Genomic DNA, 46,622 nt, shown 5'->3' with positions numbered 1-46,622 from the left:
TACCTCGGGTGTGCCGGGCGGGGGGGGGGACACCGGCCCCGGCAACGGGGGGGGGCGGGGTCCCGCCCCCGCGGGGGGGGCTGTATCCAGGCCCGGACCGGACCGTCGTCCGGCCGTACGCCGATATCAGCAGGTCAGGAGCGGTGAGCCAGTCCGCCCCGAGGGGATCAGCAGACGCTCGCGCCGTAGGCGCTGAGCGCCTCGGTGACGGGCTGGAAGTACGTCGTACCGCCCGAGGTGCAGTCGCCGCTGCCGCCGGAGCTCAGGCCGAGGGCCGTGGACCCGGAGTAGAGCGGGCCGCCGCTGCCGCCGGGCTCGGCGCAGACGGAGTTCGCCGCCCCGGCAGGCCCTCACGGGTGCGCCGGGACGGCGGTTGACCCCCTCGGTCGGGGGTGGGACGGAGCAGGCGCCGGAACGGTTCCGCTCCCCCGCCCGCAGCGCGAACGGCAGGGTGCCGGTCACCCGATCATCCGCCCGGCTCCGGGGCGTTTCCCCGGGCCGGGGACATATGCCCTGGTCTCCCGCCGGAACCTACCCGGCGGTCGAGGAGGGTGCCCGCGGACCGCGTGTCGACATGGTCCGCCGCCCGGGCCTATCGTGACTTCCATCACCCCGTCAGTTCCCGCCCCGCCCGCAGAAGCTGACAAGCCGCCACCCACTCTGCACCAGATCTGTCACGAACCCCCCGTGCGGCGGCTATCCACTTGGCACACCCTCCGCCTCATGAAGGACCATAGGGGGGCGGACATACAGACACCGCGGGTGAGAGGAGGCGTCCATGGGATCGGTGCGCAAGGCGAGTGCCTGGCTTGGCCTCGTCGACGACAACGATGACGAGCGTTATTACGACGACGACTATGCCGAGGGACCGGAGCACAGGGCCCAGGGGACCGGCTCCTGGGCGACCGACCCGGGTCTGCGGGTGGCCGAGCGCCCGGCCGAGGACCAGAGCACCCGCATCGCCACGGTCACCCCGGACGGCTTCGGGGACGCCCGCGGCATCGGTGAGCTGTTCCGCGGCGGCGTCCCGGTGATCGTCAACCTGACGGCGATGGAGTCGGGCGACGCCAAGCGCGTGGTGGACTTCGCCGCCGGTCTCGCCTTCGGACTGCGTGGCTCGATCGAGCGGGTCGCGACCCGCGTCTTCCTGCTCACCCCGGCCGACTACCGCGTCGTCAGCGGGGAGTCGCGGGACCGCAACGGCGGGTTCTTCAACCAGAGCTGACCGGGCGCGGGCCCGGTTTTCGTCCGGCGGAGGGGAAGGCGGCATGGACCGTCCCACCCTCCGCTTTTCACTGTCCGGCGACGGACGAGTTTTCACTCTCCGGCGACGGACGAGTTTTCACTCTCCGGCGACGGGCGGGGACGCGGCGGGGCGGGCGCCCTGCCCTCCCCCACCCGCGCACCCGCCCCGTACCGCCTCGCTCAGCGGAAGGCGTCCAGCCCCGTGAGCGCCTTGCCCAGCACCAACTGGTGCATCTCGACGGTGCCCTCGTAGGTGAGCACCGACTCCAGGTTGGTGGCGTGCCGCATGACCGGGTACTCCAGGGAGATGCCATTGGCGCCCAGGATCGTGCGGGAGGTGCGGCAGATCTCGATGGCCTCGCGGACGTTGTTGAGCTTGCCGAAGCTGACCTGCTCCGGGCGCAACCGCCCGGCGTCCATCCGCCGCCCGAGGTGGTGGGCGAGCAGGATGCCCTTGTGCAGTTCGACGGCCATGTCGGCGAGCTTGGCCTGGGTGAGCTGGAAACCGCCGATGGGCTTGCCGAACTGCTCGCGGGTGCGCGCGTACTCCAGCGCCGCCTCGAAGCTGGCGCGGGCCGCACCCATGGAGCCCCAGACGATGCCGTAGCGGGCGTGGCTCAGACAGCTCAGCGGGCCGCGCAGCCCGCGGACCTCGGGCAAGGCCGCGTCGGCCGGGAGCCGGACGTCGTCCAGGACCAGTTCGCTGGTGACCGAGGCGCGCAGCGACCACTTGTGGTGGATCTCGGGGGCGGCGAAACCGGGGGTGCCGGCGGGGACCACGAAGCCGCGGATGCCGTCGTCGGTGGCGGCCCAGACGACCGCGACCCCGGCGACCGAACCGTTGGTGATCCACATCTTGCGGCCGTTGAGGACCCAGTCGGACCCGTCGCGGCGGGCGTGGGTGCGCATCCCGGCGGGGTCGGAGCCGTGGTCCGGTTCGGTGAGGCCGAAGCAGCCGATGATCTCGCCGGACGCCATCCGCGGCAGCCACCGCTGCTTCTGTTCCTCGGAGCCGAAGCGGTGGATCGCGTACATGGCGAGCGAGCCCTGGACGGAGACGAGGGAGCGGATGCCGGAGTCGGCGGCCTCCAGCTCCAGGCAGGCCAGGCCGTACTGGACGGCGGAGGCCCCGGCGCAGCCGTAGCCGGTCAGGGACATGCCGAGGGCGCCGAGGGAGCCCAGTTCGCGGGCGAGGTCGCGGATGCCGGGGAGTTCGCCGCGCTCGTACCACCCGGCGATGTGCGGCAGGACCCGGTCGGCCGCCCAGCGGCGGACGGTGTCGCGCACCGCGCGGTCCTCGTCGGTGAGCAGGTCGTCGAGGCCCAGCGGGTCACCCGCGTCGAACGGCGGGAGCGGCGAGGAGGGCGTGGCGGACATGGCGGGGCCTCCGGCAGATCGGCGGAAAACTAGCAGTGGTAGTTATGGCGCGGTCCGACGGTACGGCGCACCCCGCCGCGCGGGCAAGAGCCGCCGCGCGGCGGGGTGTCGAAAAGAGGAGAAGAAAAGCGGGGCGTCAGCCGTGGGTCCGGGCGGCGGCGGGCTCGGCCTCCAGGCCCGGCGCGTTGTCGCCCTCGGCGCGCTCCACGGAGTCCGCGGCGCGGCTCGGCAGCCGCAGCGCGATGGCCGCACCGGCCAGCAGCAGCACCGCGCTGGCGACGAGCGTGATGTGCAGCCCGCGGACGAAGGCGTCACGGGCCACCACCCGCAGCGCCGCCCCGGCCGGACCGTCGAGAGCTGCCGCCACGTTGTACGCCTCGCCGAGCGAGTGCGACGCGGACGCCGCCTCCCGCGCGGACACCCCCGCGACATGGCCGATGCCGGGGGCGTAGGCGGCGTTCATGACGCTGCCGAGCAGGGCGACGCCGATGCCCGCGCCGAGCTGGTACGACGTCTCCCCGATGGCCGCCGCGCCGCCCGCCTGCTCCGGAGGCGCCTCGCTGAGCATCGACTCGTACGCGCCGAACAGCGTCGTCTGGAAGCCGAAGCCGAGGAGGACGAAGCCGGCGGAGAGCAGCCAGAAGCGGTCGTGGGCGTTCATCGCGGTCAGGCAGAGCACCGCACCGGCGGTGAGCACGAAACCGCAGGAGACCATGGTGCGCGGGCCGAGGATCTGGAGGATCCGGGAGCCGGTGAGGCCCGCCGCCATCGCCGCGAAGACCAGCGGCAGCATCCGCAGCCCGGTCTGCAGCGGCGAGAGCCCGAGGACGAGCTGGAGGTACTGCACGGCTATCAGCTGGAGGCCGACCAGGGCCAGCATCGCCAGCACGATGCAGCCGACGGACGTACCGAACGCCGACCGGGCGAAGAGCCGCATATCGATCAGCGGGTGCTCCCGGCGGTGCTGCCGCCGGACGAAGAGGACGAGCAGCAGCAGGCCCAGCACGATCGGGCCGAGGGTGGTCACCCCGAGGACGGCGGTGCCGCCGCCGATCCGCTTGACGCCCAGCACGACGCCGAGGACGCCGAGCGCCGCGACGACCGCGCCGACCACGTCCCAGGGGCCGTTGCGCTCACCCCGCGACTCGGGCAGCAGCCAGCGGCCGATCAGCAGCATGACCAGCATCATCGGGACGTTGATGAGGAAGACCGAGCCCCACCAGAAGTTCTCGACGAGGAAGCCGCCGAGGACCGGTCCGACCGCCGCGCCCACCGCGGCGACCGCGCTCCACACCCCGATGGCGACCGCCCGCTCCCGGCGGTCGGGGAAGACCTGCCGCAGGATCGACAGCGTGGCGGGCATGATCATGGCGCCGCCGATGCCGAGCAGCGCCCGGGCCGTCATCAGGATCTGCGGATTGGGCGCCAGCGCCGCGAGCGCCGACGCCGCGCCGAACAGGCCGTAGCCCAGCAGCAGGATCCGGCGCCGCCCCACCCGGTCGCCGAGCGTGCCGAAGAGGATCAGCAGCGACGCCGCGATCAGCGGATAGACGTCGACGATCCACAGCAGCTCCACCGGCCCGGGGCGCAGGTCCTCGGTGACGGAGGGCACGGCCACGTAGAGGATCGTGGTGTCCAGCGCGACGAACAGCAGGCTGACGCAGAGCACGATCAGTACGGTCCAGTGGTTCGCGCCCCCACCGGGGAGCCGGGGAACGCCGGCCATCCGTCCCGTGCCGGACGGGCTCGTCCCGGTCATGCACGTACCTCCCTGTCAGGCACTCGCGGCCGCGGACCGGGGCACGAAAAAGCCCCGGGTCGAACCGGCGGCACGGGCGAGTATGAGACGTCAGACTACGCGAGTGGGGAACGGTGTCGTGAGGCTCACCTCCTGATGAGACGCGTATCGCAGCGCCCGCAGTTGCCTCCCCGGGGCCCGCACGGCACCCGCCGGGCACCTGGATAATCGTCCGGATGAACGATCTCGCCTCGGCCGCCGCCCCCGGCCCGACGCTGTGCCGCCCCGCCGTCCGGGCCGCGCTGCGCCGCGCGCTGCCGGGGCTGGCGGCCTTCGCGGCGATCCGGCTGCTGGGCTGGGCGGTCCTCGCCGTCTGGTCCGCCTCGCGGGGCGCGAGCTGGCACACGCTGCTCACCGCCCGCTGGGACTCGCTCTGGTACACCCGCGTCGCGGAGCTGGGCTACGGCTACACCGTGCCGCTCCCCGGCGGCGGCACCCACTCCAACCTCGCGTTCTTCCCGCTGCTGCCGTGGCTGGAGCGGCTGGGCTCGGCGCTCGTCCCGCTCTCCCCCGCCGACGTCGGGATGGCCGTCGCCTGGCTCTCCTCCCTCGCCGCCGCCTGGGCGCTGTACGCGACGGGCGAGCGGCTGTACGGGCCGCGGGCCGGGGTCGCGCTGGCCGCGCTGTGGGGTGCGCTGCCGATCGGCATCGTGCAGTCGATGGCGTACTCCGAGTCGCTGTTCACCGCCCTCGCGGCGTGGGGCGTGTACGCGGTGTGGACCGGGCGGTGGGTGTGGGCCGGGGTGCTGGCGTCGCTCGCCGGGCTGACCCGGCCGGTGGGCGTCGCCGTGGTCGCCGCCGTGTGGCTGACCGCCGCGGCGGCGCTCCTCGCCGACCGGGCGGGCGGCGCCACGCTGCGGTCGAGCCTGGCGCGGCGCCGCGGGCTGGCGACGGGCGTGCTGCTCGCGCCGCTCGGCTGGTGCGGCTACTTCCTGTGGGTCGGCGCGCAACAGGGCAGCCTCACCGGCTATCTCGACGTCCAGGGCGCCTGGGGCAACGGCTTCGACGGCGGACTCGCCTTCGGCCGCTTCCTGTGGGGCCTGCTGACCGGGCCCGGCTGGGCCGGTGGCCTCGGACTGACCGCCGGGGTCGCGCTGGTCCTCGTCCTCTACGCGGCGGGCGTGCGCCGGGGGCAGCCGCTGCCGCTGCTCGTCTACTGCGGGGTGGTGGTGTTCCTCGCGCTGACCGCGAAGGGCTTCTTCGGCTCCAAACCGCGGCTGATGCTCCCGGCGTACCCCCTGCTGCTGCCGCTGGCCGCGGGCCTCGCCCGGTGGCGCCCGCTGCGGGCCGGGCTGCTGATCGGCGCGGTGGCGGTGGGCTCGGCGCTCTACGGGGCGTTCTGGCTCAACGGCACCGGACCTCCGTGAGCGGACCTCCGTGAGCACACTCCGGGGCGTACCACGTGGGCTCCCCTGCCCGTCTGCACCGGCCCTCCGTGACCGGACGGTCCCCCTCCGTGACCGGCCCGGCGCCGGGAAACGGCGGGGCAACGCCCGTACCGCGCACGGATAAACGGTCGTGGTGAAAAGAAGATAAAGCTCTCGATGAAGTGCGGCGAGAGGCTCGGACGGGAATCCGATTCTCCGTTAATTCGGTTCCTATTCGCCGCCGCCCGGCGACTTCCCGGGCACATTCCACATCACATCGTCATTACAAAGCGCACGGTCTGACCAGGTGCCTACATCACACGCGGTAACGTCGATTGAGTGCGTACCGATGAGAAGCTGGACCAGAGGGAGGGGCACCCGCCCGATCGAGCCCGACCACGCATGACCCCGACCCGCCAATGGCTGTTCTGGGGCACGCTGGCGGTGTATCTCGTGATCGTGGCCGGGGTGCTGGCCTCCACGTGGCTGGTCACCTTCGACTGGCAGGTCATGTTCTTCCGGCCCTACAAGCAGTGGCCGTCGATCCATGCCTTCCTCGACTACTTCGTCGTCCTGGGCCAGCGCGGCCCCACGGCGGTGGCCGTTGCCGCGTGGCTGGGCTGGCGCTGCTGGCGTCAGCGCAACCTCCACCCGCTGCTGGTCCTCGGCGCCTCGCTGCTGCTGCTGAACATGACGGTGGGCGCCGCGAAGATCGGCATGGGCCGCCTGGGACCGCACTACGCGACGGTCGTCGGCTCCAACGAGATGTGGCTCGGCGGCGATATATTTCCGTCCGGACACACCGCGAACGCCGTGGTCACGTGGGGTGTGCTGGCGTATCTGGCGACCACGTCGCTGCGCCGCAGGACCCTCTCGGTGATCGCCGCGCTGGGCGCACTGGGCGTCGGGATGACGACGGTCTACCTCGGTACGCACTGGGTCAGCGACGTCCTGCTGGGCTGGGCCGCCGGTCTGCTGGTGCTGCTGGCGCTGCCGTGGATCGAGCCGGGGATCATCTGGGTGGAGGACCGCCTGATGGGCATCATCCTGCGGCTCTGGCTGCGACTGCGCCCCGATTCGCTGCGCGGCCCGCTCCCGGCCGCCGCCCCCGCCGGACTCTCCCCGCAGCCCGTGACCCCGGACGGCGAGGTGGTACGGCACGACGCCGTCCCCGGCCCGCCGGCGCGGAGCGGCGCCACCCGCGCGCCGGACGGACGCCCGCACCACCCGGCGCGGCCGCACGCCTCCCGCGCGGAGCGCGCGCCGGTCACCCCGGCGGGCAGCCGCCGGCCGCCGCACGCCGACCGTCCGCCGCGCACCACCCCGCTGAGCCCGGCCACCGGGCGCGGCCCCGGCGGCTGAGACCGCCGCACACACCGCGGGGCCGGTACGCACACCCGCACCCCGCGCCGAAAGGCCCCAGCCGCTCCCTGTGAGCGGCCGGGGCCTTCGTCGTACGCGAGTGCCTCACCCCCGCCAGCTACGGCGTACCCGGCCGTCCTCGACCTCGAAATTGAGCCGTCCGGCGCGGTACTCCATGGTGATCAGCGCGCCCGGCGGCAGCGCGCGGACGACGCTCCAGCCGCGGCCGCCGGCGCGCTCCTCCGCCTCCTGCCGGGCGAGGCCCACGTACGCCTCGGGGTCGTCGTCCGGTTCGTTCGGGAGCTGTGGTTCGGGTGCCATGGGTGCCACGGTAGGCGCCCGCGGCGGCACACGGAAGGGCGTTCGGTTCCGCGCTCCGGTCTCTTCACGGTCTTTCATTGGTCACACTTGTGTCACGGCCAACGTCTCGGCGTTTGCGGTAACTTCCGTCACTCCAACGCGCCGTACACCGACGCATCCGGGTGGAAAACAAAGCATCCGTCATTGCGCCGGGCGCGAATTCTGGACACCCCGGCCGGACTCTTTACCCGGAAGGGTGAGCGCGGCCGGAATTACGCCCCGACCGCGCCGCGGATTCCCATCGGATGGGGGAATTCACCGGCCGCGGCAGCCCGCGAAATGAGACACATTCCACACACACTTTTCGCACATCGGTCCTCCCGGCCGCCGGCGAGCCGCCCGCCGCTCCCCCGCACCGGGCCCGTGCCCCGCCGCTGGCAGGCGGGCGAATCGCACCGGAACGGACCGGAGCGCCCCCTCGCTCCGCCCGAACGCCGCGCGCATCATGTGGCGCGTCCCCCGGTCCGGCTCCTGTCCGGCCCCGGTCCGCCCCCGACGAACGAGGTGCCGCGCATGGGAACCGACACCGCAGCAGCCCTCCCGCCGGTCAGGGCGCGGCACCGCGGGCGGGTGCTGGCCGACTGGCTGTCGACGACGGACCACAAGAAGATCGGGCACCTCTACCTGATCACGTCGTTCGGGTTCTTCCTGGTCGGCGGGGTGCTGGCGCTGGTGATGCGCGCCGAGCTGGCCCGCCCGGGGCTCCAGCTGATCAGCGCCGAGCAGTTCAACCAGGCGTTCACCATGCACGGCACGATCATGCTGCTGCTCTTCGCCACCCCGGCGTTCGCAGGGTTCGCCAACGAGATCATGCCGCTCCAGATCGGGGCGCCGGACGTCGCCTTCCCCCGGCTGAACGCGCTGTCGTACTGGTTCTACCTCTTCGGCGGGCTGATGGTCCTCGGCTCCTTCCTCACGCCGGACGGCGGCCCGTCCTTCGGCTGGACCGCGTACGCGCCGCTGAACTCCTCGTTCCACTCCCCTGGCATCGGCCCGGACCTGTGGGTGATGGGCCTGGCGCTGGCCGGGTTCGGGACGATCCTGGGGGCGGTCAACTTCATCACCACGGTCATCACGCTGCGGGCGCCGGGCATGACGATGTTCCGGATGCCGGTCTTCACCTGGAACATCCTCTTCACGTCGGTCCTGGTGCTGATGGCGTTCCCGGTGCTCGCGGCGGCGCTGCTGGTGCTGGAGGCGGACCGGCGGTTCGGGGCGGTGGTGTTCGAGCCGCAGTGGGGCGGTGCGCTGCTGTGGCAGCACCTCTTCTGGTTCTTCGGGCACCCGGAGGTGTACATCATCGCGCTGCCGTTCTTCGGCATCATCACCGAGATCATCCCGGTCTTCTCCCGCAAGCCGGTGTTCGGCTACGTCATGCTGATCGGCGCCACCATGGCGATCACCGCGCTGTCGGTGATGGTCTGGGCGCACCACATGTTCGCCACCGGGGCGGTGCTGCTGCCGTTCTTCTCCCTGCTGTCGTTCCTGATCGCGGCGCCGACGGGGGTGAAGTTCTTCAACTGGATCGGCACGATGTGGCACGGCTCGCTGTCGTTCGAGACGCCGATGCTGTGGTCCGTGGGCTTCCTGGTGAGCTTCCTCTTCGGCGGGCTGACCGGCGTCATCCTCGCCTCGCCGCCGCTGGACTTCCACGTCACCGACACGTACTTCGTCGTCGCCCACTTCCACTACGTGGTCTTCGGGACGGTGGCGTTCGCGACGTTCGCCGGTTTCTACTTCTGGTGGCCGAAGTTCACCGGCAAGCTGCTCGACGAACGGCTCGGGAAGATCCACTTCTGGACGCTCTTCACCGGCTTCCACCTCACCTTCCTCGTCCAGCACTGGCTGGGCGTCGAGGGCATGCCGCGCCGCTACGCCGACTACCTCGCGGCCGACGGCTTCACCGCCCTCAACACGCTCTCCACCATCGGCGCGTTCCTGCTCGGCATCTCCACGCTGCCGTTCCTGTACAACGTCTGGCGGACGTCGCGGTACGGCACCCGCACCACGCTGGACGACCCCTGGGGCTTCGGGCGCTCGCTGGAGTGGGCGACGTCGTGCCCGCCGCCCCGGCACAACTTCACCACCCTGCCGCGCATCCGCTCCGAGTCGCCCGCCTTCGACCTGCACCACCCGGAGGTGGCCGCCGACGCCGCCCGGCGGGCCGCGGCGGCGGCGCGCGGGGAGACCGGGTCCTGACGCTGCGTCAGCCGACGGTGTCCGGGCCCGCGACCCGCAGCGCCAGATCGTTGTCGAGCGTGTAGTACGGGCCGACCCGGACCTCCGTCCCGGCCACCGGGACGGGCACCGCGGGGTAGGCGAAGACCTGCTTCTTGTCCGCGACGTCGTCCAGCAACCGGCCGATCCGCACCGGCGGCGCGCCCTCGGCGGGCACCAGCCACAGGTCCCACGGCTCGCCGCCGCCGTGCCAGTGCCCGACCGGCCCGGCGTAGGGCAGCGTGAAGGAGAAGCGGGCGCCGTCGGCGGTGAGCGGGACGGTGACGGTGACGCCCCCGGCGTCCTCGGCACGGCGGGCCCGGGCCTCCACATGGGCGCCCGGACCGGGCAGCGCGCCGTAGAGCCGCCCCTCGACCGTCATTCCCTCGCGGTCCACCAGGATGTCCCCGGCCTCGGCATGCGGTCCGCGCAGCCAGCTGCGCAACGCCAGATTGCCGAGCTTGGTGGTGTACGGGATGCGGACGCCGAGGCGGCCGATGCCCGCGAGCGGGCGGCGGTCCACCAGGGAGCGCAGGTCGTTGAGGCCGGGCAGCAGACGGCGTGGGGCGTGGCCGTCGCCGAGGTCGGCGTAGACCTGCCAGCGGCCCTCGGCGAGCGCGACGGTGCTGGGGAGGACGGCGCGCAGCCCGCCCGCGCCGTTCGGCCCCAGCGGCAGCCGCACCTCCTCGGCGTCCGCGCCGCGCAGCCGCAGCACCAGCGCCGCGCTCCAGGTCGTGCGGACGTCCGGCGGGGCGGCCAGGTCGAAGGTGAGGCCGCCCGCGGAGTCGGCGATGCAGACGGCGGTCAGCCCGGGTGGGTCGCCGTCGGCCCCGGAGGCCGCCGGCCTGCGGCCGGAGCCCGCCGCGGGCAGTCGCGTCGAGGTGTTCATACCGTCCGCACCCCTCTCAGCGCGGCGCTCGCCGCGTCCTTGGTGGTGTAGGCGCCGCTCAGCAGGGCACCGCGGGTACGGTGCAGCGCGCCGCGCAGGCGGTTGGCCCGCTTCTCCTCCAGCAGCTGCCCGAAGAGCGCTTCGTACCGCGCGGCGACCCGGGCGGGGTCGAACCGGGCGGCGGCGGTGAGCGCCGCGCGGCCCATCCGGCGGCGCCCGGCGTCGTCGTTGATCAGGGAGAGCAGGGCCCCGGCCAGCGCACCGGGGTCGCCCACGGGGACGAGTCTGCCGTCCACGCCGTCATCGATGATCTCCCCGGGGCCGTGCGGGCAGTCGGTGGCGACGACGGGCAGGCCGCAGCGCATCGCCTCGACGATCGTCATGCCGAAGGACTCCAGGCTGGAGGAGACGGCGGCGATCGAGCCCTTGGCCCACTCGGACTCCAGAGGATTGGCCGGGCCCATCAGGAAGACGTGGTTGTAGAGGCCGAGCTCGTCGATGAGCGCGCGCAGTGCGGCCTTCTCGGAGCCACCGCCGTAGATCCGCAGCCGCCAGTCCGGGCGGGCGGCCGCGACCTCGGCGAACGCGCGGATCAGCAGGTCGTACCGCTTGACGCGGGCGAGCCGCCCGGCCGCGACGACCCACTTGCCGGTGGCGTCGGCCGGGGCGAGGCCGGGCGCGGGCACGCTGTTGGGCACCGCCTCGACGCGGACGCCGGGCAGCCGCAGACGGCGGTAGGCGGCAGCGTCCGCCTCGGTGACGGTGGTGAGCGCGTCCAGGCGCGGGTAGACGCCGCGCAGCGCCAGCCGCAGCGCCCTGCTGTGGGAGTCGAGGGTGAGGTGTTCCTGGCCGACACGGACCACGCCGCGGCGGGTCTGCCGGGCGACGTGGACGTTGAGGCCGGGGCGGGTGCCGACGACGAGGTCCGCCTCGACGCGGCGCAGATGCCGGGCGATCCGCCGGTCGGTCAGCTCGCTGTACTGGCCGAAGCGGCCCTCGGCGGCGGGGAAGACCTTCGCCGCCCGGGCGAACTCCGGGGCGTTCCCGTCGTAGGCGGGGCTGTCCTCACGGAGGTCCACGAGGTGGCGCAGCCGGACGCCGGGGCCCAGGCCGAGGACGGGGGTGTCGCGGTGGCGCAGCACGGAGACGATCTCGACGTCATGGTGCGCGGAGAGCGCATGGGCGAGATTGAACGTCGTGCGGATCGTGCCGCCGATGCCGTACGCGTTGTGAATCAGGAATGAGATGTGCATCCGTCCCGTATCCCCTGGCCTTCCGGTCGCCCTGGCGCCGGATCGTGTCGTCGACGCGGTGTGCGGTCCCGCCCCACCGGAGGGCGGCGCCGCTGCGGCGACGCTCCCCACCCGGGCGACGGGGCCCGCGCATCCTTCAGGAGGTCGTCGTGTATCCGACTCCTGAACGGTTTGACCGAGCCGGACGGTTCCGGGTTGAGGGCTTATGCCAAATTGTTCCGAGAAAGTTAGGCCATCGGTAGCGATATGACGGAACCTGCGGCACCGATTCGGCATCGGCCGCCGCCGTCAGCCCGGATCCGCGGCGGCGGGCGGCGCGGGCGGGCAGCAGCGCGGCGACGGCATCGGCATCGGCATCGGCATCGGCATCGGCATCGGCAAGGACGAACGGTCCCGAATGACGCCGCAGGGCTGGCGCCCGGCGACCGTTTTCGGCACTCCATTCCCGTGTGCGGTGATCGGTTCGATTCCGTGCCGGTCCGCGCGTGACTCCGGCCACCGCTCACCCGTTGTCCATGTCGGCGAGCCGGGGACGACACCCGGCCCCGTACCAGCCGGGGTCCCCCGGCACCCACGCAGAGATCGAGGAGCCACCCGTGCCGCGCATGCTCGACGTCAGTGACGACGTTCGCGCCGAGATCGGCGACGAAGAAGCCGACCGCCTGCTGGCCGGTGGAGACGCCCCCGGCAGCTACGACTGCACCTCCTGCCGCACCCCGGGCAACAGCGCCCAGGAGCGCACCAGCACCGTCCTGTTCGTCGGCGAGGAGACCGCGGTGCTCGCCTTCGCCCACGCCACCTGCATCCCCTCGCAGGTCGTCTCGGTCTCGGAGGAACAGCTCAAGGGCGCCGTGCAGTCCATCACCGCCGCACAGGAGTCCGGGACGGCGCCCACCCGCCCGGTCCCGGCGAGCGAGCGCCAGGCGACGCTCGGGATCACCTGCGGGCTGGTGCTGGTCTCCGGCGAGCTGCGGGCGGCGCTGGTCGTCGAGCCGGACGGCCCGATCGCCCGCCCCGGTTCGGTCAGCCTGGACGACGACTTCCTGCCGCTCCTGCTGGAGCAGGGCTTCCACCCGGTCACCGACGTGGACGCGCTGCCCGCGCCGAACCCGGGCTGGTCGGCGCTGCTCGCCATGGGCAAGCTGCACGCCGTGCTGCAGCCGGGCAACACCGGCAGCCAGGCCGCATGGTGGCAGGCGCACCAGCCGCTGGCCGTGTCCGACGGCTGGCGGGCCGCCGCCACGAAGGCCCAGTCGGTGCTGATGTACGCCGCGCCGTCCGGCTCCATCGGCCACCAGCCGCGGGAGGACCTGATGCGCCAGGCGATGGAGAAGGCCGCGGCCCAGGGCGTGCTGGTCGCCGCCGAGATGCCGCTGGCCGGCACCTGAGCCTCCGGACCCCACCGATCGCGGGGGTGTTCCCGTCGAACCGTACGGGAACGCCCCCGCGATCCGTCATTTCCGGATCGAGGCCGCATCCCCGGCGATTCGGGTTCGTTGGTGCAGACGTGCACCCATATGACCCCTTCTCCCGCTCCCGCCCTCCGCAGCAGATCCCCGGTATGCGTCCGTCGCAGGACCCCGGGGCCGCCGGGACCGGCCGTTCGGCCACACCGATCTACGACGCGCTGTACGCCGAGTACCGGCGGGCGTTCCGGGCGTTGCCCGGCGACCGGACCGGCGAGGAGGAGGGACCGCGTCCGGGGCACGGCGGCAGCAGCTGGAGCCGCGCCGCGGCCTCGCCCGGCCAGTGGGAGCGCACCGCCCGCCAGCCGTACCGGCCGCGTGGCGCCCTGCCCGCGCTGCCGCCGGGAACGCGCGGCGCCCGGCCGCACGACCACTGAGCCGTACCACCGGGCGCGGGGCCCGTACCGGGGCCGGGCCACCGTACGGCCCGGCCCCCGCCGTCACTTCTTCTTCTGGTTGCGCTTCTCGCGCACCCGGACGGAGAGGTGGATCGGGGTGCCCTCGAAGCCGAACTCCTCGCGCAGACGGCGCTCGATGAAGCGGCGGTAGCCCGCCTCCAGGAAGCCCGAGGCGAAGAGCACGAACCGCGGCGGCTTCGTCCCCGCCTGCGTACCGAAGAGGATGCGGGGCTGCTTGCCGCCGCGGATCGGGTGCGGGTGGGCGGCGACGATCTCGCCGAGGAAGGCGTTCAGCCGGCCGGTGGGGACACGGGTCTCCCACCCGGCGAGCGCCGTCTCGATCGCCGGGACCAGCTTCTCCATGTGGCGGCCGGTGCGCGCCGAGACGTTCACCCGCATCGCCCACGGCACCTGCACGAGATCCCGCTCGATCTCCCGCTCCAGGTAGAAGCGGCGCTCCTCGTCGAGGTTGTCCCACTTGTTGTACGCGATGACCAGGGCGCGCCCGGCCTCCACGGCCATGGTGATGATGCGCTGGTCCTGCACGCTGATCGACTCGCTCGCGTCGATCAGGACGACGGCGACCTCGGCCTTCTCGACGGCGGCGGCGGTACGCAGCGAGGCGTAGTAGTCGGCGCCCTCCTGGAGGTGGACCCGGCGGCGGATACCGGCGGTGTCGACGAACTTCCAGGTGGTGCCGCCCAGCTCGATCAGTTCGTCGACCGGGTCGCGGGTGGTGCCGGCGATTTCGTTGACGACCACGCGCTCCTCCCCGGCGACCTTGTTGAGCAGCGACGACTTGCCGACGTTCGGGCGGCCGATCAGGGCGATGCGGCGGGGGCCGCCGAGCCCGGTGCCGAAGGTCTGCTCGGGCGCCTCGGGCAGCGCGTCGAGGGCGGCGTCCAGCATGTCGCCGGTGCCGCGGCCGTGCAGCGCGGACACCGGGTGCGGCTCGCCGAGGCCGAGCGACCAGAGCATCGCGGCGTCGGCCTCGCCGGAGGGGCCGTCGACCTTGTTGGCGACGAGCACGACGGGCTTGCCGGCGCGGCGCAGCAGCTTGACGACGGCCTCGTCGGTGTCGGTCGCGCCGACCTTGGCGTCGACGACGAAGACGACGGCGTCGGCGGCCTCGATGGCGAACTCGGCCTGCATCGCGACGGAGGCGTCGATGCCGAGGACGTCCTGCTCCCAGCCGCCGGTGTCGACGACCTTGAAGCGGCGGCCGTTCCAGTCGGCCTCGTAGGTGACGCGGTCGCGGGTGACGCCCGGCCGGTCCTCGACGACCGCCTCACGGCGGCCGATGATGCGGTTCACCAGCGTCGACTTGCCGACGTTGGGGCGGCCGATGACGGCGAGGACGGGCAGTGGGCCGTGCCCGGCCGCCGCGATGTCCCCGCCGACCTCCTGGGGGTCGAAGCCCTCCTGCGCGGCGAGCTCCATGAACTCCGCGTACTCGGCATCGCCAAGCGCACCGTGCTCGTCGCCGGTGTCGATCTGGTCGTTCATGAAGTCCGTTCCTCGTCCTGCTCACTGTGCGGCGTCGGCCGCGTGGCTTCGTCATCGGCGGGCCGCGTCGGTCCGCCGCTCAAGTGTCGGTCAGCGCCCGGTCAGGCGCCTGGCGTTTTCCAGGTGGGCGGTGAGCCGGCCCTGGATCCGCTCGGTCGCCTCGTCCAGCGCCTTGCGGGTGCGCCGCCCCGAGCCGTCCCCCGCCTCGAAGGCGTCGCCGAAGACGACGTCGACGCGGGAGCGCAGCGGCGGCACCGCCGGGGCGAGGCGGCTGTGGCGGTCGGCGGAGCCGAGCACCGCCACCGGGACGACCGGCGCGCCGGAACGCACCGCGAAGTACGCGAGACCGGCCCGCAGCGAAGCGAAGTCGCCCTCGCCCCGGGTGCCCTCCGGGAAGATGCCCAGCACACCGCCGTGCTCCAGCACCGCGAGGGCGCCGGTGATCGCCTTGCGGTCGGTGGTGGCACGGTCCACCTTCAGCTGGCCGATGCCACGCAGGAACGGGTCCAGCGGGCCGATGAACGCTTCCTTCTTGATCAGGAAGTGCACCGGCCGGGGCGCTGTGCCCATCAGCATCGGGCCGTCGAGGCCGTGCGCGTGGTTGACCGCCAGGATCACCGGCCCGGCCGACGGCACCCGCCAGGCGCCCAGCACCCGGGGCCGCCACAGGCCGTACATCAGGCCGATGCCGATCCGCCGGCCGACCGCGGCACCCGCCTCGCTCGGGGCCACGTCGCTGGTGGTCACCGCGCGTCCCGCCCCGCCTTCGCGGCGCCCGCGCCCTCGATGAGGGTGACGACGCACTCGATGACCTGCTCCAGCGTCAGCTCGGTGGTGTCCACCTCGACGGCGTCGTCGGCCTTGGCCAGCGGCGAGGTCTTACGGGAGGAGTCGGCGGCGTCGCGCTTGATCAGGGCCTCGCGGGTGGCCGCCAGGTCGCCGGCCTCCTTGCCCTTCAGCTCACCGCTGCGGCGGGCGGCGCGCGCCTCGGCGGAGGCGGTGAGGAAGACCTTGAGGTCGGCGTCGGGCAGCACCGTGATGCCGATGTCGCGGCCCTCCACGACGATGCCGTGCGGCGCCTCGGCGGCGATGGTGCGCTGCAGCTCGGTGATCCGGGAGCGCACTTCGGGCACGGCGCTGACGGCGCTGACCGCGGAGGTGACCTCCTGGGTGCGGATCGGACCGGCCGCGTCGAGGCCGTCGACGGCGATGGCCGGGGCGGCCGGGTCGGTGCCGGAGACGATGGCGGGCTTGCCACTGGCCTCGGCGACCGCCATGGCGTCGTTCACGTCGATGCCGTTGCTCAGCATCCACCAGGTGATCGCACGGTACTGGGCGCCGGTGTCGAGGTAGCCGAGGCCGAGCTTGGCGGCGACGGCCTTGGACGTGCTGGACTTGCCCGTGCCAGCGGGGCCGTCGATGGCGACAATCACTGCAGCCGGGGCGGTCCGGGCGGCGGTTTCCACGGTGGTGAACACCTTTCTGGTTGCACGGGGCGGGGGTCCACGGGCCGAATGGCCTCCGTCAAGGTTACTGGCTCCCCCGCGGCCCGTGGTCCACGGTGTCAGCGGCGGATCGACCAGCCCCGCTCCCGCAGCTCCGCGGTGAGCTGCGCCACCGCGCCCGGCTCCACCGTGAGCTGGATGAAACCGGCCTGCTGGCCGGTGGCGTGCTCGATGCGGACGTCCTCGATGTTGACCCCGGCCCGGCCCGCGTCGGCGAAGATCCGGGCCAGCTCACCGGGCTGGTCACCGATGTGGACAGCGACGACCTCGTACGCGGCGGGGGCGGCGCCGTGCTTGCCCGGGACCCGCTCGCGTCCGGCGTTGCCGCGGCGCAGCACGTCCTCGATGCCCTCCGCGCCACCCGTGCGCTGCTGCTCGTCCGCGGACTCCAGGCCCCGCAGCGCCCGGACCGTGCCGTCCAGATCGGCGGCGACCGCGGCGAGGATGTCGGCGACCGGGCCGGGGTTGGCGGAGAGGATGTCGAGCCACATCGCCGGGTCCGAGGCGGCGATGCGGGTGACGTCCCGGATGCCCTGGCCGCACAGGCGCACGGCGGTCTCGTCGGCGTCCTTGAGGCGGGCGGCGACGAGGCTGGAGACCAGCTGCGGGGTGTGCGAGACGAGGGCGACGGCACGGTCGTGTGCGTCGGCGTCCATGACCACCGGGACGGCGCGGCAGAGCGCGACCAGCTCCAGCGCGAGGTTGAGGACCTCGGTGTCGCCGCCCGGGGACGGGGTCAGCACCCAGGGCCGCCCCTCGAAGAGGTCGGCGGTGGCCGCGAGCGGACCGGAGCGCTCCCGGCCCGCCATCGGGTGGGTGCCGAGGTAGGCGGAGAGATCGCAGCCCAGCTCCTGGAGCTGACGGCGCGGGCCGCCCTTGACGCTGGCGACGTCTATGCAGGCGCGGGCGGCGCCGCGGCGGAGCACCCCGGCGAGGGTGTCCGCGACGTGCGCGGGCGGCACCGCGACGACGGCGAGGTCGACCGGGCCCGGCGGCGGCTCGGCGACGCCCGCGCCGAGCGCCGCGGCCGTACGGGCCTGCGTCGGGTCGTGGTCCTCCAGGTACACCTGCACGCCGCGGGCCCGGAGGGCGAGCGCGACGGAGGTGCCGATCAGGCCCGTGCCGATGACGAGTGCGGATCTCACTGGGCGATGTCCTTTCGCGGCGCCGCGGTGGCACCGGGGTACACAGGCGCGATGCCGGCCCCGGCGAAGCCGCTGCCGACGGCCCCACCGACCGCTCGTACGCTCACGTCCTGCTCCCTGCCTCGGTGCGCACACCCCGCACGCACACGATCAAGCGTATCCAGCACCACGGACAGTGGTGCGCGGCGACCGACCGGCGGACAGCGGCCGGCGGGTCAGGCGTCCCAGGCGGCGCCCAGGGCCAGCAGGTCCGCGCGGTGCTCGATGCGGTCGGTCCACTCCCGGGGCCAGGCACCGGCACCGAGGCGGGCCCCGGCGAACGCCCCGGCGAGGCAGGCGAGGGAGTCGGAGTCGCCGGAGCTGACGGCGGCCCGGCGCACCGCGGTGACCGGCTCGTCGGGGAAGAGCAGGAAGCAGTACAGGCCGGTGGCGAGCGCCTCCTCGGCGATCCACCCGGCGCCGGTGGCCGCGCAGGGGTCGGCCTCGCGGTCCGGGGCGCGCAGCGCGGCGTCCAGCCGGTCGAGGACGGCGAGGCAGTCGTCCCAGCCGCGGGCGAGATACGCCTGCGGGGTGGCGTCCCCGGAGCGGCGCCACAGGTCGCCGAGCCAGTCCTCCTGGTAGGCGGTGCGCGAGGCGTGGGCGTACTCCCGCAGCAGGGCGGTCAGCCTGTCCGGGTGCGCCCCGTCGGCGAGTGCCCGCACGGCGTACGCGGTGAGGTCGGAGGCGGCGAGCGCGGTGGGGTGGCCGTGGGTGAGGGCACCCTGGAACTGCGCGGCGCCGGAGCGCTCGCGCGCCGTGAGGCCCGGTACGAGGCCGACGGGCGCGACCCGCATGTTGGCGCCGCACCCCTTGGAGCGCATCGGCGCGGCCTCGGTCCAGTGCGTACCCGGCTCGGCGAGCCGGGCGCAGGCGGTGAGGCAGGTGGTGCCGGGGGCGCGGTTGTTCTCCGGGGAGCGCCACCAGGCGACGTACGCGGCGCGGGCCGGGGGCTCCAGGGTGTGGGCGGTGAGCGACCCGGCGGCCCGCGCGGCCTCCAGCGCCTGGCCCAGGGCCAGCGTCATCTGGGTGTCGTCGGTGATGAGCGCGGGCTCCGGCAGCGGGAGGCGGCGCCAGTCGCCGTGGGCGGCCAGGACCGCGGGTACGTCCTGGAACTCGGTCGGATAACCGAGCGCGTCCCCCAGTGCGAGCCCCATCAGTGCGCCGGTCGCCGCGGATCCCATGAAAACCACCCCTTAATCGTCACGATGACAATAAGGGGTGGTGATCACTACGGGCAAGCGGGGCCTCTTTACAGGTCGACCTCTTTACAGGTCGACCTCGCGCATCAGCATGCCGACCTCGGTGTTGGTCAGGCGGCGCAGCCAGCCGGACTTCTGGTCGCCCAGCGCGATCGGGCCGAACGCGGTGCGCACCAGCTTGTCGACGGGGAAGCCCGCCTCGGACAGCATCCGCCGCACGATGTGCTTGCGGCCCTCGTGCAGGGTGACCTCGACGAGGTAGTTCTTGCCGGTCTGCTGCACGACGCGGAAGTGGTCCGCGCGGGCATAGCCGTCCTCCAGCTGGATGCCGTCCTTGAGCATCCGGCCGATCTCGCGCGGCAGCGGGCCCTGGATCGCGGCGAGGTAGGTCTTCTGCACGCCGTACCTCGGGTGCGTCAGGCGGTGGGCCAGCTCGCCGTGGTTGGTGAGCAGGATGATGCCCTCGGTCTCGGTGTCCAGCCGCCCGACGTGGAAGAGCCGCGTCTCACGGTTGGTGACGTAGTCGCCGAGGCACTGACGGCCGTCCGGGTCCTCCATCGTGGAGACGACCCCGGCGGGCTTGTTGAGCGCGAAGAAGAGGTGCGACTGGGTGGCGACGGTGAGGCCGTCGACCTTGATCTCGTCCTTCTCCGGGTCGACGCGGACGCCCTGCTCCAGGACGATCTCGCCGTTGACCTCGACACGCGCCTGCTCGATCAGCTCCTCGCAGGCGCGCCGCGAGCCCATACCGGCGCGGGCCAGGACCTTCTGCAGCCGCTCGCCCTCCTGCTCGCCGAACGTCTTCGGGGTCTTGACCTGCGGCTTGTTGTGCCGGGCGCGGTTGCGCTCCTCGATCTTGGCATCCAGCTCGCGGGGGCGCGACGGCGCCGTTCCCCGGCCGCGCTGCGGGCCGCCCTTGGGCGCGCCCTGCTTCGCGCCGGTGCGGGGGCCGCCCTTGGCGCCGCCCCGGGCCGCGGCACCCCGGGCGCCGCCGCTCTTCGGGGCGGACCCGCGGCCGTCGCCGCCGGACTCGCCCACGTCGTAGCGGCGCTCCTCGGGACGGGGCCGACCCGCGCGCTGCTGCTTCTCGTCGCGGTTGTTCCCGGCGTCACGGTAGTTGCCCCTACCGCCGCCGCTGCCCGTGCTGTTCCTGCCGCTGCTTCGCATCAATGATCCGTCTGAGAGTCGCCGCTGTCGTCCACTTCGAACGACGGGATACCTTCCGGGGAGTCGCGCTCGACCGCCTCCGCCTCCGGGAGGAACGGTGCGAGATCCGGGAGCTCATCCAGGCCACGCAGGCCCAACCGCTCCAGAAAGTACGTCGTCGTCCTGTACAGGATCGCACCTGTTTCGGGTTCCGTCCCCGCCTCCTCCACGAGCCCGCGCTGGAGGAGGGTGCGCATCACACCGTCACAGTTGACCCCGCGTACGGCGGAGACCCGGGAACGGCTGACCGGCTGACGGTACGCGACCACGGCCAGAGTCTCCAACGCGGCCTGGGTCAGCCGGGCCGTCTGCCCGTCCAGGACGAAGCTCTCCACGGCGTCGGCGTACGCGGCACGGGCGTAGAACCGCCAGCCCCCGGCGACCAGCCGCAGGTCGAAGCCGCGGCACTGGCTGTCGTACTCGTCGGCCAGTTCGTGCAGCGCCCGGGCGACCGCGCGGCGGGGCCGCTGCACCACCCGGGCCAGGTGTTCCTCGGTCGCCGGGGCGTCGACGACCATGAGGACGGCCTCCAGCGCGGGCTTCAGCTCCAGCTCCGCCACGCCGAGCGCCCCGGCCGGCTCCCCGGGCCGCACGGGCCCGCCCTGCTCCGTGACGTCGTACGCCTCACCGGCCCCGCTCACGCGCGCTCTCCCTCGTCGTCGGTCCCGCCGGACGCGTCGCCCGGCTCGTCATCGGCCTTGTCCGCGGCGTCGGGCCGTCCCTCGTATCCGTCGGTGACCTGCGGTGCCGCGTCGTCGGGGCCCGTCCAGCGAACCGTGAGGGTGCCCAGGGCCTCCGGCTGGTCCAGGGCCACCGCCCGCTCCCGGTACAGCTCCAGCAGCGCCAGGAAGCGCGCCACGACGGTGAGGGTGTCGGGGGCGTCGGCCACCAGCTCGGCGAAGGTGCGCGCGCCCGCCTCACGCAGCAGCGCCGCCACCACCCCGGCCTGTTCCGCGACGCTGACCAGCGGCGCGTGGATGTGGTCGACGTAGACCTGCGGGCGGGCCTTCGGCTGTATCGCCTTGACGGCGAGCCGGGCGAACCCCTCGGGGCCGATGCCCAGCACCACCTCCGGCAGCAGCTCGGCGTGCTCAGGCTCCAGGCCGACGGTCCGGGGATGGCGGCGCGCCTCGTCCGCCAGCCGGTCGCCGAAGACGTCCGCGATCCGCTTGTACGCGCGGTACTGCAGCAGCCGGGCGAAGAGCAGGTCACGGGCCTCCAGCAGCGCCAGGTCTGCCTCGTCCTCGACGGCGGCGACGGGCAGCAGCCGGGCGGCCTTGAGGTCCAGCAGGGTGGCCGCGACGACCAGGAACTCGGTGGTCTGGTCGAGGTCCCAGTCCGCGCCCATGGCCCGGATGTGCGCCATGAACTCGTCGGTGACCTGGGAGAGCGCGACCTCGGTGACGTCCATCTTGTGCTTGGAGATCAGCTGAAGGAGGAGGTCGAAGGGCCCCTCGAAGTTGTCCAGCCGGACGGTGAACCGGCCGTCACCGGGGGCGCCGGACCCCGGGGCCCCGTCGGCGGTCTCGGCAGACTCGGCGGTCTCGGCGGTCTCGGCAGACTCGGCGGTCTCGCTGCCGGGCCGGTGCGCGCCGGGCCCCGGCGCTCCGGCCGCGGGCGTCTCCTCGGCCGCCGGGGCTCCGCCCGGCTCCGTGGCGGCCCCGTCCGGGTCCGCCGTGCCGTCCTCCGCCCCCCGGCCGACGGTAGGGCGCGGGGGCCGCGGGGAGGCGGTGTCGTGCTGGGTCGTCGGCATCGTGGTCCAGGGTGCTGCGGGCCCCGCGCACGGGCGGGCTGACGCGCGGGCGGCGGGCCCGCGTAGGCGGCAGGCTATCGGGGCCCGGGGCGGCCGGGCCCTGTCGTCGCGGGGCGGACGGGAGGGTGACGACAGGGCCTACCGGCCGCGCAGCCGCCGTACCAGGATGCTGGCGTCGCCGCGGGACTCCAGGTCGGCGAGGACGACGGCGACGGCCTCGCGGACGATCCGGCCGCGGTCGACGGCGAGTCCGTGCTCACCGCGCAGCACCAGCCGGGCGTGTTCCAGATCCATCAGCTCCTCGGCGGAGACATAGACGGTGATCTTCTCGTCGTGGCGCTCGCGGCCGCTGGGGCGGCGGTTGGCGCCCCGGCCCCCGCGGCGGCGGGCCGCCCCGCCCGGCTGCGCGGCGGCGGCCTCCGGCACCGCCCGGCTCTCCGGCCGGCGGTGCCCGTTGGCGGCCTCCTGGTCCGCGCCGCGCCCGCCGTGCTCGGCCGGGGCGGTGCGCGCCGCGGTGGCGTCCGCCGGACCATCGGGCGCCGGGTCCAGCTCACCGCCCGGCGACGGCACCCGGGGCGCCTCGTCGCCGGATTCGGCCGTGCGGCGGGGCGGTGAGGGCTGCAGGCCCGTACCCCCGGTGGTGCGGAACAACTCGTCGGCGCCCGGCAGACTCACTCGGCGTGACACCGGGCGAGCACCTCCCTGGCGAGCTGACGATAGGCGGCGGCCCCCACGGAGTTGGAGGCGTACGTGGTGATCGGCTCGCCCGCGACGGTCGTCTCGGGGAAGCGGACCGTACGGCCGATGACGGTGTGGTAGACGTGTTCGTCGAACGCCTCCACGACGCGCGCCAGCACCTCACGGCTGTGCACGGTGCGGGAGTCGTACATCGTCGCCAGGATGCCGTCCAGCTCCAGGTCGGGGTTGAGCCGCTCCTGGACCTTCTCGATCGTCTCGGTGAGCAGCGCGACACCGCGCAGCGCGAAGAACTCGCACTCCAGCGGCACGATGACCTTGTGCGCCGCCGTCAGTGCGTTGACGGTGAGCAGGCCGAGCGAGGGCTGGCAGTCGATGACGATGTAGTCGTAGTCGTTCATCAGGGGCTTGAGCGCGCGCTGCAGCGTCGACTCGCGGGCCACCTCGCTGACCAACTGCACCTCGGCGGCGGAGAGGTCGATGTTGCTGGGCAGCAGGTCCATGTTGGGGACCGCCGTCTTGAGCAGCACCTCGTCGGCCGACATGCCCCGCTCCATGAGCAGGTTGTAGACCGTCAGGTCGAGCTCCATCGGGTTGACGCCGAGGCCGACCGACAGGGCACCCTGCGGGTCGAAGTCGACGAGCAGCACCCGGCGCCCGTATTCGGCGAGTGCGGCGCCCAGGTTGATGGTCGAGGTGGTCTTGCCGACCCCGCCCTTCTGGTTGCACATCGCGATGATCTTGGCGGGGCCGTGCTCCGACAACGGTCCCGGGATCGGGAAGTACGGCAGCGGACGGCCGGTCGGGCCGACGCGCTCGCGGCGCTGACGGGCAGCGTCCGGCGCGAGCGTGGCCGCGTACTCGGGGTCCGGCTCGTACTCCGCGTCCGGATCGTAGAAATGCCCCTGGGGCAGGTCTTCGTAGTCGGCGAGACGGGTGGGATCTCCACTGCCCCGGTCGCCGGCCGTGGCGTTCACGTAATGGCCGTCCATGCTCTGGTGGGCTGTCGAGGTCATGCTCGGGTGGGCTGCGGGGGTGCGGACCGCTACGGAGCCGACAGCCTTGCGCCCCGAGGGGGCGTGGCCCCGCGCAACTGCTCCTGGCTGAGCACCTCCGGGAGTAATTGTCGACTCATTCACAAGTCGTCGTACCTCCTTGGATGGAACCAGGAAACTTATCGATAGGTCAGCGTGACACCATGCCGACGATTGGCGACTCTATGGCGTGTCGGGCGTCCGCAGCAACACAATCCACCCGACCCGGCGCGATGTGACGGATACGAAACCCGCCCATGTCAAGGGTGCAAGCCGCGCGCACATGAGGCTTCGGGGGTACGCGAATCACCTCAAGGGTTACGTACGACGCAAGTTGCGCGCCCCCACGCCGGAGCCGCACCGACGCCGTGGTACGGGCGTGTCACACACGCGACCGGCCGGGCCCCGTCGACGGGACCCGGCCGGTTGTTCCGCATGGACGCGCGCGGTTGACGCTCAGCCCAGGAGGGCGCTCAGCTCCACGGACTCCAGGCCGTGCGCCTCGGCGACCTCGCGGTAGACGACCTTGCCGTCATGGGTGTTGAGGCCCTTGGCCAGCGCGGCGTCGCGGCGCAGCGCCTCGGCCCAGCCGTTGTTGGCGAGCGAGACGATGTACGGCAGGGTCGCGTTGGTCAGCGCGTAGGTGGAGGTGTTGGGCACCGCGCCGGGCATGTTGGCGACGCAGTAGAACACCGAGTTGTGGACCTGGAAGGTCGGGTCGGCGTGCGTGGTGGGGTGCGAGTCCTCGAAGCAGCCGCCCTGGTCGATCGCGATGTCGACAAGGACACTCCCGGGCTTCATCTTGGCGACCAGCTCGTTGGTGACGAGCTTGGGGGCCTTGGCGCCGGGGATCAGGACCGCGCCGACGACGAGGTCGGCCTCGACGACGGCCTTCTCCAGCTCGTAGGCGTTGGAGACGATCGTCTGCACCTTGGTGCCGAAGATCCGGTCGGCCTCGCGGAGCTTGTTGATGTCCTTGTCGAGCAGGGTGACGTGGAAGCCGAGGCCCACGGCGATCTGCACGGCGTTCCAGCCGGAGACGCCGCCGCCGATGACGACCGCCTTGCCCGCCTGGACACCGGGGACGCCGCCGGGCAGCACGCCGCGGCCGCCGACCTGGCGCATCAGGTGGTAGGCGCCGACCTGCGGGGCGATACGGCCCGCGACCTCGGACATCGGGGCGAGCAGCGGCAGCGCGCGGTTCGCGGTCTCGACGGTCTCGTAGGCGATGGCGGTGGTGCCGGACTCCAGCAGCGCGTCGGTGCACTCACGGGAGGCCGCGAGGTGCAGGTAGGTGAAGAGGGTCTGGTCCTTGCGGAGGCGGTGGTACTCCTCCGCGATCGGCTCCTTGACCTTCAGGAGCAGGTCGGTGGTGGCCCAGACCTCGTCGGCGGTGTCGAGGATGTTCGCGCCGGCGGCCACGTACTCCTCATCGGGGATGGAGGAGCCGACACCGGCGTCCTTCTCGATGAAGACCTGGTGGCCGTTGCGGACCAGTTCGTTGACACCGGCGGGCGTGATCGCCACCCGGAACTCGTTGTTCTTGACCTCGCGGGGGATACCGATCTTCACGTCGATCACGGTCCTTGAAAGAGTGCTTACAGGAGAATTATCCCTCATGCGACACATGACGGAACTGACCGCGAGCGACGCGGCGAACCCAGTCTATTGAAGGATCCTCTCTTGTCTAGCCTTGCAAAGCATTAACTGTTTCCAAGACCACCACCGATTTCGTAGGTCACTTGGGGTGATCTTGGAGGAGTTGTTCCCCAGCGGCGCGGTGCAGCCGTGCCGCGGCCGGGTCGCTGAGCCCGTCGAGGAGGTCCGCAATCCGTAGCTGCAGCCCCGCCTCCAGCGGTACGTCGCCCGCGCCGCGCGCCGTATGCAGGGCCTCCAGGGACGTCCGCAGCGCCTCCTCGGGCCGTCCGGAGCACTCCTGGACGCGTGCCGCCTCGGCCGTCGCACGCGCCTGACCTGCGAGATCACCGAGTCTGCGGGAGGTGCGGGCCGCGGCCCGCCACTCCTTGAGCGCCTCCGGCCACCGCCCGGCCCGGCCGTGCGCCCCACCGATCCGGCCGTGCAGCCGCGCCGCGTCCACCGTCTCGCCCCGGCTCAGCCGCAGCTCCAGGGCGCGGCCGTACCAGTCGGCGGCACGCTGCCAGTCACCCAGCTCGCTGTACGTACCGCCGAGCGACTCCAGGGCACGGCCGGTCGCCACCGCGTCCCCCGTCGAACGGGCCGCCTCCAGGGCGCCGCGGTACCGGGTGAGCGCCGCCTCGGTGCGTCCGGCGCCGCCGTCCAGATCGGCGAGGTTGAGCAGCGCCGCGGCCTTCTCCCGGCCCAGGCCCCGGCGTTCGGCGACCTCCAGGACCAGTTCGTGCAGGGCGTAGAGGTCACCGCCGGCCGCGTCCGGGCCCTCGTGCGCCATCAACGCGCGGACCAGAGTGGCGATCAACCTCCGGTCCAGCGTGTCGAGTTCACCGTCCGACACCGCGAGGCGGGCCGCGTCCAGCAGGGCGGCGCGACGGCGGCGCAGCCAGGTGGCGGCCGCCGCGCGCGAGGGGAAGCGCAGCGCGTACGGCAGCCCCGCCGCCCGCTCCCGCGCCGGCGATCCGGACGGCTCCCCGCTCCCCCGGCAGGACTGGAGAAGCCGGACGGTGCGCTCCAGCATCCGCGCGCGGGCCAACTGGACCTCGGCCGGACGCTCGTGTGTGCGCATCAGCTCCCCGGTCCAGGCGGCGAGGCAGCCGGGGAGCCGGTAGCGGGGACCGGCGGCGACACCCGGGGAGGACGGGCCGTCGTCGCCGTCCGGCGCGTCCGCCTCCTGGTGCAGCAGCCCCAGCGCGGTCAGATCGGCGAGGGTCGCCACGGCGGTGTCCGGAGTGCAGCCGGCCAGCGCGGACGCGGTGTGCGCGTCGACCAGACCGGGCGGGGCGAGGGCGAGCAGTCGCAGCGTCCGGGCCGCGGACGGCGCCAGCGCGTCGTGGGCCAGGTGGAAAGCGCGGCGCAACGGGCGTTCGCCGACGGGGATTTCGTCCGGGAGCGGCACCGCGCGCAGCGCCGTGCGCAGATCCGAGACGGACGCCTTGGGGCGGGCGGCGAGCCAGCCGCCCGCCAGCATCAGCGCGGCGGGCTGCCCGCCGCACTCCTCGGCCACGGCGTCGGCCGAGCGCGGGTCGACGGTGACCCGGACCGGACCCGCGAACCGGGTCAGCAGCGCGACCGCGGCGGCGCCGTCCAGCCCGCCCAGGGTGCACGGCCGGACGTCGGGGATGCCGGTGAGCGGGCCCTCGGACACCACGACGACCAGGCAGTCCGGCGCGTCGGGCAGCAGCGGTTCGACGTGGTCGGCGCCGGGCGCATCGTCGAGGAGGAGGACCGCGCGGCGGGCCGCCAGCTCCGCGCGCAGCACCTCGGCCGGTTCGTCGTCGTCCGAGCCCGCCGGGACGGTGGCGCCAAGCGCGGTGAGCAGCCCGCGGGCGACGTCGCCGGTCGGGACGGGGACCCCGCCCGGCCCGGACAGCCGGGCCCGGAGCGCCCCGTCCGGGTACGTGCCGGACAGGGTGCGCAGCAGCTCCTCGGCGAGCGCGGTGCGGCCGCACCCGGGCCGCCCGGCGATGAGCAGCACCCGGCTGCGGGGACTCTTCCGGCCGGAGAGGGTGTCGAGCCCGGCCCGCTCGATGTCGGCCCGGAGCGCCTTCAGCTCCCGGGAACGGCCCAGCAGACCGCGGGACGGCAGGGGGCCGGAGGCGGCGCGCGGCGGGGCGACCGGCGTCGGCGGGGCGGCGGGACGCGGGGGGACGACGGGGCGGGGGACGGAGGCGGCGGCCACGGGCGCGGGGGCCGATACCCCGGAGGGCCCGGGCCCCTCGCCCGGCGGTCCGGCGGCCGGTGGCGTGGCCGGCATGGCGGGCACGGCCGAGGACGGCGGACCGGCCACCGCGCCATCGCCGTCACCCGGTGCCCGTCGGCCCCCCGCCGGTGCGGCGCGTCCCGCCGCCTCCGGCGGAAGGTGCCCTGTGCCCACCGCCTGGTCCGTCACGGGCCACTCTCCCGTCCACCTGCACATACGAGCCCGCCGCCGGTCGCGGACGGGAACGTTGCCGAGCGTAGTTCACGCCCCGTCATACCCCGTGCCCCGCGCGGGCCTTGGCGTTCGGGTCACTCCGCCGGATCAGCGGATCATCCGACCGGGGACGGTGTGGCGGCGCGGCGGACCGGCGTCGGGCAGGCGGCGGATCAGGCGTCGAAGGGGCGCGCCGGCCAGGGCGCACCGGCCGGGCGCAACGACTCCAGGCCCGGTACCTGCTGCGCCGCAACGAGCGACAGCACGCCGACGACCAGGCAGTTGTTGTGCAGCTCCCCGGCGAGCACGCCGCGCACCAGCTCGTCCAGCGGGACCCGCGCCAGCTCCATGTCGGTCTCCTCCTCGGAGACCGCGAACCGCTCACCCTCCGCCTCGGCCAGCTCCCGGGCGAGGAAGACCCGGACCGCCTCGTCGCAGCCGCCCGGCGTGGTGTAGACATCCGTCAGCACCCGCCAGTCGCCGGCCTGCACGTGTGCCTCCTCGTACAGCTCGCGCTGGGCGGCGTGCAGCGGGTTCTGGCCGGGGACGTCCAGCAGCCCGGCGGGGATCTCCCACAGCTTGTGGCGCACGGGGTGGCGGTACTGGCGCAGGACCAGGACCCGGCCGTCGTCGTCAAGGGCGAGGACGGCCACCGAACCGGGGTGGACCTGGTAGTCGCGGCGGGCGGTGGAGCCGTCCGGCATGACGACGTCGTCGGTACGCACGCTCGTCTTGTTCCCGGTGAACGGCGTCGCGGTCGCGGTGACCGTCCACTCCTCGGGGGTGTCCTCGATCGCCATGCGTCCTCCTGTTTGTCCTCGTCAACGCAGAAACCGGGGCAGCGACCTCGTACGAGATCCCTGCCCCGGTCCACCGTAACGGCCGGGTTCTGCTTACTTACCGGCGCCCGGCTTCTGCGCTGCCGTCTTCTGCGCTGCCGTCTGTCGTTCGACGGCTGCCTTCACCAGACCCGCGAAGAGCGGGTGCGGGCGGGTCGGGCGGGAGCGCAGCTCCGGGTGGGCCTGGGTGGCGACGAGGTAGGGGTGCACCTCGCGCGGGTACTCGACGTACTCGACGAGCTTGTTGTCCGGGGAGGTGCCGGAGAAGAGCAGACCGGCCTTCTTCTCCAGCTCACCGCGGTAGGCGTTGTTGACCTCGTAGCGGTGGCGGTGGCGCTCCTCGACGTAGGGCTGGTTGTCGTACGTCTCGCGGACGATCGAGCCCTCGGCAAGCTTGGCCGGGTACATGCCGAGCCGCATCGTGCCGCCCATGTCGCCCTCACCGGCGACGATGTCCATCTGCTCGGCCATCGTGGAGATGACCGGGTGGGCGGCGGCCGGGTCGAACTCGGTGGAGTTGGCGCCCTCGATACCGGCGAGGTTGCGGGCCGCCTCGATGACCACGCACTGCAGGCCCAGGCAGAGGCCGAGCAGCGGCAGCTTGTGCTCACGGGCGTAGGTGATCGCGCCGACCTTGCCGTCCACACCGCGGTCGCCGAAGCCGCCGGGGATGCAGACCGCGTCGCAGTCGACGAGCTGCTCGGCGGCGCCGGCCGGGGTCCTGCAGTCGTCGGAGGTGACCCACTTGATCTTCACGCGGGTCTTGTTGGCGAAGCCGCCCGCGCGCAGCGCCTCGGTGACCGAGAGGTAGGCGTCCGGCAGGTCGATGTACTTGCCGACCAGCGCGACCCTGACCTCGTGGTCGGGGTTGTGGACGCGCTCCAGCAGGTCCGCCCACTGGGTCCAGTCGACGTCGCGGAACGGCAGGTCCAGCTTGCGGACGACGTACGCGTCCAGGCCCTCGGAGTGCAGCACCTTCGGGATGTCGTAGATCGACGGGGCGTCGATCGCGGCGACCACGGCGTTGTCGTCCACGTCGCACATCAGCGAGATCTTGCGCTTGATGGCGGTGGGGACCTCGCGGTCGGCGCGGAGCACGATCGCGTCGGGCTGGATGCCGATGTTGCGCAGCGCGGCGACGGAGTGCTGGGTCGGCTTGGTCTTCAGCTCACCGGACGGGCCGATGTAGGGCAGCAGCGAGATGTGCACGACGAAGACGTTGTCCCGGCCGACCTCGTGGCGGACCTGGCGGACGGTCTCCAGGAACGGCAGCGACTCGATGTCGCCGACCGTGCCGCCGACCTCGGTGATGACGACGTCGACGTCGTCGGTCGCCATCCGGCGGATGCGGTGCTTGATCTCGTTGGTGATGTGCGGGATGACCTGCACGGTGTCGCCCAGGTACTCGCCGCGGCGCTCCTTGGCGATCACGGTGTTGTAGACCTGGCCGGTGGTGACGTTGGCGCTGCCGTCGAGGTCGACGTCGAGGAAGCGCTCGTAGTGGCCGATGTCCAGGTCGGTCTCGGCACCGTCGTTGGTGACGAAGACCTCACCGTGCTGGAACGGGTTCATCGTGCCGGGGTCGACGTTCAGGTACGGGTCGAGCTTCTGCATCGTGACCCGCAGACCCCGCGCCTTGAGGAGCGCGCCGAGACTGGAGGCCGTGAGGCCCTTGCCGAGCGAGGAGGCGACGCCCCCGGTGACGAAGATGTGCTTGGTCGTCGTGGCTGCGTTCTGTCGAGAAGCAGAGGGCGGCATGGCCAAGAGGGGGCTCCCGTGGTCGCGAGTGGAGAGGTGCGATGCGGCGCCGTCCCCGGGATACGAGGGGTGCCTTCGCTGCGGCTCGGGGGGTGCCGTGACATCTGCCGTGACATTTGTGGGGCCCACCGGTCCACGGGATACCAGGCTATCAGCGACCGGGGATGGTCGCGCCCGGCGGCATCCGCCGCGCCCGCTCCGCCGCACGCCACCCGAACGAGTGACACCCCCCTCCGTGGGCGTCGCGCGGCGCCCCATGGGCCGTCGTATCCTGCTCGGACACTCGTTACGAGCCGTCCGGTGAGGCACCACCCCCGCCCGATTTCCGGTCCCGCTGCTCGACAACGTTTCATGGGCAGGACGGACAGCTATCACGTCCCGAGGGGCGTGACTCCAGTTCGACAGGAGATGCACGTGGCCGGGCGCATCGAGGACTACGCACTCATCGGCGATATGCAAACCGCCGCTCTCGTGTGCAGGGACGGCATGGTGGACTGGCTCTGCCTGCCCCGTTTCGACTCCCCGGCGGTCTTCGCCGGGCTGCTGGGCACCGAGGAACACGGCTTCTGGCGGATGGGCCCCGCCCACTCCGAGGGCACCCGCCCGCTCCCCGCCGACCGGCGCCGCTACCGCGGTGACTCGCTGGTGCTGGAGTCCGAGTGGGACACCCCGCAGGGCACGGTCCGGGTGATCGACTTCATGCCGCCGCGCGACGGCGCACCGCAGCTGGTCCGCATCGTCGAGGGCGTCAGCGGCACCGTCCCGGTCCGCTCCGAGCTGCGGATGCGGTTCGCGTACGGCTGGGTGGTGCCCTGGGTCCACAAGGTCGACGGGCGGACGGTCGCGGTGGCCGGGCCGGACTCCGTGTGGCTGGACACGACGGCGCAGACGTACGGCGAGGAGCTGACCACCTACTCCGACTTCACCGTCGCGCCGGGCGAGCGGGTCGCCTTCACGATCAGCTGGCAGCCCTCGCACCACCAGCCCCCGGCGGTGGCCGAGCCGGAGAACTCGCTGACCACCACCGAGGAGTTCTGGCACGAGTGGGTCGAGCACTGCACCTACCACGGGCCCTACCGGGATGCGGTGGTCCGGTCGCTGATCACGCTGAAGGCGCTGACGTACGCGCCGACCGGCGGGATCGTGGCCGCGCCGACCACCTCGCTGCCCGAGGACCTCGGCGGCTCCCGCAACTGGGACTACCGCTTCACCTGGCTGCGGGACGCGGCCATCACCCTCTCCTCGCTGCTGCGCACCGGCTACCGCGAGGAGGCCCGGGCCTGGCGCGAGTGGCTGCTGCGCGCGGTGGCCGGGGACCCGGAGAACCTCCAGATCATGTACGGCATCGCCGGGGAGCGGGAGCTGGGCGAGAACGAGCTGAGCTGGCTGCCGGGGTACGAGAACTCCCGGCCGGTGCGGGTCGGCAACGGCGCCGCGGGCCAGGTCCAGCTCGATGTGTACGGCGAGGTCATCGAGGCGCTGCACCTGGCGCACATGACCGGCCTGGCCCGTAACGACTACGCCTCGCTGCTCCAGCTGAAGCTGATCAACTGGGTGGAGAAGCACTGGCACGAGCCGGACGAGGGCATCTGGGAGGTCCGCGGGCCGCGCCGCCACTTCGTCCACTCCAAGGTCATGACGTGGGTCGCGGTGGACCGCACCATCAAGCTGATCGAGGCGGGGGACGCCGAGGGGCCGCTGGAGCGCTGGAAGGAGCTGCGCGACCGCATCCACCAGGACGTCTGCGAGAAGGGGTTCGACAAGGAGCGCAACACCTTCACGCAGTCCTACGGCTCCCAGGAGCTGGACGCGTCGCTGCTGCTGATCCCGCAGATGGGTTTCCTGCCCCCGGACGACAAGCGCGTCATCGGCACGATCGAGGCGATCCAGCGGGAGCTGTCCACCGAGGACGGTTTCATCCTGCGCTACCCGACCTCCGGTGACGAGGCCGGGGTGGACGGGCTGGAGGGCGACGAGGGCGCGTTCCTGGCCTGTTCGTTCTGGATGGCCGACGATCTGGCGATGATCGGGCGGGTGGAGGAGGCGCGCACGCTCTTCGAGCGGCTGCTGGCGCTCCGCAACGACCTGGGGCTGCTGGCCGAGGAGTGGGACTCCGCCAACCAGCGCCAGGTGGGGAACTTCCCGCAGGCGTTCAGCCATGTCCCGCTGATCGACACCGCGCTGCGGCTGACGGCGAGCGGCGCGTACGGGGGCGGCTGAGCCGGACGTCGTACGTGTACGTGTACGGAAAGTCGTCTCTCATGCGGAAGGGGGCCGCTCCCGGTGGGGCGGCCCCTTTCGTACGCGCCGATGGTCAGGCCCGGGTGCGGGGTGCCAGGGCCAGGGCGAGGACGGGCAGGGTGAGGAGGGCGGCGGCCGCGTTGAGGCCGCCGTAGCCGATGAGGGCGACGAGGCCACCGGCGACGGCGCCGCCGGCCGCGCCCGCGAGGTTCATCAGGGTGTCGGCGAGGCCCTGGATCTCGGAGCGCTGCGCGGCGGGCAGCGACTCGGTGAGCAGGGTGGATCCGGCGATGGTGACGCAGGACCAGCCCAGGCCGAGCGTGAACAGGACCCCGACGGTGGCAACGTGGCTGGGTCCGGCGAGCCCGGCGACGGTGGCGGTGACGAGGTAGAGCGCCTGGCCCAGCAGGATCACCGGGATCCGGCCGAGGCGGTCGGCGAGCCGTCCGATCAGCGGCGACAGCGCGTACATCCCGGCGATGTGGAGGCTGACGCTGAAGCCGACGACGCTGAGGTCGGCGCCGTGGTGGGCGAGGTGGATCGGGGTCATCGTCATCACGGAGACCATGACGGCGTGGCCCAGGACGACCGTGACCAGGCCGAGGCGGGCGGCGGGCACGGCGCGGACCACGCGGAGCGCCTCGGCGAAGCGGGCGGTGAAGCGCGGGGCGGCGGACGCGTCCGGGGCGGGCTTCCCGGGCACGGCCGCCTCCGGTATACCGCCGCTCTCCGCGCGGGCCAGGGCGGCGGCGAGGTGGAGCGGGTCGGGGCGGAGCAGGAAGTGGTTGAGGGCCCAGCCGCCGACGAAGGCGACGGCGGAGAAGAGGAACGTTCCGGCCTCCTCGGGCAGGCCCAGCGCGCGGGCGACGGGCTCGCCCGGGCCCGTGAGGTTGGGTCCGATGACGCTGCCGACGGTGGTCGACCAGACGACGAGGGAGAGGGAGCGGGCGCGGTTGCCGTCGTCGGCGAGGTCGGCGGCGGCGTACCGGGACTGGAGGTTGGTGGCAGTGCCCGCGCCCAGCAGGAGGGTGCCGGCGAGGACCGGTTCGGGGCGGCCGAGGCGGGCGCCGAGGAGGACGAACAGGGCGCCGGCGGCGGCGATCAGCCAGCCGGTGCCCAGGCCGATGCGGCGGCCCCGGGAGCGGGAGAGCGCGGCGAGCGGGATGCCGAGGACGGCGGCGCCGAGCGTCGCGGAGGTGGTGGCGAGCCCGGCAAGCGCCTCCGAGCCGCTGAGCCGTCCGACCAGCAGCGCCCCCGCCGAGAGCGTCGAGCCGATGCCGATCCCGGCCACGATCTGGGCGGACATCAGCACCCGGACGGTACGCCGCTGGGCGGTGGCGACGGTCGTACGGTCCGGGCCGGACGAGGGCGGCCCGCCGCAGGCGTGGCCGGCCGGACCATCGGACATGTGTTCGGTGTCTGACATGCGGCACAGCGTAGAAGCGGGTGCGGCGCGGCCCCACCGAATTCCGGCCAGGCCGGGCGGGCGGCCGGAACGGCACCCCGGGGCGCGGCGGCCGCCCGGCGCCCCGGGAGCAGCCGCCGACGGGCCGTCAGAACGCCGTGAGGGTCAGGGTGATCTCCTTCGGGGCACTGTCCTCGATGTACGAGGCGAACCCGGCGACGTCGTCGAAGGCGAAGCCGTACGCCTTGCCGTCGCGGGTGGCCTCGTGCATGGCCTTGGCGTAGTGGTTGGTGAGCTGCTGCTGGTAGAAGGTGGCCGGGTCGGTGCCTGGCTGGGCGTCGGCGGTGGTGAGGATGGAGCGGTTGAGGGCGGCGCCGAGGATCGCGGCGACCGGGCCGAGGGTGCCGTCGTTGGGGGCGGCGAGGGTGCCGTCGCAGAAGAGGACGTCGCGGGTGGACGGCTTGTCGAAGGAGACGGAGCCGGGGCCGGTGAAGGCGAGCTTGCCGCCGCTCACCCGGCCGGTGAAGGTCCCGGCGTTGGTGGTGACCTTGAGGTCCTTGCTCTCGTACGTGGACCATGCCTCGTCGATGGCGGGGGCGAGGTGGTCGGTGGCGAACAGGCCGCTGTCCAGGCCGTGTCCGGGCGCGATGACGCGCTTGTCGTCGACGATCAGCCTGTCGAAGCCGTCGGCCGCCTTGACGTCGGCGAAGACCTTGGCGCGGGCGCCGTCCTTGAGGGTGCCGGTGGTCTGCTCCTTCGCGCCGCTCAGCTTGATCTCCAGCGGCACGCTGAACATGTCGACCATGGTGGTGTTGCTGTACATGCCGCCGGAGTTGTAGGTGAACTCCGCGCAGTCGTGCAGCACGGAGTAGTTGGGGTCGCCCTCGACCCACCCCGCCGGGTAGGCGAGCGCCGCCTTGCCGTTGCCGTCCTCGACCGCCTTGAACTTCAGCGGGTCGCCGAGCGCGACGTAGATCCGGCCGGACATCTGCGGCAGGTTCAGCGTGGTGGTGCCGCTGGCGGCGAGCGGGATGGCGTAGTCGGTGAAGCCGTCCGGGCCGTTGTCGGCGAGGGCGACGGGCGCCAGCCGGCCGTCGGGGGTGACGCGGACCTGCTGAGTGCCGTCGTTGCCGACGATGTAGACGCGGATGGAGGCGTTGTCGTACGCGCCGGTGGCGTTGACGAGGTGCAGCGGCATCCCGGCGGCGACGGAGCCCAGCGGTGCGGGCTGCGCGAACGCCTTGGGCGCGAGGGCGAGTCCGGCCGTGGTGGCGGCGAGGGAGCCGAGCAGGGTACGGCGGCTGATCACGGGGGCTCCTTACGGGGTGCGGGCGGAGGCGGGCCGGGCGACCGAGATGGCCACGTTGTCGACCAGCAGGGAGGCGCCGGGCGCGGTGGTGTCGGTGGGGGTGGCGCGCCCGGCGACGCCGTCCGGGAAGCCGCCGCCCATCGCGAGGTTCAGCAGCAGGAAGTGGCCGTGATGGGTGGCGCGGGCCCAGGTGTCGGCGTCCATCTCGGAGGCGGCGACGGTGTGGTGGGCCGCGCCGTCGAGGGACCACGTCAGCTTCTCGTGGGCGGGGTCGGTGCGGTCGAGTTCGAGGGCGTAGGTGTGGAAGTCGTCCCGGCAGCCGGTGCAGGGGCGGGAACTCCCCTTGCCCTGCGTCTCGTTGCAGGGGCCACCGGGGCTGACGCCGCAGTGCAGGGTGCCCCAGAGGGTGTCGGCGCCGTTGACGTTCTCCATGACGTCGAACTCGCCGACGCCGGGCCAGTTGGAGTACGTGCCGCGGAAGTCGGCGCCGAGCGTCCAGAAGGCGGGCCAGTAGCCGAGGGCCTTGTCGCCGCTGACGGCGGGCATTTTGATGCGTGCCTCGATGCGCAGAGCGCCGCCCTCGGGTGCGGCGAAGTCGGTGCGGCGGGTCTCGATACGGCCGGAGGTCCAGCCGCCGTCCTTCTTGAGGGCGGTGATCTTCAGGTGTCCGGCGCCGTCGAGCTGGAGGTTCTCGGGGGCGTCGGTGTAGGTCTGCACCTCGCCGGTGCCCCAGTGGCCGGGGCCGCCGGGGTAGCCGGTGCCGGTGTCGGTGATCCAGTCGTCGGCGGAGGGGCGGGACCCGGCGGCGCCGTCGAAGTCGGTGCGCCAGACCTCCTGGAAGGCGGGGGCCGCCTCCTTGGCCGGTGCGGCGGACGGGGCCGGCCAGAAAGGGGCCCCGAACGCCAGGGCGCAGGCGAGTGCCACCGCCTGTGCCCGGAATTCCATGATCATGTCGTTCTCCTCGACACAGTGGGGGGTGGGGGAGGAGTCTTCGGGATGCGCGCGTGAGAGCGCTCTCATGCGCTGGGGGGCACCCTGCCGATTCGGCGGTACCACGTCAACCCGCCGCAGAGAAAAAGGAGTTGCACGGTGGTGGTGGAACGGAACGACCGGCGGCCCACGCTGGAGGCGGTCGCCGCGCGCGCCGGGGTCTCCCGGGCGACGGTCTCGCGGGTGGTCAACGGCGGCGCCGGGGTGCGGCCCGCGGTGCGGGAACGGGTGGCGCGGGCCGTGGCCGAGCTGGGGTACATCCCCAACAGCGCGGCCCGTTCCCTGGTCACCCGGCGCACCGGCGCGGTCGCCGTGGTCATCGGCGAACCGGAGGAACGGGTGTTCAGCGATCCGTTCTTCGGGCGGCAGCTGCGCGGCATCGGCCGGGAACTCGCCGCCGCCGACACCCAGTTGCTGCTGCTCCTGGTGGAGAGCCGCGCGGACTGGCCGCGGATCGGCCGGTATCTGTCCGCCGGGCACGTCGACGGCGCGCTGCTGTTCTCGCTGCACCACGACGATCCGCTGCCGTCGGTCGCGGCGCGCGCCGGGCTGCCGGTGGTCTACGGCGGACGGCCCGGCTGGGCGGACGCCGCGGACGATCCGGGGGTGCGGTACGTCGACACCGACAACCGCGACGGCGCCCGGCAGGCGGTGCGGCATCTGCGGGAGCGGGGGCGGCGCGCCATCGCCGTCATCACCGGGCCACCCGACCAGACCTCGGCCGCCGACCGGCTGGCGGGCTACCGCGACGCACTGGCGCCGGGGGCGGCCGATCCCCGGCTGGTCGCGGACGGCCGGTTCACCGCGGACGGCGGCGAGGCGGCGATGGCCCGGCTGCTGGACACGGCGCCGGAGCTGGACGCGGTGTTCGTCTGCTCGGACCTGATGGCGTCCGGGGCACTGCGCACCCTGCGGGAGCGGGGGCGGCGGGTGCCGGAGGACGTGGCGGTGGTCGGCTACGACGATCTGGAACCGGCCGCCTGGACCGATCCGCCGCTGACCACGGTGCGGCAGGACGTGACGGAGATGGGGCGGCTGATGGCCCGGATGCTGCTGCGCGCGGTGGCGGACCCCGGGGACGCGGGCCCGACGGCCGTCGTCACCCCGGCCACGCTGGTGGTCCGCGCCTCGTCGCGCTGACGGCCCGCGGTGGGCGTCGCGGCCGCTGTGACGTGGGACGACGTACGGCGGGTACCGTCGACGCCATGGGGCCGGAGAGGACGATCGAAGCGGAGATCACCGTACGCAGGGCGCTGGAGCTGCCCGCGCTGCGGCGCGGTCTGCCGGAGGTGGTGGCGGGCGCCGACGGGCTGGACGGGCCGGTCCGCTGGGTGCACGCCGGGGAGGTGCCGAACATCGCCTCGCTGCTCAAGGGCGGCGAGCTGCTGCTCACCACGGGCCTGGGGCTCGGCACCCGCCCCACCGAGCTGCGGTCCTTCGTCCGCGATCTCGCCGACCGGCGGATCGCGGCGCTCGTGGTGGAGCTGGGCGCGCGGTTCACCACCCTGCCCGCGGCGCTGGTCGACGCGGCCCGCGAGTGCGGGCTGACCCTGATCCAGCTGCACCGCGAGGTCCCGTACGTCACGGTCACCGAGGAGATCCACACCGAGATCGTCAACAGCCACTACACGCTGCTGCGCCGCGCCGACGCCCTCATCCGGCGCTGTACGGACGCGCTGCTGCGCGGCGGCGGCGCCCCGGAGGTGCTGCGGCTGCTCGCCGACTTCACCGGCAATCCGCTCTGCCTGGAGTCGGCCGACGGCAGCCCGCTGTACGCGGCGGGCCCGCAGGGCGACGACGGGCCCGCGGACGCCGACCCGCTGCTGGCCTGGGAGGGGCTGCGGGACACCGGCGTCCGCGTCGACGTGCCCGGGGGCGGGCCGGGTCCTGATGCCGTACGGGCGCGGCTGGTGCTGCTGCCGGTGAACTCCCCGGCGGCGCCGGTGCACCGGATCGCCGCGGCGCGGGCGGCCGATCTGCTGGCGGTGGTGATGCTCCAGTCCCGCCAGGAGGAGGTGCTGGCGGCGCGCGGCCGGGGCGACTTCCTGGCCGATCTCGCCGAGGGCCGGGTGTCGGCGGCCGAGGCGCCAGGCCAGGCGCGGCTGCTGGGGTTCCGGCCGGGCGGCGACCCGGTGCTGCCGGTGGTGATGCGGCTGCCGTCGGGGCTGGTGTCGGACGGCGGCTGGGCGGTCCTCGCCCAGGCGCTGCGCGAGGAGCTGACGGCGCTGGGCGTGCCGGTGCTGCTGGGCGTACGGCCGGTGGAGGGGCGGGTACCGCTGCTGGTGGCGCTGCGCGCGGGGCGGGCCCGGGAGGCGCTCGCCGACCGGGTGGCGCAGGCGCTGCACACCGGGGTGGCGCGGGCCGGTCTTGACCGTCCGGCGGCGGCGCGGCCGGTGGTGGTGGTCGGCGCGGCGGGCGAGTGGGCGGCGGCCGGGTCCGGGCTGCGCCATGCGGCCCAGGCGGCGGCCGCCGCGCAGGGGCTGCCGCACCAGCCGTGGTACGACGCGCGGCGCCTCGACATCGAACTGCTGCTGTGGCGGATGCGGGAGCACGGCGGTGAGGAGGTCCTCGCGGACTTCGTGACCCGCGCCGTCGGCCCGCTGCTCAGCCACGACCGGGCGGCCCGCCAGCCGCTGCTGCCGACGCTGGAGGCGTATCTCGCGAGCGCCGGGCGCAAGGCGGAGACGGCCCGCGCCCTCAACGTCAACCGCCAGACCCTCTACGACCGCCTGGCCCGCATCGCGCATCTCCTCGGCACCGACCTGGACGATCCGCAGACGGTGCTGGGGTTGCGGCTGGCGCTCCGGGCGCGGCGGCATGCGGAGCGGGGGTAGGGGCTCACGGGCGACGGGCCGGGCCGGGCTCCGGCTCCCGGCCGATGAGCTGAGCGGGCCGGGTGTGGTCGTCATGGCCGAGCAGCCCGGCTGAGCATCGGGCTGCGGGAGCGGCACGGGCCCCGTGCCGCTCCCCCACCCCCCTCACCCCGCAGCCGTCTCCAGCGCCGTCCCCACGCCGAGCGCGACGAGGACGCCGCCGGTCGCGCCCTCCAGTCCCCGGTGCACCCGGGGGCCGCGCAGCCAGGCCGAGAGGCGGCCGGCGCCGAGGGCGATCAGAAGCAGCCAGCCGGCGGCGATCACCGCGTCGACGGTGCCCAGCAGCAGCGTCGCACCGAGGACCGAGCGGCCCCGGGGCAGGAACTGCGGGACCACGGCGACGAAGAAGATCCCGACCTTGGGATTGAGCAGGCAGCTCAGCAGGCCCTGACGGAAGCCGCGCAGCACGGTGGCGGCCGCCTCGGGCCCCGCTTCACCGGAGGGCCCGGCGCCCGCCCCGGGGCCCGGCGCGGCGGAGCGGCAACACGCCCACAGCGCCTGGACGCCGAGCACCGCCAGATATCCGGCACCCAGGAGGCGTACGGCGGTGAACGCGGCGTCCCAGCGCTGGAGGGCGGCGGCCAGGCCGAAGGCCGCCACCACGGCCCAGGCCAGCGAACCCGCCGCGGCGCCGAGGGCGGTGGCCACGCCGGACCGGCGTCCGCCGCGCAGGCAGTTGCGCAGGACGAGCAGGGTGTCCGGGCCCGGCACCACCGTCATCATCAGGGCGAAGAGCGCGAAGCCCGCCATCGTTGCCGTCATACCGTCCGCCCGCCTTCCGCGTCCCCGGCCCGCACCGTGGCCACGTACGAACCGTTCGTCGTGGTCACCGTAGCGGCCCCGGACGGTGCAGGATCAGGCCGGGACGTGGGAACGGCCGGGCCGGGCCACCTCGTCGTAGACGCTCAGGACCTGGGCGACCGTGGCGTCCTCGGTCGGCCAGTCGGCGGCCTGGAGCGGGCCCGCGGTGGCGAGGGCGGTGCGCCGGGCCGGGTCGGCGAGCAGGCCGAGGACCGCGCGGGCGAGGGAGACCGCGTCGCCGGGGCGGGTCAGCTCGGCGGCGGGGCCGAGGAGTTCGCGGAGCTCGCCGGTGGCGGCGGCGACCAGCGGCGCCCCGGCCGCCAGCGCCTGCTGCGCGAGCGGCGGCCGGGCCTCCCAGCGGCCCGGGACGGCCACCACATCGGCGGCGGCGAGGAGTTCGGGCAGATCGGCGCGGTGCCCGGCGAGGAGGACGGGCAGCTCCTCGGCGTCGATGCGGCGCTGGAGGGCGGCGCGGCGGCTGCCCTCGCCGACGACGACCAGCAGCGGACGGGGTTCGCGCGCGGCCCAGGCGTGCGCGGCGTCCAGCAGCAGATCATGTTCCTGGCGCTCCTCCAGGGGCCCCGCGGCGAGCACCAACGGGCGTTCCACCGCGCCCAGTTCGGCCCTTACCTTGTGGCGCGTCCGGTCGGTCTCCCCACCGTCACCGCCGGTCCGGGGGCCCGGCGGGGCGACCGGGGCCAGCCGGGCGTCGCGGGCGCCGCGCTCGCGGGCACGGTCGACGAGCCCGGCGCAGACGCCGAGGACGACGGCCGCGGCGCGCGCCAACTGCCGCTCCCGCAGCCGCACCAGCGCCCCCGTCGCACGGGCCGCGGTGTGCCAGGTGACGACGAGCGGGAGGCGGCCGCCCCGTGGACCGCGCACCGTGCGCAGCACCGGCAGGGCGCTCAGCCCGGCCCGTACGCCGTGGGCGTGGACCACGTCCGCGTCGCGGAAGGCGCCACGCAGCGCGGCGAGCGCGCCCGGGGCCGGACGGGCCGCCACCGGGACGAACCGGGCCCCGGCCGCGGTGAAGCCGTGCGTCTCCTCGGCCGTGGGCGGGGCGCAGACCGTGACCTGCACGCCCCGGGCGATCAGCCCGGCGGTGAGCGAGCGGACGTGGGCGGCGCCGGCCGCGGCGCCGTGGCCGAGCACCTGGACCGTGCGCAGTGGCGCCTGGCCGTGCGGCGGGGGCGGCGTGCGGGTCACGGCGTGGGCTCCTGGGTCGGCGGGCTGAGGTCCGTACGGCGGGACGGTCGTGCAGGTCACACACCGGCGGGGCACGGTGAGTGGCACACCGAGGGGCGCACGGGGCACCTACGGGCGCCGGGGGCGTACGCGGGGAGTGGCGTGCGGCATCCGCCGCGGCACCGCGCACCAGGATGCCAGGCCGGGCGCGTCAATTCCGCACCGTTCGCCCGCCGTTCAGGTGGGATGTCTCACCCACCCGACCGTCGGACCACCCCCATGGGGGACAGAACACCTGTTCCCTGACACTCCGTCGGGGCCGGGCCCGGCGACCGGCCCCGACGGTCGCCCACGACCGCCGCCGCCACCAGCGCGGCGGCGTGCGCGGCGAGCCCCGCCCGGCCGTACCGGGCCACGGTCGTCGTACGCACCGCAGGCACCCGCGGCGAGGACGGTGAGGGCCCCGACGGCGCGGGCACGTGGCGCCCCCGGGGCACAGCAGCCCGCGGCGCCGTGGTCACCGTCCCGTACGCGCCGTCTCCAGCAGCTCCTCGGCGTGCGCGCGGGCCGTCTCCGAGTCCTCCTGGCCGGCGAGCATGCGGGACAGCTCCCGGATGCGTTCCTCGCCCTCCAGAACGGTGACACCGCTGCGGGTGACCGAGCCGTCGTGGGTCTTGGCGACCAGCAGCTGCCGGTCGGCGAAGGCCGCGACCTGCGGGAGGTGGGTGACGACGACGACCTGCGCGGACTGCGCGAGGCGGGCCAGGCGGCGGCCGACCTCCACCGCCGCCTTGCCGCCGACGCCCGCGTCGACCTCGTCGAAGAGGTACGTGGGGACGGGGTCGGAACCGGCGAAGACGACCTCCACGGCGAGCATCACACGAGAGAGTTCACCGCCGGAGGCGCCCTTGGAGATCGGGCGGGGCGGGGCGCCCGGATGCGGGGCGAGCAGCAGCTCGACCTCGTCGGCGCCGCTCGGCCCGTAGGCGACGGACCGGCCGCCGACCTCGATGCCGTCGCTCTCCTCGGCCGCCTCGGTCTGGCGGATGCCGACGCTCACCCGGGCGTGCGGCATGGCGAGTTCGGCCAGCTCCGCCGTGACGTCCGCGGCGAAACGGCCGGCGACGGCGGTCCGGGCGTCGGTCAACTCCTGCGCCAGGGCGCCCAGTCCGGTGCGGAGGGTGTCGCGTTCGGCGGTCAGTTCGGCGATCCGGTCGTCGTCGCCGTCCAGTTCGGCCAAGCGCGCCGCGCTCTCCTGGGACCACACCAGGACCGCGTCGATGTCCTCGCCGTACTTACGGGTCAGATGGGTCAGCGCGGCGCGGCGCTCCTCGACGGCGGCGAGCCGCAGCGGATCGGCGTCCAGCCCGTCGGCGTATCCGGCGAGGTCGCCCGCGACGTCCGCCATCAGGATGCCGATCTCGCCGACCCGCTCGGCCAGCGCGGACAGCTGCGGGTCGTGGCCGCGTACGGCGTCGAGCGCGCGCCGGGCCCCGGCGACGAGGGCGGCGGCGTCCACACCCTCGGGGTCCTCCACATGGCCCGCCAGCGCGGCGTGCGCGGCACCGGCGGCACCGGCCAGGGCCTCGGCGTGACCGAGGCGTTCGGCCTCCGCGGCGAGCGCGGTGTCCTCGCCGGGCTGCGGTTCGACGGCGGCGATCTCGTCCAGCCCGAAGCGCAGCAGATCGGCTTCCTGAGCACGTTCGCGGGCCCGCGTCGTCAGGGTGTCCAGCTCGGTGGCGGCGGCGCGCAGCCGCCGGTGTGCGGTGGTGTAGCGGGCGAGGGGCACGGCGACGGCGTCGCCCGCGTAACGGTCCAGGGCCTCGCGCTGGCGGGCCGGGCGCAGCAGGCCCTGCTGGTCGGTCTGGCCGTGCACGGCGACCAGTTCGGCGGCCAGCTCCCCCAGCAGGCCGACCGGGACGGACCGGCCGCCGACATGGGCGCGGGAGCGGCCCTCGGCGGAGACGGTGCGGCTGACCAGCAGCGCCCCGTCGTCCAGCTCGGCGCCCGCCTCCTGGGCGCGGACCGCCGCGGGCGCGTCGGCGTCCATCGTGAGGCGGCCCTCGACGACCGCCGCCTTGGCACCGATCCGCACCAGCGCGGGGTCGGCGCGCCCGCCGAGCAGCAGGCCGAGGCTGGTGACGACCATGGTCTTGCCCGCGCCCGTCTCACCCGTCACCGCCGTGAAGCCCGGGGACAGCTCGACTACGGCGTCGTCAATGACGCCCAGGGACCGGATCCGCATCTCCTCCAACACGGATACGACCTTACGAGGTCCGGCGGCCCCCTCGCGACGGACTCCCGCCCCCGCCACCCGCCGGGGGTGGCCGCCCACGCCTCGGGGCGCCCGGGATCGTCCCGGTACACCCCGGTACCGGGCGCAGGCCGGTCAGTGCGGGGCGCCGCGCCAGCCGGCCACCGGCAGGGCGAACTTCGCGACCAGCCGGTCGGTGAAGGAGGCGTGGTGCAGCCGGGCCAGGCGGACCGGGACGGCGCCGCGGCGGACCTCGACGCGCGCCCCGGCGGGCAGCTCCACGCTGCGGCGGCCGTCGCACCACAGCACGCCGTGCGGCGTCTTGGGCTGCACCTCCACCGCGAGGACCGACTTCGGGGAGGTGACCAGCGGCTTGGCGAAGAGGGCGTGGGCGCTGATCGGCACCATCAGCAGCGCCTCCACCTCGGGCCAGACGACCGGCCCGCCCGCCGAGAAGGCGTACGCGGTGGAGCCGGTCGGGGTGGCGCAGACGACGCCGTCGCCGCCGAAGCGGGAGACGGGACGGCCGTCGACCTCGGTGACGACCTCCAGCATCCGCTCCCGGGCGGCCTTCTCGACGGACGCCTCGTTGAGCGCCCAGTCGGTGTGCACGATGCTGCCGTTGTTGCGGACCAGGACGTCGAGGGTCATGCGCTCCTCGACCTCGTAGGAGCGGGTGACGACGCGGTCGACGACCTTGTCGAGGTCGTCGCGTTCGGCCTCGGCGAGGAAGCCGACCCGGCCGAGGTTGACGCCGAGCATCGGCACGCCGGAGGTGCGGGCGAAGTCGGCGCCGCGCAGCAGGGTGCCGTCGCCGCCGAGGACCACGAGCAGTTCACAGCCCTCGGCGGCGCTCTGGCGGGAGGCGACGCGTTCGACGGCGTCGGGCAGCGGCAGGTCGGCGGCCTCCTCGGCGAGGACGCGGACGCCGATGCGGTGGCGCAGCAGCCCCTGGACGACGCGTTCGGCGCTGCGGATCGCCGCCGGGCGGCCGGTGTGGGCGAGCAGGAACACCGTCCGTACCGGCTGCTCGCCCTGGTGCGGTGCGCTCTCCTGAACTGCCTGTGTGGTGGTCAACGCGGCCCCTCCGCCACTGCACGGTCGACGTCCGCCGGGTCGAGTGCGGGCGCCCCGGCGCGGAGCCACAGAAAGTACTCGACGTTGCCGGAGGGGCCGGGCAGCGGGCTCGCGGTCACGCCAAGAACGCCCAGGCCCAGTTCGGCGGCGCGGGCGGCGACCGCGCGGACGGCCTCGGCGCGCAGTTCCGGGCTGCGGACCACGCCGCCGCTGCCGAGGCGTTCCTTGCCGACCTCGAACTGCGGCTTGACCATCAGGACGAGGTCGGCGCCGGGCGCGGTGCAGGCGGTGAGGGCGGGCAGGACCAGGCCCAGCGGGATGAAGGAGAGGTCGCCGACGACCAGGTCGACGGGGATGTCGTCGATCCGGTCGAGGGTCAGCTCGCGGACGTTGGTGCGGTCCTTGACGGTGACCCGTTCGTCGCTCTGCAGGGACCAGGCGAGCTGGCCGTAGCCGACGTCGACGGCGACGACATGGGCGGCCCCGGCGCGCAGCAGGACGTCGGTGAAGCCGCCGGTGGAGGCCCCGGCGTCGAGGGCGCGGCGCCCCTCGACGCGCAGCCCGAGGGGGACGAATGCCGCGAACGCCCCGGCGAGCTTGTGTCCGCCGCGCGAGACGTAGTCCGGATCGTTCGCATCCTCGCGGACGACCACGGCGGCGCCGGTGGCAACCTGGGTGGCGGCCTTGGTCGCGGTCGCGCCTCCGACGGTCACCCGCCCCGCGGCGATCAGCTGACCGGCGTGCTCCCGCGAGCGGGCCAGTTTGCGGCGCACCAGCTCCGCGTCGAGTCGGCGTCGTGCCACTCCTGCCACCTGTGGTTCAGCTCCTGATGTCGTGCGTCGGGGTGTCGTGCGTCGAGGCGGGCGGCCCGGGCTGCCCGTCGAGGGCGGCCAGCGCGTCGCGCAGCCCACGGTGAACATCCTCGTACACCGCGAGGTGCGCGCCGACGGCGAGGTGGTCGGCGTCGGCGAGGCGGCTCAGCGGGGTGTCGACGGCGGGCTCGCCGGTGGGGGTGAGGGTGACGCCCAAGGGTTGCGGCGCGGCGGACTCCTCGGGTTCCGGCGGGGCGTCGGCGGCGGGCCCGGGCTCCGCGGCGGCCGGGGAGACGGGACCGGGCCCGGCCTCCGGCTCCGTGGCGTCGTCCGGTGCGACGGGCGCCCGGGGCCCGTCGGGCGTCCCGGATCCGTCGGGCGGCGGGCCGCCGGTCTCCCCGGGCAAGGGCTGATGCGGCCGCTGCGGCGGCGGGTCCGGCGTCGGCTCGTGCATGTCCCCGACGCTACCGCGTACGGCCGGGCGGCTCGCCGGTCAGGCCGGTCGGCGGGGGCGCCACGCCGCCCCCCGGGGCGCCGCGGCGGCGGGCCGCGGGACGGGGCACTGGGCTATCGTCAGCGGCGATGGCAACTCTCGACCAGTGCCGCGCGGCGCTCGACCGGCTGGCCCGGAACATGTCCGGTGCCGACGGCCAGGTACGCAGCGCCGCCGCCCTCGACCGCTCGCTCAGCTGCCGCCTCACCGACCCCGACGTCACCTTCCTGGGGCGGCTGGCCCACGGCACCATCGAGGACGTGACGAGCGTGCCGGGACCGCCGCCGTACCGGGCCGAGATCCGGCTGGCGATGTCCGGCGACGACCTGATCGCGCTGGTCGACGGGGAGCTGGACTTCGCGCGGGCCTGGGGCCGGGGCCGGGTGCGGCTGGAGGCCGGGGTGCGGGATCTGCTGCGGCTCCGGAAGCTGCTGTAACCGCCACGACCGTACGCCGGGCCGCGCGGGCCGCCAGGACGATCAGCGGGGTGCCGGTCTGCGGATCGTCGATGACCTGGCAGCGCAGCCCGAAGACGGACTCGACCAGCTCAGCGGTGACGCGGCGGTCCGGACGCGGCGGTCCGGACGCGGCGGTCCGGACGCGGCGGTCCGGACGCGGGGGGGGGGGGGGGGGCGCGGGGGCGCCCCCCCCCGCGGCCGCGCCACCCCCCGCGCGGGCCGCGCGGGCGGCGCCCGCGGCGCGCG

38 protein-coding genes and 2 pseudogenes are annotated in these 46,622 nt (G+C 74.0%); 10 read left to right on the top strand and 30 right to left on the bottom strand.

The window, feature by feature from the left end; translation table 11 throughout:
- Positions 1 to 167: 167 nt before the first annotated feature.
- Positions 168 to 329, bottom strand: a pseudogene (locus ACFWWQ_RS17505) (trypsin-like serine protease); the annotation flags it as partial.
- 449 nt (positions 330 to 778) lie between these two features.
- Between ACFWWQ_RS17505 and ACFWWQ_RS17500 the strand changes: the two are divergent.
- The gene (locus ACFWWQ_RS17500; protein WP_384596989.1) at positions 779 to 1,225 is read left to right on the top strand and encodes a cell division protein SepF; all 447 of its coding nucleotides are present in this window, start codon (positions 779 to 781) and stop codon (positions 1,223 to 1,225) included.
- 200 nt (positions 1,226 to 1,425) lie between these two features.
- Here ACFWWQ_RS17500 and ACFWWQ_RS17495 read toward each other — a convergent pair whose 3' ends face one another.
- Together ACFWWQ_RS17495 and ACFWWQ_RS17490 are read right to left on the bottom strand one after the other, a co-directional pair.
- Positions 1,426 to 2,622, bottom strand: coding sequence for an acyl-CoA dehydrogenase family protein (locus ACFWWQ_RS17495; protein WP_384596987.1), 1,197 nt, complete (start codon positions 2,620 to 2,622; stop codon positions 1,426 to 1,428).
- Positions 2,623 to 2,758: 136 nt separating this feature from the next.
- Positions 2,759 to 4,381: an MFS transporter gene (locus ACFWWQ_RS17490; protein WP_384596984.1), complete on the bottom strand. Its 1,623-nt coding sequence runs from the start codon at positions 4,379 to 4,381 to the stop codon at positions 2,759 to 2,761.
- A 215-nt stretch (positions 4,382 to 4,596) separates the two neighbouring features.
- Here ACFWWQ_RS17490 and ACFWWQ_RS17485 point away from each other — a divergent pair, with 215 nt between their 5' ends.
- Together ACFWWQ_RS17485 and ACFWWQ_RS17480 are read left to right on the top strand one after the other, a co-directional pair.
- Positions 4,597 to 5,787 (top strand): hypothetical protein, encoded by a 1,191-nt coding sequence (locus tag ACFWWQ_RS17485; RefSeq protein ID WP_384596982.1) that lies wholly within the window; start codon positions 4,597 to 4,599, stop codon positions 5,785 to 5,787.
- Positions 5,788 to 6,126: 339 nt separating this feature from the next.
- Complete coding sequence (locus ACFWWQ_RS17480) at positions 6,127 to 7,149, top strand: phosphatase PAP2 family protein (protein ID WP_384596980.1); 1,023 nt, start codon at positions 6,127 to 6,129, stop codon at positions 7,147 to 7,149.
- 105 nt (positions 7,150 to 7,254) lie between these two features.
- Here ACFWWQ_RS17480 and ACFWWQ_RS17475 read toward each other — a convergent pair whose 3' ends face one another.
- Complete coding sequence (locus ACFWWQ_RS17475) at positions 7,255 to 7,470, bottom strand: I78 family peptidase inhibitor (protein WP_384596978.1); 216 nt, start codon at positions 7,468 to 7,470, stop codon at positions 7,255 to 7,257.
- Positions 7,471 to 8,022: 552 nt separating this feature from the next.
- Between ACFWWQ_RS17475 and ctaD the strand changes: the two genes are divergently transcribed.
- Positions 8,023 to 9,708 carry a cytochrome c oxidase subunit I gene (gene ctaD, locus ACFWWQ_RS17470; protein ID WP_384596976.1) on the top strand — a complete coding sequence of 562 codons (1,686 nt, stop codon included), beginning with the start codon at positions 8,023 to 8,025 and terminating at the stop codon, positions 9,706 to 9,708.
- Between the two features lie 7 nt (positions 9,709 to 9,715).
- On the opposite strand, the gene ACFWWQ_RS17465 is transcribed toward ctaD, so the two are convergent.
- Positions 9,716 to 10,615 (bottom strand): hypothetical protein, encoded by a 900-nt coding sequence (locus ACFWWQ_RS17465; protein ID WP_384596974.1) that lies wholly within the window; start codon positions 10,613 to 10,615, stop codon positions 9,716 to 9,718.
- Entirely contained in the window at positions 10,612 to 11,868 is a 1,257-nt protein-coding gene (locus ACFWWQ_RS17460; RefSeq protein WP_384596972.1) for a glycosyltransferase family 4 protein, read from the bottom strand. Before ACFWWQ_RS17460 ends, ACFWWQ_RS17465 begins: the two co-directional genes overlap by 4 nt.
- A gap of 596 nt (positions 11,869 to 12,464) precedes the next feature.
- On the opposite strand from ACFWWQ_RS17460, the gene ACFWWQ_RS17455 reads away from it, so the two are divergent.
- Both ACFWWQ_RS17455 and ACFWWQ_RS17450 read left to right on the top strand, forming a co-directional pair.
- Positions 12,465 to 13,256 carry a hypothetical protein gene (locus ACFWWQ_RS17455; RefSeq protein WP_384596970.1) on the top strand — a complete coding sequence of 264 codons (792 nt, stop codon included), beginning with the start codon at positions 12,465 to 12,467 and terminating at the stop codon, positions 13,254 to 13,256.
- Positions 13,257 to 13,429: 173 nt separating this feature from the next.
- Entirely contained in the window at positions 13,430 to 13,711 is a 282-nt protein-coding gene (locus ACFWWQ_RS17450; RefSeq protein WP_384596968.1) for a hypothetical protein, read from the top strand.
- Positions 13,712 to 13,774: 63 nt separating this feature from the next.
- On the opposite strand, the gene der is transcribed toward ACFWWQ_RS17450, so the two are convergent.
- The 14 genes from der to ACFWWQ_RS17380 form a co-directional block, all read right to left on the bottom strand.
- On the bottom strand, positions 13,775 to 15,238 hold the full coding sequence (der, locus tag ACFWWQ_RS17445; RefSeq protein WP_384596966.1) for a ribosome biogenesis GTPase Der: 1,464 nt from the start codon (positions 15,236 to 15,238) through the stop codon (positions 13,775 to 13,777).
- Positions 15,239 to 15,328: 90 nt separating this feature from the next.
- A complete protein-coding gene (locus ACFWWQ_RS17440; protein WP_384596964.1) occupies positions 15,329 to 15,985 on the bottom strand; it encodes a lysophospholipid acyltransferase family protein in 657 nt (218 codons plus the stop codon).
- Complete coding sequence (cmk, locus tag ACFWWQ_RS17435; protein WP_384596962.1) at positions 15,982 to 16,704, bottom strand: (d)CMP kinase; 723 nt, start codon at positions 16,702 to 16,704, stop codon at positions 15,982 to 15,984. Before cmk ends, ACFWWQ_RS17440 begins: the two co-directional genes overlap by 4 nt.
- Positions 16,705 to 16,802: 98 nt before the next feature.
- A complete protein-coding gene (locus ACFWWQ_RS17430; RefSeq protein ID WP_384596960.1) occupies positions 16,803 to 17,888 on the bottom strand; it encodes a prephenate dehydrogenase in 1,086 nt (361 codons plus the stop codon).
- Between the two features lie 215 nt (positions 17,889 to 18,103).
- Positions 18,104 to 19,108, bottom strand: a complete 1,005-nt coding sequence (locus ACFWWQ_RS17425) for an ADP-ribosylglycohydrolase family protein (protein ID WP_384596958.1) — start codon at positions 19,106 to 19,108, stop codon at positions 18,104 to 18,106.
- A gap of 84 nt (positions 19,109 to 19,192) precedes the next feature.
- The gene (locus ACFWWQ_RS17420; protein ID WP_384596956.1) at positions 19,193 to 20,293 is read right to left on the bottom strand and encodes a pseudouridine synthase; all 1,101 of its coding nucleotides are present in this window, start codon (positions 20,291 to 20,293) and stop codon (positions 19,193 to 19,195) included.
- A complete protein-coding gene (gene scpB / locus ACFWWQ_RS17415) occupies positions 20,293 to 20,973 on the bottom strand; it encodes an SMC-Scp complex subunit ScpB (RefSeq protein WP_384596954.1) in 681 nt (226 codons plus the stop codon). The genes ACFWWQ_RS17420 and scpB overlap by 1 nt, the downstream gene beginning before the upstream one ends.
- Entirely contained in the window at positions 20,970 to 22,085 is a 1,116-nt protein-coding gene (locus ACFWWQ_RS17410) for a segregation and condensation protein A (RefSeq protein ID WP_384596952.1), read from the bottom strand. The genes scpB and ACFWWQ_RS17410 overlap by 4 nt, the downstream gene beginning before the upstream one ends.
- 138 nt (positions 22,086 to 22,223) lie before the next feature.
- The gene (locus ACFWWQ_RS17405; protein WP_384597120.1) at positions 22,224 to 22,760 is read right to left on the bottom strand and encodes a hypothetical protein; all 537 of its coding nucleotides are present in this window, start codon (positions 22,758 to 22,760) and stop codon (positions 22,224 to 22,226) included.
- Positions 22,757 to 23,773: a ParA family protein gene (locus ACFWWQ_RS17400; protein ID WP_030285155.1), complete on the bottom strand. Its 1,017-nt coding sequence runs from the start codon at positions 23,771 to 23,773 to the stop codon at positions 22,757 to 22,759. Before ACFWWQ_RS17400 ends, ACFWWQ_RS17405 begins: the two co-directional genes overlap by 4 nt.
- Positions 23,774 to 24,271: 498 nt before the next feature.
- Positions 24,272 to 25,387, bottom strand: coding sequence for an alanine dehydrogenase (gene ald, locus ACFWWQ_RS17395; RefSeq protein WP_384596950.1), 1,116 nt, complete (start codon positions 25,385 to 25,387; stop codon positions 24,272 to 24,274).
- Positions 25,388 to 25,553: 166 nt separating this feature from the next.
- A complete protein-coding gene (locus ACFWWQ_RS17390) occupies positions 25,554 to 27,857 on the bottom strand; it encodes a tetratricopeptide repeat protein (protein WP_384596948.1) in 2,304 nt (767 codons plus the stop codon).
- Between the two features lie 197 nt (positions 27,858 to 28,054).
- Positions 28,055 to 28,681 carry an NUDIX domain-containing protein gene (locus ACFWWQ_RS17385; protein WP_384596946.1) on the bottom strand — a complete coding sequence of 209 codons (627 nt, stop codon included), beginning with the start codon at positions 28,679 to 28,681 and terminating at the stop codon, positions 28,055 to 28,057.
- Between the two features lie 93 nt (positions 28,682 to 28,774).
- Complete coding sequence (locus ACFWWQ_RS17380) at positions 28,775 to 30,478, bottom strand: CTP synthase (RefSeq protein ID WP_384596944.1); 1,704 nt, start codon at positions 30,476 to 30,478, stop codon at positions 28,775 to 28,777.
- A gap of 408 nt (positions 30,479 to 30,886) precedes the next feature.
- On the opposite strand from ACFWWQ_RS17380, the gene ACFWWQ_RS17375 reads away from it, so the two are divergent.
- The gene (locus tag ACFWWQ_RS17375) at positions 30,887 to 32,698 is read left to right on the top strand and encodes a glycoside hydrolase family 15 protein (RefSeq protein WP_384596942.1); all 1,812 of its coding nucleotides are present in this window, start codon (positions 30,887 to 30,889) and stop codon (positions 32,696 to 32,698) included.
- Between the two features lie 94 nt (positions 32,699 to 32,792).
- Here the strand turns inward: ACFWWQ_RS17375 and ACFWWQ_RS17370 are convergent, their stop codons facing one another.
- The 3 genes from ACFWWQ_RS17370 to ACFWWQ_RS17360 all read right to left on the bottom strand — a co-directional run bounded on the left by ACFWWQ_RS17370 (position 32,793) and on the right by ACFWWQ_RS17360 (position 36,384).
- The gene (locus ACFWWQ_RS17370; RefSeq protein WP_384596940.1) at positions 32,793 to 34,145 is read right to left on the bottom strand and encodes an MFS transporter; all 1,353 of its coding nucleotides are present in this window, start codon (positions 34,143 to 34,145) and stop codon (positions 32,793 to 32,795) included.
- Between the two features lie 127 nt (positions 34,146 to 34,272).
- Positions 34,273 to 35,433 (bottom strand): beta-1,3-glucanase family protein, encoded by a 1,161-nt coding sequence (locus tag ACFWWQ_RS17365; protein WP_384596938.1) that lies wholly within the window; start codon positions 35,431 to 35,433, stop codon positions 34,273 to 34,275.
- 9 nt (positions 35,434 to 35,442) lie between these two features.
- Complete coding sequence (locus ACFWWQ_RS17360) at positions 35,443 to 36,384, bottom strand: glycoside hydrolase family 16 protein (RefSeq protein ID WP_384596936.1); 942 nt, start codon at positions 36,382 to 36,384, stop codon at positions 35,443 to 35,445.
- A 138-nt stretch (positions 36,385 to 36,522) separates the two neighbouring features.
- On the opposite strand from ACFWWQ_RS17360, the gene ACFWWQ_RS17355 reads away from it, so the two are divergent.
- Both ACFWWQ_RS17355 and ACFWWQ_RS17350 read left to right on the top strand, forming a co-directional pair.
- Positions 36,523 to 37,563, top strand: coding sequence for a LacI family DNA-binding transcriptional regulator (locus tag ACFWWQ_RS17355; RefSeq protein ID WP_384596934.1), 1,041 nt, complete (start codon positions 36,523 to 36,525; stop codon positions 37,561 to 37,563).
- A gap of 65 nt (positions 37,564 to 37,628) precedes the next feature.
- A complete protein-coding gene (locus ACFWWQ_RS17350) occupies positions 37,629 to 39,257 on the top strand; it encodes a PucR family transcriptional regulator (RefSeq protein WP_384596932.1) in 1,629 nt (542 codons plus the stop codon).
- 144 nt (positions 39,258 to 39,401) lie between these two features.
- Here the strand turns inward: ACFWWQ_RS17350 and ACFWWQ_RS17345 are convergent, their stop codons facing one another.
- From ACFWWQ_RS17345 to ACFWWQ_RS17320, 6 genes are all read right to left on the bottom strand, one after another.
- Positions 39,402 to 40,058 carry a LysE family translocator gene (locus tag ACFWWQ_RS17345; protein ID WP_384596930.1) on the bottom strand — a complete coding sequence of 219 codons (657 nt, stop codon included), beginning with the start codon at positions 40,056 to 40,058 and terminating at the stop codon, positions 39,402 to 39,404.
- A gap of 93 nt (positions 40,059 to 40,151) precedes the next feature.
- Positions 40,152 to 41,303, bottom strand: coding sequence for a glycosyltransferase family 4 protein (locus ACFWWQ_RS17340; protein ID WP_384596928.1), 1,152 nt, complete (start codon positions 41,301 to 41,303; stop codon positions 40,152 to 40,154).
- Between the two features lie 496 nt (positions 41,304 to 41,799).
- Positions 41,800 to 43,527 carry a DNA repair protein RecN gene (gene recN / locus ACFWWQ_RS17335; protein WP_384597118.1) on the bottom strand — a complete coding sequence of 576 codons (1,728 nt, stop codon included), beginning with the start codon at positions 43,525 to 43,527 and terminating at the stop codon, positions 41,800 to 41,802.
- A gap of 144 nt (positions 43,528 to 43,671) precedes the next feature.
- On the bottom strand, positions 43,672 to 44,550 hold the full coding sequence (locus tag ACFWWQ_RS17330) for an NAD kinase (protein ID WP_384597116.1): 879 nt from the start codon (positions 44,548 to 44,550) through the stop codon (positions 43,672 to 43,674).
- A gap of 59 nt (positions 44,551 to 44,609) precedes the next feature.
- Entirely contained in the window at positions 44,610 to 45,425 is an 816-nt protein-coding gene (locus ACFWWQ_RS17325) for a TlyA family RNA methyltransferase (RefSeq protein WP_143940642.1), read from the bottom strand.
- Positions 45,426 to 45,432: 7 nt separating this feature from the next.
- Positions 45,433 to 45,879: a hypothetical protein gene (locus ACFWWQ_RS17320; RefSeq protein ID WP_384596925.1), complete on the bottom strand. Its 447-nt coding sequence runs from the start codon at positions 45,877 to 45,879 to the stop codon at positions 45,433 to 45,435.
- Between the two features lie 128 nt (positions 45,880 to 46,007).
- On the opposite strand from ACFWWQ_RS17320, the gene ACFWWQ_RS17315 reads away from it, so the two are divergent.
- Positions 46,008 to 46,355, top strand: a complete 348-nt coding sequence (locus ACFWWQ_RS17315; RefSeq protein WP_384596923.1) for a sterol-binding protein — start codon at positions 46,008 to 46,010, stop codon at positions 46,353 to 46,355.
- Here ACFWWQ_RS17315 and ACFWWQ_RS17310 read toward each other — a convergent pair.
- Positions 46,336 to 46,488, bottom strand: a pseudogene (locus ACFWWQ_RS17310) (ABC transporter ATP-binding protein); the annotation flags it as partial. The gene ACFWWQ_RS17315 and the pseudogene ACFWWQ_RS17310 sit on opposite strands and share 20 nt — an antisense overlap.
- Between the last annotated feature and the right edge of the window lie 134 nt (positions 46,489 to 46,622).

Origin of the sequence: Streptomyces sp. NPDC059080 (assembly GCF_042739975.1) — a bacterium.
Lineage (GTDB): Bacteria > Actinomycetota > Actinomycetes > Streptomycetales > Streptomycetaceae > Streptomyces > Streptomyces benahoarensis.
The sequence above is the reverse complement of the archived record's forward strand: the minus strand, read 5'-3'. Positions and strand labels throughout refer to the sequence as shown.

Bases quoted from the DNA above. Each gene is read 5' to 3' on its own strand.
- ACFWWQ_RS17500 (WP_384596989.1), top strand. From the start codon at position 779: ATGGGATCGGTGCGCAAGGCGAGTGCCTGGCTTGGCCTCGTCGACGAC.
- ACFWWQ_RS17495 (WP_384596987.1), bottom strand. From the start codon at position 2,622: ATGTCCGCCACGCCCTCCTCGCCGCTCCCGCCGTTCGACGCGGGTGAC.
- ACFWWQ_RS17490 (WP_384596984.1), bottom strand. From the start codon at position 4,381: ATGACCGGGACGAGCCCGTCCGGCACGGGACGGATGGCCGGCGTTCCC.
- ACFWWQ_RS17485 (WP_384596982.1), top strand. From the start codon at position 4,597: ATGAACGATCTCGCCTCGGCCGCCGCCCCCGGCCCGACGCTGTGCCGC.
- ACFWWQ_RS17475 (WP_384596978.1), bottom strand. From the start codon at position 7,470: ATGGCACCCGAACCACAGCTCCCGAACGAACCGGACGACGACCCCGAG.
- ctaD (WP_384596976.1), top strand. From the start codon at position 8,023: ATGGGAACCGACACCGCAGCAGCCCTCCCGCCGGTCAGGGCGCGGCAC.
- ACFWWQ_RS17465 (WP_384596974.1), bottom strand. From the start codon at position 10,615: ATGAACACCTCGACGCGACTGCCCGCGGCGGGCTCCGGCCGCAGGCCG.
- ACFWWQ_RS17460 (WP_384596972.1), bottom strand. From the start codon at position 11,868: ATGCACATCTCATTCCTGATTCACAACGCGTACGGCATCGGCGGCACG.
- ACFWWQ_RS17450 (WP_384596968.1), top strand. From the start codon at position 13,430: ATGCGTCCGTCGCAGGACCCCGGGGCCGCCGGGACCGGCCGTTCGGCC.
- der (WP_384596966.1), bottom strand. From the start codon at position 15,238: ATGAACGACCAGATCGACACCGGCGACGAGCACGGTGCGCTTGGCGAT.
- ACFWWQ_RS17425 (WP_384596958.1), bottom strand. From the start codon at position 19,108: ATGGGATCCGCGGCGACCGGCGCACTGATGGGGCTCGCACTGGGGGAC.
- ACFWWQ_RS17420 (WP_384596956.1), bottom strand. From the start codon at position 20,293: ATGCGAAGCAGCGGCAGGAACAGCACGGGCAGCGGCGGCGGTAGGGGC.
- ACFWWQ_RS17410 (WP_384596952.1), bottom strand. From the start codon at position 22,085: ATGCCGACGACCCAGCACGACACCGCCTCCCCGCGGCCCCCGCGCCCT.
- ACFWWQ_RS17400 (WP_030285155.1), bottom strand. From the start codon at position 23,773: ATGGACGGCCATTACGTGAACGCCACGGCCGGCGACCGGGGCAGTGGA.
- ACFWWQ_RS17385 (WP_384596946.1), bottom strand. From the start codon at position 28,681: ATGGCGATCGAGGACACCCCCGAGGAGTGGACGGTCACCGCGACCGCG.
- ACFWWQ_RS17380 (WP_384596944.1), bottom strand. From the start codon at position 30,478: ATGCCGCCCTCTGCTTCTCGACAGAACGCAGCCACGACGACCAAGCAC.
- ACFWWQ_RS17375 (WP_384596942.1), top strand. From the start codon at position 30,887: ATGCACGTGGCCGGGCGCATCGAGGACTACGCACTCATCGGCGATATG.
- ACFWWQ_RS17370 (WP_384596940.1), bottom strand. From the start codon at position 34,145: ATGTCAGACACCGAACACATGTCCGATGGTCCGGCCGGCCACGCCTGC.
- ACFWWQ_RS17360 (WP_384596936.1), bottom strand. From the start codon at position 36,384: ATGATCATGGAATTCCGGGCACAGGCGGTGGCACTCGCCTGCGCCCTG.
- ACFWWQ_RS17350 (WP_384596932.1), top strand. From the start codon at position 37,629: ATGGGGCCGGAGAGGACGATCGAAGCGGAGATCACCGTACGCAGGGCG.
- ACFWWQ_RS17345 (WP_384596930.1), bottom strand. From the start codon at position 40,058: ATGACGGCAACGATGGCGGGCTTCGCGCTCTTCGCCCTGATGATGACG.
- recN (WP_384597118.1), bottom strand. From the start codon at position 43,527: ATGCGGATCCGGTCCCTGGGCGTCATTGACGACGCCGTAGTCGAGCTG.
- ACFWWQ_RS17320 (WP_384596925.1), bottom strand. From the start codon at position 45,879: ATGCACGAGCCGACGCCGGACCCGCCGCCGCAGCGGCCGCATCAGCCC.
- ACFWWQ_RS17315 (WP_384596923.1), top strand. From the start codon at position 46,008: ATGGCAACTCTCGACCAGTGCCGCGCGGCGCTCGACCGGCTGGCCCGG.